50 protein-coding genes and 1 riboswitch are annotated in these 47,952 nt (G+C 53.8%); of the genes, 30 read left to right on the forward strand and 20 right to left on the reverse strand.

Going from position 1 to position 47,952, the window contains the following annotated elements; genetic code table 11:
* Positions 1-26 precede the first annotated feature (26 nt).
* From nifX to ftsH4, 20 genes are all read left to right on the forward strand, one after another.
* Positions 27-452, forward strand: coding sequence for a nitrogen fixation protein NifX (gene nifX, locus DYY88_RS13755; RefSeq protein WP_039729978.1), 426 nt, complete (start codon positions 27-29; stop codon positions 450-452).
* Positions 449-928 (forward strand): NifX-associated nitrogen fixation protein, encoded by a 480-nt coding sequence (locus DYY88_RS13760; protein WP_039727375.1) that lies wholly within the window; start codon positions 449-451, stop codon positions 926-928. Before nifX ends, DYY88_RS13760 begins: the two co-directional genes overlap by 4 nt.
* Before the next feature lie 254 nt (positions 929-1,182).
* The gene (locus DYY88_RS13765; protein ID WP_039727374.1) at positions 1,183-1,401 is read left to right on the forward strand and encodes a CCE_0567 family metalloprotein; all 219 of its coding nucleotides are present in this window, start codon (positions 1,183-1,185) and stop codon (positions 1,399-1,401) included.
* Positions 1,398-1,715, forward strand: coding sequence for a nitrogenase-stabilizing/protective protein NifW (gene nifW / locus DYY88_RS13770; RefSeq protein WP_039727373.1), 318 nt, complete (start codon positions 1,398-1,400; stop codon positions 1,713-1,715). Before DYY88_RS13765 ends, nifW begins: the two co-directional genes overlap by 4 nt.
* Before the next feature lie 143 nt (positions 1,716-1,858).
* Positions 1,859-2,650, forward strand: coding sequence for a HesA/MoeB/ThiF family protein (locus DYY88_RS13775; protein ID WP_039727371.1), 792 nt, complete (start codon positions 1,859-1,861; stop codon positions 2,648-2,650).
* A 10-nt stretch (positions 2,651-2,660) separates the two neighbouring features.
* Positions 2,661-2,936, forward strand: coding sequence for a hypothetical protein (locus tag DYY88_RS13780; protein WP_039727370.1), 276 nt, complete (start codon positions 2,661-2,663; stop codon positions 2,934-2,936).
* Between the two features lie 36 nt (positions 2,937-2,972).
* Positions 2,973-3,335 (forward strand): HesB/IscA family protein, encoded by a 363-nt coding sequence (locus tag DYY88_RS13785; RefSeq protein ID WP_039727369.1) that lies wholly within the window; start codon positions 2,973-2,975, stop codon positions 3,333-3,335.
* 157 nt (positions 3,336-3,492) lie between these two features.
* Positions 3,493-3,792: a 2Fe-2S iron-sulfur cluster-binding protein gene (locus DYY88_RS13790; protein WP_039727368.1), complete on the forward strand. Its 300-nt coding sequence runs from the start codon at positions 3,493-3,495 to the stop codon at positions 3,790-3,792.
* A gap of 51 nt (positions 3,793-3,843) precedes the next feature.
* The gene (locus DYY88_RS13795) at positions 3,844-4,374 is read left to right on the forward strand and encodes a flavodoxin (RefSeq protein ID WP_039727366.1); all 531 of its coding nucleotides are present in this window, start codon (positions 3,844-3,846) and stop codon (positions 4,372-4,374) included.
* A gap of 59 nt (positions 4,375-4,433) precedes the next feature.
* Positions 4,434-4,733 (forward strand): ferredoxin III, nif-specific, encoded by a 300-nt coding sequence (fdxB, locus tag DYY88_RS13800; protein WP_039727365.1) that lies wholly within the window; start codon positions 4,434-4,436, stop codon positions 4,731-4,733.
* A gap of 627 nt (positions 4,734-5,360) precedes the next feature.
* Positions 5,361-5,960 (forward strand): CBS domain-containing protein, encoded by a 600-nt coding sequence (locus DYY88_RS13805; protein ID WP_052288457.1) that lies wholly within the window; start codon positions 5,361-5,363, stop codon positions 5,958-5,960.
* A 439-nt stretch (positions 5,961-6,399) separates the two neighbouring features.
* Entirely contained in the window at positions 6,400-7,080 is a 681-nt protein-coding gene (locus DYY88_RS13810; protein WP_084607086.1) for a class I SAM-dependent methyltransferase, read from the forward strand.
* A gap of 1 nt (position 7,081) precedes the next feature.
* On the forward strand, positions 7,082-8,098 hold the full coding sequence (gene cysK, locus DYY88_RS13815; RefSeq protein WP_044151255.1) for a cysteine synthase A: 1,017 nt from the start codon (positions 7,082-7,084) through the stop codon (positions 8,096-8,098).
* Positions 8,099-8,199: 101 nt separating this feature from the next.
* On the forward strand, positions 8,200-8,703 hold the full coding sequence (locus DYY88_RS13820; protein ID WP_039727363.1) for a hypothetical protein: 504 nt from the start codon (positions 8,200-8,202) through the stop codon (positions 8,701-8,703).
* Between the two features lie 135 nt (positions 8,704-8,838).
* Entirely contained in the window at positions 8,839-9,459 is a 621-nt protein-coding gene (locus DYY88_RS13825; protein ID WP_039727362.1) for a cysteine dioxygenase family protein, read from the forward strand.
* 168 nt (positions 9,460-9,627) lie between these two features.
* Positions 9,628-10,062, forward strand: a complete 435-nt coding sequence (locus DYY88_RS13830; RefSeq protein ID WP_039727361.1) for an ArsC/Spx/MgsR family protein — start codon at positions 9,628-9,630, stop codon at positions 10,060-10,062.
* Between the two features lie 122 nt (positions 10,063-10,184).
* Entirely contained in the window at positions 10,185-10,445 is a 261-nt protein-coding gene (locus DYY88_RS13835; RefSeq protein ID WP_039727360.1) for a hypothetical protein, read from the forward strand.
* Positions 10,446-10,607: 162 nt separating this feature from the next.
* The gene (locus tag DYY88_RS13840; protein WP_152624681.1) at positions 10,608-11,333 is read left to right on the forward strand and encodes a hypothetical protein; all 726 of its coding nucleotides are present in this window, start codon (positions 10,608-10,610) and stop codon (positions 11,331-11,333) included.
* Positions 11,293-11,955 (forward strand): response regulator transcription factor, encoded by a 663-nt coding sequence (locus DYY88_RS13845; RefSeq protein ID WP_039727357.1) that lies wholly within the window; start codon positions 11,293-11,295, stop codon positions 11,953-11,955. The genes DYY88_RS13840 and DYY88_RS13845 overlap by 41 nt, the downstream gene beginning before the upstream one ends.
* Positions 11,956-12,106: 151 nt before the next feature.
* A complete protein-coding gene (gene ftsH4 / locus DYY88_RS13850) occupies positions 12,107-13,981 on the forward strand; it encodes an ATP-dependent zinc metalloprotease FtsH (protein WP_039727355.1) in 1,875 nt (624 codons plus the stop codon).
* A gap of 94 nt (positions 13,982-14,075) precedes the next feature.
* Here ftsH4 and DYY88_RS13855 read toward each other — a convergent pair whose 3' ends face one another.
* From DYY88_RS13855 to thrB, 6 genes are all read right to left on the reverse strand, one after another.
* Positions 14,076-14,480 (reverse strand): type II toxin-antitoxin system VapC family toxin, encoded by a 405-nt coding sequence (locus DYY88_RS13855; RefSeq protein WP_039727354.1) that lies wholly within the window; start codon positions 14,478-14,480, stop codon positions 14,076-14,078.
* Positions 14,480-14,722 carry a hypothetical protein gene (locus tag DYY88_RS13860; RefSeq protein ID WP_039727352.1) on the reverse strand — a complete coding sequence of 81 codons (243 nt, stop codon included), beginning with the start codon at positions 14,720-14,722 and terminating at the stop codon, positions 14,480-14,482. Before DYY88_RS13860 ends, DYY88_RS13855 begins: the two co-directional genes overlap by 1 nt.
* Positions 14,723-14,807: 85 nt before the next feature.
* A complete protein-coding gene (locus DYY88_RS13865) occupies positions 14,808-18,035 on the reverse strand; it encodes a leucine-rich repeat domain-containing protein (RefSeq protein ID WP_039727351.1) in 3,228 nt (1,075 codons plus the stop codon).
* A gap of 141 nt (positions 18,036-18,176) precedes the next feature.
* On the reverse strand, positions 18,177-19,247 hold the full coding sequence (locus tag DYY88_RS13870) for a patatin family protein (RefSeq protein WP_242517613.1): 1,071 nt from the start codon (positions 19,245-19,247) through the stop codon (positions 18,177-18,179).
* Positions 19,248-19,335: 88 nt separating this feature from the next.
* Positions 19,336-20,160, reverse strand: coding sequence for a DUF3598 family protein (locus DYY88_RS13875; RefSeq protein WP_039727349.1), 825 nt, complete (start codon positions 20,158-20,160; stop codon positions 19,336-19,338).
* A gap of 70 nt (positions 20,161-20,230) precedes the next feature.
* The gene (gene thrB / locus DYY88_RS13880; RefSeq protein WP_039727348.1) at positions 20,231-21,157 is read right to left on the reverse strand and encodes a homoserine kinase; all 927 of its coding nucleotides are present in this window, start codon (positions 21,155-21,157) and stop codon (positions 20,231-20,233) included.
* Between the two features lie 147 nt (positions 21,158-21,304).
* On the opposite strand from thrB, the gene DYY88_RS13885 reads away from it, so the two are divergent.
* Positions 21,305-21,793 carry an S-layer homology domain-containing protein gene (locus DYY88_RS13885; RefSeq protein ID WP_039727347.1) on the forward strand — a complete coding sequence of 163 codons (489 nt, stop codon included), beginning with the start codon at positions 21,305-21,307 and terminating at the stop codon, positions 21,791-21,793.
* A 154-nt stretch (positions 21,794-21,947) separates the two neighbouring features.
* On the opposite strand, the gene DYY88_RS13890 is transcribed toward DYY88_RS13885, so the two are convergent.
* Both DYY88_RS13890 and clpS read right to left on the reverse strand, forming a co-directional pair.
* Positions 21,948-22,775 (reverse strand): CPBP family intramembrane glutamic endopeptidase, encoded by an 828-nt coding sequence (locus tag DYY88_RS13890; RefSeq protein WP_044151254.1) that lies wholly within the window; start codon positions 22,773-22,775, stop codon positions 21,948-21,950.
* A 53-nt stretch (positions 22,776-22,828) separates the two neighbouring features.
* Positions 22,829-23,119 (reverse strand): ATP-dependent Clp protease adapter ClpS, encoded by a 291-nt coding sequence (clpS, locus tag DYY88_RS13895; protein WP_201279015.1) that lies wholly within the window; start codon positions 23,117-23,119, stop codon positions 22,829-22,831.
* 587 nt (positions 23,120-23,706) lie between these two features.
* Between clpS and DYY88_RS13900 the strand changes: the two genes are divergently transcribed.
* A complete protein-coding gene (locus DYY88_RS13900) occupies positions 23,707-24,066 on the forward strand; it encodes a hypothetical protein (protein ID WP_130199436.1) in 360 nt (119 codons plus the stop codon).
* A gap of 197 nt (positions 24,067-24,263) precedes the next feature.
* On the opposite strand, the gene DYY88_RS13905 is transcribed toward DYY88_RS13900, so the two are convergent.
* The 5 genes from DYY88_RS13905 to glmU all read right to left on the reverse strand — a co-directional run bounded on the left by DYY88_RS13905 (position 24,264) and on the right by glmU (position 28,778).
* Positions 24,264-24,980 carry a sugar transferase gene (locus DYY88_RS13905; protein ID WP_367889289.1) on the reverse strand — a complete coding sequence of 239 codons (717 nt, stop codon included), beginning with the start codon at positions 24,978-24,980 and terminating at the stop codon, positions 24,264-24,266.
* 610 nt (positions 24,981-25,590) lie between these two features.
* Positions 25,591-25,842, reverse strand: coding sequence for a hypothetical protein (locus DYY88_RS13910; RefSeq protein ID WP_039727344.1), 252 nt, complete (start codon positions 25,840-25,842; stop codon positions 25,591-25,593).
* A 224-nt stretch (positions 25,843-26,066) separates the two neighbouring features.
* The gene (locus DYY88_RS13915; protein WP_039727343.1) at positions 26,067-26,726 is read right to left on the reverse strand and encodes an HAD family hydrolase; all 660 of its coding nucleotides are present in this window, start codon (positions 26,724-26,726) and stop codon (positions 26,067-26,069) included.
* A 165-nt stretch (positions 26,727-26,891) separates the two neighbouring features.
* Positions 26,892-27,272: a hypothetical protein gene (locus DYY88_RS13920; RefSeq protein WP_039727342.1), complete on the reverse strand. Its 381-nt coding sequence runs from the start codon at positions 27,270-27,272 to the stop codon at positions 26,892-26,894.
* A 126-nt stretch (positions 27,273-27,398) separates the two neighbouring features.
* Entirely contained in the window at positions 27,399-28,778 is a 1,380-nt protein-coding gene (gene glmU, locus DYY88_RS13925) for a bifunctional UDP-N-acetylglucosamine diphosphorylase/glucosamine-1-phosphate N-acetyltransferase GlmU (protein WP_039727340.1), read from the reverse strand.
* A gap of 306 nt (positions 28,779-29,084) precedes the next feature.
* Here glmU and DYY88_RS13930 point away from each other — a divergent pair, with 306 nt between their 5' ends.
* From DYY88_RS13930 to thiC, 4 genes are all read left to right on the forward strand, one after another.
* Entirely contained in the window at positions 29,085-30,119 is a 1,035-nt protein-coding gene (locus DYY88_RS13930) for a hypothetical protein (RefSeq protein WP_236146357.1), read from the forward strand.
* A 129-nt stretch (positions 30,120-30,248) separates the two neighbouring features.
* On the forward strand, positions 30,249-30,812 hold the full coding sequence (locus tag DYY88_RS13935) for an RNA 2'-phosphotransferase (protein WP_039727339.1): 564 nt from the start codon (positions 30,249-30,251) through the stop codon (positions 30,810-30,812).
* Between the two features lie 120 nt (positions 30,813-30,932).
* Positions 30,933-31,029, forward strand: a riboswitch (TPP riboswitch).
* 209 nt (positions 31,030-31,238) lie between these two features.
* Positions 31,239-32,741 (forward strand): sodium:solute symporter family transporter, encoded by a 1,503-nt coding sequence (locus DYY88_RS13940; protein ID WP_039727338.1) that lies wholly within the window; start codon positions 31,239-31,241, stop codon positions 32,739-32,741.
* A gap of 252 nt (positions 32,742-32,993) precedes the next feature.
* The gene (thiC, locus tag DYY88_RS13945; protein ID WP_039727337.1) at positions 32,994-34,385 is read left to right on the forward strand and encodes a phosphomethylpyrimidine synthase; all 1,392 of its coding nucleotides are present in this window, start codon (positions 32,994-32,996) and stop codon (positions 34,383-34,385) included.
* A gap of 157 nt (positions 34,386-34,542) precedes the next feature.
* Here thiC and DYY88_RS13950 read toward each other — a convergent pair whose 3' ends face one another.
* The gene (locus tag DYY88_RS13950; RefSeq protein ID WP_039727336.1) at positions 34,543-35,097 is read right to left on the reverse strand and encodes a Uma2 family endonuclease; all 555 of its coding nucleotides are present in this window, start codon (positions 35,095-35,097) and stop codon (positions 34,543-34,545) included.
* Between the two features lie 149 nt (positions 35,098-35,246).
* Here DYY88_RS13950 and DYY88_RS13955 point away from each other — a divergent pair, with 149 nt between their 5' ends.
* Entirely contained in the window at positions 35,247-35,906 is a 660-nt protein-coding gene (locus tag DYY88_RS13955; protein ID WP_039727335.1) for a Uma2 family endonuclease, read from the forward strand.
* 106 nt (positions 35,907-36,012) lie between these two features.
* On the opposite strand, the gene DYY88_RS13960 is transcribed toward DYY88_RS13955, so the two are convergent.
* The 6 genes from DYY88_RS13960 to grpE form a co-directional block, all read right to left on the reverse strand.
* Positions 36,013-36,543 (reverse strand): hypothetical protein, encoded by a 531-nt coding sequence (locus tag DYY88_RS13960; protein ID WP_130199437.1) that lies wholly within the window; start codon positions 36,541-36,543, stop codon positions 36,013-36,015.
* 137 nt (positions 36,544-36,680) lie between these two features.
* Positions 36,681-37,823, reverse strand: a complete 1,143-nt coding sequence (gene rsgA / locus DYY88_RS13965) for a small ribosomal subunit biogenesis GTPase RsgA (RefSeq protein ID WP_039727332.1) — start codon at positions 37,821-37,823, stop codon at positions 36,681-36,683.
* A 4-nt stretch (positions 37,824-37,827) separates the two neighbouring features.
* Positions 37,828-38,088: a sulfurtransferase TusA family protein gene (locus DYY88_RS13970; protein ID WP_039727330.1), complete on the reverse strand. Its 261-nt coding sequence runs from the start codon at positions 38,086-38,088 to the stop codon at positions 37,828-37,830.
* Positions 38,085-39,215 carry a molecular chaperone DnaJ gene (gene dnaJ, locus DYY88_RS13975; protein WP_039727329.1) on the reverse strand — a complete coding sequence of 377 codons (1,131 nt, stop codon included), beginning with the start codon at positions 39,213-39,215 and terminating at the stop codon, positions 38,085-38,087. The genes DYY88_RS13970 and dnaJ overlap by 4 nt, the downstream gene beginning before the upstream one ends.
* 102 nt (positions 39,216-39,317) lie before the next feature.
* A complete protein-coding gene (gene dnaK / locus DYY88_RS13980) occupies positions 39,318-41,279 on the reverse strand; it encodes a molecular chaperone DnaK (protein ID WP_039727328.1) in 1,962 nt (653 codons plus the stop codon).
* A gap of 376 nt (positions 41,280-41,655) precedes the next feature.
* Positions 41,656-42,390: a nucleotide exchange factor GrpE gene (gene grpE / locus DYY88_RS13985; RefSeq protein WP_039727327.1), complete on the reverse strand. Its 735-nt coding sequence runs from the start codon at positions 42,388-42,390 to the stop codon at positions 41,656-41,658.
* Between the two features lie 792 nt (positions 42,391-43,182).
* Here grpE and DYY88_RS13990 point away from each other — a divergent pair.
* The 3 genes from DYY88_RS13990 to DYY88_RS14000 all read left to right on the forward strand — a co-directional run bounded on the left by DYY88_RS13990 (position 43,183) and on the right by DYY88_RS14000 (position 47,870).
* Positions 43,183-45,186, forward strand: a complete 2,004-nt coding sequence (locus DYY88_RS13990; RefSeq protein ID WP_039727326.1) for a GspE/PulE family protein — start codon at positions 43,183-43,185, stop codon at positions 45,184-45,186.
* A gap of 83 nt (positions 45,187-45,269) precedes the next feature.
* A complete protein-coding gene (locus tag DYY88_RS13995) occupies positions 45,270-46,391 on the forward strand; it encodes a type IV pilus twitching motility protein PilT (protein WP_039727325.1) in 1,122 nt (373 codons plus the stop codon).
* Positions 46,392-46,649: 258 nt separating this feature from the next.
* The gene (locus tag DYY88_RS14000; protein WP_039727323.1) at positions 46,650-47,870 is read left to right on the forward strand and encodes a type II secretion system F family protein; all 1,221 of its coding nucleotides are present in this window, start codon (positions 46,650-46,652) and stop codon (positions 47,868-47,870) included.
* Positions 47,871-47,952: the final 82 nt, after the last annotated feature.

A 47,952-nucleotide genomic window follows, 5' to 3' on the forward strand; every position in this document is an offset into this window, starting at 1 on the left:
CAACGCAAATTCAAAAGGAGACCCCGATGAAAATTGCATTCACAACCAAAGATTCGATTTACATCAACGCCCATTTCGGCTCCGCCAAACAGATTGACATCTACGACATCAGCACCGAAGGCTACACCCTGGCCGAAACCGTGACCTTTGGCGGCAACCTCAAGCAAGACGGCAACGAAGACAAACTCGTGCCCAAAATGAACGCCCTCAAAGACTGCACCATCGTCTACCTGGCCGACATTGGCCCCAGTGCCGCCGCCCGCCTGATCAACAAAAACATCACCCCGATCAAGCCCACCGATCCCGACATCCCCATCGCCGAAGTGCTCGATCGCCTCGTGATCACCCTCAAAGGCAGCCCCCCGCCCTGGCTCCGCAAAGCCCTGCGTCAGGACGCCGCCCCCAACTTTGACGAAGACTACATCGAAACCGAAGAGGAAGTGACCGTATGAGCCCCACCCCCACCGCCACCGAACTCGCCCCAGCGCTATTGGTCGATAGCTCGCCCTTTTTGAAAGCGATCGTCCAGCAAATCCGCGCCAACGACGCCTACGGCACCTACCGCAACTGGGCCGACGAGCTGCTGCTCAAGCCCTACATCGTCAGCAAAGCCGACAAAAAAGACATTCCCCTCGAAGACGAAATCGATCCCCTAACCAAGAGCCGGATATTGGCTTTTTACAGAGCGATCGCCTACTGCATCGAACAAGAAACCGGCTCCCTCGCCCAAGTCGTCATCGACCTCAACCACGAAGGCTTCGGCTGGGCCCTCGTCTTCGCCGGACGCCTCCTCCTCGTCAGCAAAACCCTCCGCGACGCCCAACGCTTCGGTTTCCCATCCTTGGAGAAGATGAGCGCCGAAGGCGAAAAACTCGTCCAGAAAGGGATTGAGTTGGCGAAGAAGTACCCGGAGGTGGGGGAGTTGTAGAAGAGTGTGAGGGTAGGAGGGTGGCAGGGTAGGAGGGTAGCAGGGTGTGGACAATCTTCGAACCCGCTCAAACTGATCCAACCACCCAGCTACCCAGTCACCCAACCACCCAGCCACCCAGCCACCCAGCCACCCAACCACCCAACCACCCAGTCACCCAACCACCCAGTCACCCAGCCACCCAACCACCCAGTCACCCAGTCACCCAGCCACCCAACCACCCAACCACCCAGCCACCCTCACACTCCCCAGCCATGCCCACCTCCACCCCCACCGACCTCGACGCCCTGAAAAAACAAATCAAGCGGCTCAACAGCAAGGCCGGCCAGATGAAGATGGACCTTCACGACATTGCTGAAGGTCTCCCCGCCGATCTCGAAAAGCTGCCCGATGCTGCCGCTGCCACCTTCGACATCTTCTGCCAACTACGCGACCTCAAGCAACAACTCAAAACCCTGGAGCAAGACCAATGAACCCCACCCTCGTCAACTTCAACACCCTCAGCCAAGCCGAAGAGTACCTGGAGTTCTTCGGCATCCCCTTCGATCCCCAAGTCGTCAACGTCAACCGCCTGCACATCCTCAAGAAATTCTCCCAATTCATCCGCGAAAACAACATCGACGCCGCCAGCCTCACCGACGCAACCACCTTCACCCAAACCTGCGACGCCCTCGCCAGCGCCTACAACCTGTTCACCACCTCCACCTCCGTCGAACAAAAACTGTTCAAAGTCTTCCAAGATCACCCCAGCAACGTCGTCATGGTTTCCGAAATCGAGATTGAATAGGCCCAACATCCCGGTAGGGGCGAGGCATTTTCGATGAAACATTTGGAATTTGAACGAAACGTGATTTCGAAAATGCCTCGCCCCTACAGACCCCATTGAACATCCACCCTGCCACCCTCACACCCTCACACCCTCACACCCCCATGCCCCTTTCCCCCACCGAACTCGATCGCTACCGTCGCCAAATGCAGCTTCCCGGCTTTGGCGAGGCGGCTCAGCTCCAGCTCAAAAACACGACCGCGCTGGTCACGGGCGTGGGCGGACTCGGCGGGACGGCGGCGCTGTACCTGGCGGTGGCGGGCGTTGGCAAGCTGATCCTGGTGCGGGGCGGCGATCTGATTCGGGACGACCTCAATCGGCAGGTGCTCATGACCGATGACTGGGTCGGCAAACCCCGCGTCTACAAAGCCCAGCAAACCCTGGCAGCGCTGAATCCCGACATCGAAATTGAAGCGGTCTGCGAATACGTCTCCGCCGATAACATCGACGAGCTGGTGCAAGCCGCCGACATCGCCCTGGACTGCGCCTTCGACTTTAAAGAACGGGACTTGCTGAATGGGGCCTGCGTGCGCCACGGCAAACCCATGGTCGAAGCGGCCATGAACTCGATGGAAGCCTACCTGACCACCATCATCCCCGGTCAGACCCCCTGCCTGACCTGCCTTTACCCCGAAAAGCCGAACTGGGATCGCTGGGGTTTCGGCGTCCTGGGAGCCGTATCGGGCACCCTCGCCTGCCTCGCCGCCCTCGAAGCCATCAAGCTCATCACTGGACTCGGTGACCCGCTGCTGGGCCAACTGCTGACGATGGACCTCGCCCGCGCTGAGTTCACCAAACTGCGCACCTTCCACGATCACGACTGCCCCGTTTGCGGAGGCATTTCCCACCACCCAAAAAAGACCGCTAACCGTCAGCTTGCCACTGCCGCACCCTGAGGAAACGCCGATGCCCTGGTACGTCTGGTTGCCGATTTTCGCGATCGCCCTTCACCAATCTCACCGCCGCCATGACGAAGTCATCCAACTCTTATTTGTCTTGCTCACCACCGCCGCCCTTTGCGGACTCATCTTCAGTTCCTCGTGGATTTTACATCTGGTTTTAGTCACCGTTCTTTTGGCACTGCCCATCTGTGAATTTCGGTTCAAACAAAATACGCCTGATCAGTGCGATCGCCCCTGTTTAAGAAGAACCCTTTGTCGGGCTCAAGAATCCTTCAAGTAATCCCCTTCCTTCCCCATTTCCTAAAGGAGAATTCCGATGAACATCACCCTCACCGAAGTCGCTGAACTCCGCTTGAGAACCTTCCTGAAATCCAAAGTGGATTCTCCCGAACGGGGCGTCAGAATTGGGGTCAACGATGGCGGCTGTAGCGGCTACGAATATGAAGTGAAATTAGCGCGATCGCCCCAAGCGGACGACATCATTCTCGACAATGGCCGCATCAAGTTGTATGTCAATCCCACCAATGCGGCACTGCTCGATGGCATCGAAGTTGATTACGTCGAAGGTCTTCTAGAAAGCGGCTTTAAATTCACCAATCCCAACGCCACCGATACCTGTGGCTGCGGCAAATCTTTCAAAGCCGGAGATTGTACGCCAGCAGGCGTTACTTGTTCGTAGATAGGTATTGGGTGCGAGGTATTAGGTATTAGGTTGAGATTCTGTTTGAATTTTTCAACTTTTACTTATGAGCTAATACTCGCCATCTAGCACCCAGCACCAAGTACCTAAAACCCAAAACCTAAGACCCAATCCCCTTTCCCAAGGAGCCAAACCAATGACAACTTATCAAGTCCGCCTCATCAACAAAAAGCGTCAGCTTGACATCACAATTCCAGTCGATGATGACGTGTATATCATCGATGCCGCTGAAGAAAACGACATCGAACTGCCTTTCTCTTGCCGATCTGGAGCGTGCTCTAGCTGTGTCGGCAAGGTTGTCGAAGGCGAAGTCGATCAAGAGGATCAATCTTTCTTAGATGACGAACAAATTGCCAAAGGCTTTGTTGTTCTATGTTCGGCTTATCCCCGTTCTGATTTGACGATCAAGACTCACATGGAAGCTTATCTCGTCTAGGTTCAAATACTCATCCCTTGTCTTAATCTTGCAGCAACCCGGAGTCGAAAAATGACCAAAATTGGAATTTTCTACGGCAGCACCTCTGGAGTTACAGAAGAAATTGCCGAAAAAATCCGCGACGAAATTGGCGAAGACAACTGTGATCTCTACAGCATGGAAGAAGATTTTGATGATGTGGATGATCTGCTGAAATATGACTATCTTCTGCTCGGCTGCTCGACCTGGGGAGCGGGAGAAGTTCAGAACGATTGGCGAGAACCGTTGTTTGATATGGAGGTTGAAAAACCTGACTTTTCGGGTAAAACGATCGCACTCTTTGGTCCCGGTGATTGTCAAGGGCATAGCAAGCATTTTGTCGGTGCCTTGGGCCTTCTCTATGACCAATTCAAAGCGCTCGGTGCCACACTGGTCGGTGCCGTTTCTACAGAGGATTATACCTTTGAAAAATCCACTGCCATTCGCGATGGCAAATTCGTCGGTTTGCCCCTCGATGAAGTGAATGAAAGCGACAAAACCGACCAGCGCATCGCCGATTGGTTAGCGCTTCTGAAGGCTGATTTTCCCGCGATCGCGGCTTAGCCAATTAACTCGGTAGGAGCGTATCAATCCCGCATCCGTTGAAAGAGGAGAACTGTACCATGACTTTTGTAACCGGATTGACCTTTGGGGGCGAAACCTGGACCCCCCAGTATTTGAAAGAAATCATCAAGGACAAGTGCCTCGGCTGTGGCCGCTGCTTCAAAGCCTGTGGTCGGGGTGTCATGGCCCTCATCGCCCTAAACGAAGACGGTGAGGTCGTCGATGAAGATGACGACGACGACGAAATTGAACGCAAAGTCATGTCTGTGATAAACGCGGCGAAGTGCATTGGGTGTCAGGCGTGCGATCGCGTTTGCCCCAAAGCCTGCCACGTTTATGAACCGCTCGCGGCAACATAAATTTGACTGATTCTGGCCGATTGTCTCGTTACTAAACTTGCTGGTTCGCTGCTCACACACGACTCAATTTCTGACACAAAGGGGGTGATTCCCATGGGCTAGCCACAGCTATTCTTGCCCTTCGAAGAATAGCCCAACAATCTCCAAGTTTCAGCACAAACTCGACTTTCAAAACTTCGTCCGTATTTAGGCATAGTGATTTCACGTTTCGAGATAACCTCACCTAACCTCTCCTTAAAAAGGAGAGGAACCGGAGCGTTCATGATCGCTACTTCCAAACCAAAACAAGAGCGCCACTAAACCTCTCCTTAGTAAGGAGAGGTGCCGCAGGCGGTGAGGTTTCCAGAACGCCAAACCCTATTCCTAATATTGATGAAGTTCAAACACCCAACTACGCGAAATCAAGCTTCAAATCTGTGCCCGAAACTTGTTTTTCTCTGAAGAGCCATACGGACTCTCAACATCAACCCCGTCCATCCAAAACCTAGATTTTGAAACCTTCGTGCCTGGGCTTTTTTCCAATTCCTGCACAGAAACAAGTTCATCCCAAGAGGCTTGCAAAAGCTACGCTCGATGTTGACGTGGTTAATCACATTTCGTCCCCATTAACGTTACGAGGATAGTTCCATGACGAAAGCTAAAGATGTGATGACCCAAGAAGTTGAAACCGTTAAAGGGTCAGCCACCGTTGCCGATGCTGCCAAGCTGATGAAATTCAAAGGTATCCACTCGCTATTAGTTGAGCCCCGCAACGCCGAAGATGCCTACGGCATTGTGACGGATACCGATATCGTCAATAAGGTGGTGGCCTTTGGCAAAGATCCCAAAGCCGTCAAAGTCTACGAAGTCATGACCAAGCCCTGCATCGTCGTGAATCCGGACCTGGCGGTTGAGTATGTGGCTCGCCTGTTAGCCCAGTGCGGCATCGATCGCGCCCCCGTCATCCAAGGGGAACTGCTCGGCATCGTTTCTCTCAACGACATCCTGCACCGCAGCGAGTTTATCGAACATCCGCGCGTGCCGCTGCTGCAAAAGGCTCTCCAGGCGGCTGTTGCCGAAGCCCGTGCCGTTTCTGCCGTTAACGCTGCCGACACGGAAGCCTATCAGCTGGCGTGGGAAGAGGTAAACGAAATCGAAGCGGAACTGGCCTTTATTCAAGGCATGGTTCCCGCCAGAGCCGCTCAAGCCGAGTTCGGCGAAGCCGCTGCTCAACCCGTCGCGGTTTAGCCGCTTCTATGTGAACTGAGATCCCCCGCTGTCGCTGCCCCCTTACCCAAGGGGGCGATCCACAACTCGAATCTCAATGCCCTCTTGTCAAGCTAATCCTGTAGGGATTTCTGAGACGCCTGATGTCACCTACCTTTCAGCCTCCGTAATAGACAATTTCTGGCAGGCGCAAGTCCCCTAAATAACGGGTCGGGTAGGCTTCCAGCCTGCCTCCATCACCCGTCTGTTGAAGGGCTGCGAGGTGTTCATGACGGCCAGGATGGCCATCAAACAAGAGCGTACCGAGGTCGCTCTCCCAAATCAGCCTTAAAAACCCTACAGGATTAGCTTTTTAAGGGGGGTGAGGGATCTCTCTGTTTGCCAATTCCTAATCCGATTTCTATTGAGATCATTTCAAAAAACTTCATTCTCAGGTAATCGCCTTGCGCGATCGCGATCCATGTGTGACTTTTGGAAACGTTGGAAACCGTCAAACTTGGATAATCCCGCCCAAACTTCTATGGAATTTGAGCATCGCTGGTCAAGTTATTACAAAGTGGTGGAAGGTCGTCCTCCCCGCGAAACTTTAATGAAAGCTTTAGAATTATTCACGGCTGAAGCTAATTCTAACCCTGATAGGAATCGCCATTTTGCAGTGGATTTAGGCTGTGGCAATGGGCGCGATACAGCAGAGCTATTGCGGCAAAATTGGCGCGTGCTGGCTATTGATGGACAGGCTGAAGCAATCGAGCAATTGCGACAGCGCAACGACCTGAACCGCACGTATTTAGAGGCTCGCGTCCAGAAATTTGAAGACCTGACCTTACCCCCCGAAGTTGATTTGATCAACGCGAGCTTCTGCTTACCGTTTTGTCCGGCTGAACACTTTTCTGAGCTGTGGGAGGTTATTGTTAATTCACTGAAAACAGGCGGTCGTTTTTCGGGACAGTTGTTTGGCGATCGCGATTCTTGGGCCGCTTTATCTAACATCGTGACCCACACGCGATCGCAAGTTGACGAACTGCTTCAACCCTTCATTGTTGAGTTTTTTGAAGAAGAAGAACATCCCGGCAAAACCGCCCTTGGTGAAGACAAATACTGGCATCTTTACCAAATAGTTGCTCGCAAACAAGGAGACTAACATGCCCATTGCCCACGACGTCACTGAACTCATCGGCCATACACCCCTCGTGCAGCTCAACCGCATTCCCCAGGCGGAGGGCTGTGCGTCTCGCATTGTGCTCAAACTTGAAGGTATGAACCCCGCCGCCTCGGTCAAAGACCGCATCGGGGCCAACATGATCCGCGCCGCTGAAGAGGCGGGCACCATCGAACCCGGCAAGACCGTGCTGATTGAGCCGACCTCCGGCAACACCGGGATTGCCCTGGCGATGGTCGCCGCCGCCAAAGGCTACCGCCTGGTGCTGACCATGCCCGAAACGATGAGCCTCGAACGCCGCGCCATGCTCAACGCCTACGGGGCCGAACTGGTGCTGACGCCAGGATCACAGGGGATGAAAGGGGCGATCGCCAAAGCTGCCGAACTGGCCGAACTGATCCCCGATGCCTACATGCTCCAACAGTTCCAGAATCCGGCGAATCCCGCCATTCACCGCGCGACCACCGCTGAGGAGATCTGGGCCGACAGCGACGGTGACGTAGACATCGTGATCGCAGGCGTTGGCACCGGGGGCACCATCACGGGCATCGCCGAAACCCTCAAACCCCGCAAGCCCAGCCTGCAAATTATTGCGGTGGAACCGGAAAACAGCCCTGTCCTCTCCGGCGGCAACTCCGGTCCCCACAAGATCCAGGGCATCGGTGCAGGCTTCGTGCCTGATGTGCTGCGCACCGACCTGCTGGACGAGGTGGTGCAGGTCAGCGACGACGAAACCCTGGCCTACAGCCGTCGCCTTGCCCGCGAAGAAGGACTGCTCTCCGGCATTTCCGCTGGGGCCGCCCTCGCCGCCGCCATCAAAGTCGGCCAGCGCCCCGAAAACGCCGGCAAGCTGATCGTCGCCATCCAGCCCAGCTTCGGTGAACGCTACCTCAGCACCGTCCTCTTCCAGGACTTGCCCGCCCGCGAACCCTCCGTTCTCGCCGATTTGCCCTACGTCAAAACGCCCGAATCCGCCCCGGCACTGGTGGCGCAAAGCTAATGCTTTGTAGGTTGGGTAGAGCGCAGCAAAACCCAACATTTGCCAGGGGCGCACGTCGATGCGCCCCTACGGAATACCCAACTGATTACTTCGAAACTCTGATGAATGCTCTGCTGAACGATACTGACGGCGATCGCTACTCCTGGTACAACGCCCCGGAGGAAATCAAACAACTCCTCCATGCCGCCGTCGAAGCCTGGGAAGACACCGCCCAGTCCGAGCAATTCATCCTGCAAGCCCTCGCCCACCCCCAAACCGACGTGGATACCCTCGTCAGCGCCTACCGCTACTTCTTCTACAAGCAGAAAGACGCCATGGCCCGCCGCCTCGCTCTGCAAGTCATGGCAGAAATCCGCACCCAAGAAGCCCTCCCGGAAGCCTGGGAAGATCTCCAGCCCATCCTGCAAGACCGCCTCCTCGACCCCGCCATTCGGCTCTACCTCAGCGCCTACACCGCCCTCGGCGTCATGCTCGCCCGCTGGGGTGCGTTCCAGGCCGCGATCGAAATCGCCGATCGCGTCAAAACCCTCGACGACAAAGACGAATTCGGTGCGGGCGTCCTCGTCAAAATCCTCACCCCATACCAATCCGAATTCCAACTTTAGCCCTGAGTTTTGAGTTTTAAGTTTTGAGTTTTAAGTTTTGAGTGTCCAATTATTACCAAAAACCTAATTCAAAACTCAAAACTCAAAATTAAAAACTTTCTCACCTCACCTACTTCCACCCACTCCACCTCCACCATGAACGCTCAAGATTGGTTCGTAACCAGTGATGGTCAATGTCAGCCGCGTCCATCGGCACGGGCTTGGGATCTGCTGCGCGAACCCTACTACCTGCACCAGTTCCTGACAGAAATCCTGGAGATTTTGGCCAATGCTCCCCATGAAAAAGATGAGTGGGACTACCTTCCCCAAATTCGGCGGCAGGTACGGCAATTTATTCTCAATTCCTATTGGGTCAAGACGCGCTCCGAGTCACCCAATGCCCACACTGGCGTCAACGTCACCACGCTTTATGACGAAATCGGCTACCCGCTCACGATCCAAAATGTGACCACTCAACCGGGTCTGACCACCTCCATCCATAATCACGGCACCTGGGGCGTGGTCTTCCAAATTCAAGGCGAAGAACGCCACATCTTTTGGCGGCGGGTCAACGCGCCTGATCAGCCTGTCCAGATTGAAATTGCAGGCGAACATCTGCTGCGCCCTGGCGAAATGATCAGCTTTCATCCCGATGCCATCCACCAGGTCGAAACCCTGGGCAATACCGATTCCCTGACCTTTCAGCTTTATGGCGATACCCAACCCCAGGGGCGGTTTCAATATCAACCCGAAACCCAGACGGCAAAACCGTTTTGATCCCATCAACATCCCATTTTGGCGGCGATATGTTTGCGAAATCATCAACATCGCGCAGGGGCGAGGCATTTTTGAAATAACGCGTTGGTCATGCCCAAAATATTGTTCCGAGAATGCCTCGCCCCTACAACCCGTCCAACCACCAAACCAACTACCTTCATTCCCCCCATGTCCACCGTCATTTTTTACGAAAAACCTGGCTGCATCAACAACACCAAACAAAAGGCGCTGCTCACAGCGGCAGGCCATACCGTGGATGTACGTAACCTATTGACCGAACCCTGGACGCCCGATCGCTTGCAGCAATTTTTTGGCGATCGCCCCATTGCCCAATGCTTCAACCGCACCGCCCCCGCCATCAAATCCGGTCAGATGCAGCTCGATCGCGTGGATGTGGAAACCGCTCTAGCGCTGATGGTGCAAGAGCCACTGCTGATTCGCCGTCCGCTGATGCAGGTGGGCGATCGCTGCGAGGTGGGTTTCGACAAAGATGCGGTCAATCAGTGGATTGGTTTAAAAGCCGTGGAAGGAGAGCAAGAAAAGCGCGATCGCCTCATCCAGCAAGACCTCGAAACCTGTCCCACCGCCACCGCCACTGTCTAACTCGCTAATCTCCCCCCTCTGCCCCCTCGCTCCGTTGCCCCCCTGCTCCCCTTGCCCCTCCGCCCCCCTGCCCCGTTCCCCCGTTTCCCAGTCCCCCTTTCCCCCCCAAGGAGCCCCTGACCATGACTGCCCAAACTGTGACTGCTGAACTCGACGCCTACTACAACTTGATCGACGAACTGCTCCAGTGTCCCTCCGGTAGCGAGCCCGACGTGTTAGCCCAATACCCAGACCTGCTCAATGCTCAGCTCGTGCAAACGATGCTGCAAGTAGCCGCAGCGATGGCCCACAACAACCAGCAAGAACCTTCCAAGTTCTTAGTTTTCATTGCGCGTAAACTTGCGGCCAATCTGCGAGAACTGGCTGAAACAACCGCAGAATAAGCTGAGTAACAGTCGTATCAGCCAGCGACACCTCGACCAAGGCTCAGACCCAGCACTTTTTACATACGCCCTGTAGTTTGGCTACCCTTTGCCGAAAAATGCAAAGTGGGGGGCTAACCTTGGCGTTACTGTATGAAGAGCATTGAGGGAGACCGAGGCGGCTTGGCTACTGCGACCCCAGACACAACAGCGCTCTTGCGGTGGTGGCACCAGCATCAAGCGCAAATGATCCGCCGGGAAACCGACTTCCTGCGCAACGGCGTTTTACAAGAAATCATCGCCATTCGGCGACGGCTCGAGGTCACCTGTCCCCTCGGGCACACTTCGGAACTATCGACCTGTGAGCCTCATCTGGCAGATTTGACCCGCCTTTATAGCCTGCTCGAAAATTTTTGCGATCGCCTGCAATCCCCTTTTTCCCCGGATTCGCTGCCGCTGGCGTTGCAACATACGCTGCAGCCCTGGCAAGCGCGATTGCAGTTACAAGCCCAATGCCCGAGCACTTGGCCAACTGAACCGCTAGAGCTCACTCAATTATTGGTGTTGTTGTTCAAAGCGGTGCTCCCCGTGTTGGCCGAAAATCCTCCCTATCCCGCCACCACTGAGTTGCAATTGACCGAGGCTAACAACTGCAAAACGCTGACTTTTACCGCGCACTACGAAGGGGCGATCGCGTCGGCATTAACATCGCTCATTCAGCAAACGGTGCAGCCGTTTCTCGATACGTTCTGTCTCTTTACCGATGCGACTTGTGACGTTGTGTTTCACGCCGAACACTTTTTCTTAAAATTAGGGTGGCAGCCTACCATCGCCGTCGCATCTGACCACCCTCACGCTAGCGCCTCCCATGACATCCCCTACCCCCTCGCTCAAGCTCCTGGTGATTGACGATCACGAAGCCGTCTTAGGGGGCACCGTCATGGCGTTAGAAAAGACCTATCCCGATGCCACCATTCGCACGGCGGGGACGGCCCAAGCGGCTTTAGAAGATTTAGGCTACGGTTTACCCGATCTGGTCATGACCGATCTCTCGATTCCCAAAGCTTCCGGGGCACCGTCGGAAATCGATGCGGGCATTGAGCTGCTGCGATCGCTGCTGGCCGATTATCCCGAACTGAATATCGTGGTGCAGAGTGCTCACGTGCGATCGCTAGTGCGCCTCAAACCCGCCATCGACGCCCACCGGGGGGGCTTTACCATTGCCGACAAAAACCTGCCCATGCAAGAAATGTTGACCAAAGTGGACTGGGCGCTGAAGGGGTTAATCTATACCCCCCGCGATATGCGCACGGGCATTGAAGTGAAGCCAGAATGGCTAGAAGTGTTGCGCCTCGCCTTTAAAGAAGGATTGCAGGATAAAGCGATCGCCGAAGAAATCAACGTCGCTGAACGCACCGTCCGCCACTACTGGACGAAGGTGCAGGATGCCCTGGAGGTCTACCCCGAAGCGGGCAAAAACATCCGCATTCAAACCGAAATCCGCGCCCGCGAAGAAGGCTTGATCGATTGAGGGGGCGTCCCGAATCATCCGGTTGAACTAGGGTGTGGCAAGCCGATCAAGCGGCGCGATCGGCAAACAGTACAATTGAACTTCAGAAGCGCGATCGCTGGCGCTGTCTACCTTTGCCAACCGCTCGATACCGTCACCCCTGATAAACGCTATGCCTGTTCAAAAAGATCCCCAACCACCCCGCTCTCGTCAGTTAATCAATTTGGTGTTCTTCCTCAGCACCGCCTTTTTGATTGTGAATCTGCTGTTTCCGGAGGCGTTTGGCTCCACCACGCCCCGCGAACCCTACAGCATGTTTATCCATCGGGTGCAAGCGCATGAGGTGATCAAGGCGTCCGTCGGGCAGGATGAAATTCGTTATCAGGTGGCCGACGCCAATGGCGAACCGGGGCAAGTGTACGAAACCACGCCGATTTTTGACCTGCAACTGCCCCAAGTGCTGCAAGATAACGGGGTGGAATTTGCCGCTGTGCCCGCGCAAAATCAATGGTTTGGCAATATTCTCAGCTGGGTGATTCCGCCGCTGATTTTTGTCGCGGTGTGGCGCTTTTTCTTGGCGCGCAACGGGGGCGGCTCCCAAGGGGTGCTTTCCATCGGCAAAAGCCGCGCCAAAGCCTACGTCCAAGATGAAGCGACCAAAACCACCTTTGCCGATGTGGCGGGAGTCGAAGAGGCGAAGGCGGAATTGGTGGAAATCGTAGACTTTCTCAAAACGCCCCGACGGTTTACGCAACTCGGGGCCAAGATTCCCAAGGGGGTGCTGCTGGTGGGGCCACCGGGAACTGGGAAAACCCTGCTGGCAAAGGCCGTTGCGGGGGAAGCGGGGGTACCGTTCTTCAGCATTTCGGGTTCCGAATTTGTGGAAATGTTCGTCGGCGTCGGCTCTTCGCGGGTGCGCGACCTGTTTGAGCAGGCGAAAAAACAAGCCCCCTGCATTGTCTTCATTGACGAGTTGGATGCCATTGGCAAATCCCGCAGTTCCGGTGGATTTTACGGCGGCAATGATGAGCGGGAGCAAACGCTAAATCAGTTGCTCACCGAGATGGATGGCTTTAGCGCTGGCGACAACACTGTGATCGTGCTAGCGGCGACGAACCGACCCGAAACCCTCGATCCAGCCTTGTTACGACCCGGTCGCTTTGACCGTCAGGTGCTAGTCGATCGCCCCGATGTGAAAGGGCGCGAGGCGATTCTGTCAATTCACGCCCAGGGGGTGAAGCTGGACGACGAGGTGGATCTGAAGGCGATCGCCACCCGCACCCCCGGATTTGCTGGGGCGGATCTGGCCAATCTGGTGAATGAAGCCGCCCTGCTCGCCGCCCGTAACAATCACGACGCCGTCAAGCAGGCGGACTTTGCGGAAGCGATCGAGCGGGTCGTCGCCGGATTGGAGAAAAAGAGCCGCGTCCTGAACGACACCGAGAAAAAGATCGTGGCCTATCACGAAGTCGGTCACGCCCTCGTAGGGGCGGTGATGCCGGGGAGCGACCAGGTGGCGAAGATTTCCATCGTGCCGCGTGGCATGGCGGCCCTGGGCTACACCCTGCAACTACCGACGGAAGATCGCTTCTTGCGCAATGAGGCGGAACTGAAGGGCCAAATTGCCACGCTGCTGGGGGGGCGATCGGCGGAGGAAATCGTGTTCGGCAGCATCACCACCGGAGCCGCAAACGACCTGCAGCGGGCCACCGACCTGGCGGAACAAATGGTGACCACCTACGGCATGAGCAAGGTGTTGGGGCCGCTGGCCTACGATCGCGGTAGCCAACCCGCCTTTTTGGACAATGGCATGATGCAAAATCCCCGCCGCGCCGTCAGCGCCGAAACTGCGAAGGAAATCGACCATGAGGTGAAGGAACTGGTGGAAGCTGGGCACCAGCGTGCCCTCGCGATTCTGGCTGCTAACCGCGACCTGATGGAAACCATCACCCAAAGCCTGCTGGAGTCTGAAGTGATTGAAGGGGAAAGCCTGAAGGAGTGGCTGTCGCAAGTGCAAGTACCTGACGAGCAAATGCTGACGGTTTGAGGCGGCGGAAGCCTGCTTGGGGAGAGGGGCGATCTCTTATACCCTTTCGGGTGAATGCAAACTGAGTCAGTCGATACCAGCTTTTGTTGATGGTTCAGGCCTGTCGCCAATTTTCGATCTGCAAGTTGGGAACACGCTCAAACTCACGTTGGTTAGCCGTAACCATCACCAAGTTATGATGAAGGGCCGTGGCGGCAATCAGGACATCATATGCGCCAATGGGCTGCCCTTGAGATTTCAGCACCGCTCGAATTTGTGCGGCTTGTTCAGCTTCGGCAGTGCCGAAAGGCAACTGTGTTGCGGAAGAGAGAATGCCAGCGATCGCGGGTTCAACTTTCTGCGCTCGCTGCGGGTTGAGCACCAAGCCGTAGCGTAGTTCCATGACAGTGATGGCTGAGATAGCAACGTCAACTGGTGGCGTTTGCTTGAGTCTTGCGATTGTTCCCGCTTCGCCTTTGATGAAGTCGCTGATGACGCAGGTATCGAGCAGATAGCGCATCAAAATAGCTCCGGTTCACGGGGCGGCAGGAGTTCTTCGCGGTAGGCTTCAAACGCGGGAAAGTCCGGAGTGCCTTCATAGGACAAAACCAATTCTGACCACTGGGATGTGGTGGCAGTTGTTGGTTGAGTTGCCTGACGCAGAGCTTGCAAGATCAATGCTTGAAGCGAAACTTTAGATTGAGCTGCCCGATACATCAAACTTTGCTCAAGGTCTGGGGGTAAGTCGATCTTAATTTCCATCGCATGTCTTCTCCAATCAAGATATGTGTCTTATTGTCCCAGTGATAGATGGCCTGTAAATCATCTAGTACAGACATTCTACTCTTTAGTATTCATCGACAAATTGGGGATGAACCCAGAGAAATTCGCGCCGCTTATTTTGCACTTTCTCCAAACCGCCAAAGCCAGGATCTTTATCTTTGAGCAAAGCATGGAGTTCTCGGAGCATGGCACCTTGAGCGCGAATAGCCTCCCCATGCTCAAACTCGGCTTCATCTCGTTTGGTATGCCAATCGACCGCAATGTTGCTGCTCTTGATGCCAAACTCCAGACTTTTTTGACCGAGATCGAGTTCTTCTTTGATGCCTTGGTAGGTGCTGTCATCGAGCATGAACTGGGTGGTGGAGGCGGCGACAGGTAAAACCAAGCTCAAAGTCCCGGTCACAAATTTGAAAACGGGAACGGCTTTGGTAAACCACTCGCGATTGAGTTCTAGTTCATAGACACCTTGCTTGGGGGCGTCTGGATTTAAGACGGGCAGGGGTTTGCGGGAATGTTCACACCAGAGCGTAAGTCGGAATTTTTCGGCAACCCAGTTGGGGCGATCAAAGAAACCCGGATCAACAGGCTGAAAGCTAAACAACCGAGGGCCTTCTTTGGCTTCATCAATGAGCATTTGCATGAGGTAAGCGAACTGCTGATCGATACGGCTCATCATTGCCCGCTGCTCTCGCGATAATGCCTGATATCGCTGGTGTTCGCGGCGGTCAAGCTTTACGAGATCGCTGCGGATGGCATTCTCAAGATCCTTAGCCATATTTTGAAACTGGTCGATCCCAATTACCTGGGAGGGGGCTGGCGTGGTGGGGGCGTTGTTCAGCAGTTGATCAATGTTTTGCCACTCGTCACAACCGGATACCGTACAGGGGAATTCGGGGCGATTTTTCTTTTTGCTTTCGATCAGCTTTTGCACTTCAAAAAGCCCCTGTCCTGGGTTTTCCATGCCGCAGGGCGCAATACAAGGCACCATGATGTTGCAATTCAGCCCTTCCCAAAAGCTCTCGACCAACCATTTGACCTCTTCGGTGAGGTAAGAGAGAAAGCGTTCTGGATAGGCGGCGCGGACAGTGATTTTGACATCGTTACCGATGTGTTCCAGCAGGGCGCGACCGTTGTAGTCGTTATCGAGCATGAGACCCCGCTGCCAATGGACGCTGTCGGGGTAGTTGTTGCGACCCAAAGAATATTTGTGGAGGCGGACGATGAGTTGGTAAAACAGCCCTTCAGCGTTGGCACTTTGGCCGCGATCGTCTACGATGCGGCAGATTTGGACTTGTTGGCGATCTCCAGCTTCAGGTTCTGCGCCCCAGTTGGGCAGTTGCTCTGGGCGTTGGTCGGGCACCAATTGGGCAATCAGGTGAGTATTGCTGGCTTCGGGCACAGCGGGATCGAGGACGACTCTGTAGGAAAGATCGAAGCGCTCCATCAGCCGCAGAAAGATGGGATGGAGTTCTATGGGATAGCCCGTTTCGCCTTTAAACGGGGGATGGCTCCAGAGTTGGCTGAGATGCTCAAACTCGACGAGGCCATTGCGATCGCGGGTCAACTCATCATCAAGGACAAAGCTGATGGCTTTGGCGAGCCAGTCGGGTTGCAGGATGACGGTATCCTTAAGGATTTCGTCGTAGTGGTAGTGGATGAGATAGCCCAGGGTGTGGGACACGCGCACAAACAGTTCAGCGGCAAAGCCTTCGAGTCCGTGTTCTTCACAGAGGGCGATGACATCGCTGTAGGGCATATAGGGCTTGCCGGAAGCTTCCAGCAATTCGCGAATCTGCTGCCATTTGGTCGGTACTTTGCGACCCATGCCGGGAAGAGTCGCGGCAACCTCCGCAATGGCCTCTCGCAATTCGGCAATGCCCGTGCCCTCTTTGCTATCGATGTGGTGAAAGCCCAGAACGGTATCGCTACCAAACAGGTCAATTAATTCTTGACGATCAATGTCGGGCTGACGTTGACCAGGCCCACCGTGAGTAGCAACCACCAGAATCTTGGCATCCGGCTCTCGATGCTTAATCAGCGTAATCCACTCTTTGACAAACCCCTGCTGTGGCCCCTCACGGGGCTTCCACACCACCAGATAGACTGCTGTAGAGCTGAAAAAGAGCTGATGAGTGGGACGATAAACCCGCTGCCCTCCAAAGTCCCAACCGTTAAGTGTAATTTCTGTTCCGTTGTTTGAAGCGTTGACAATGACAGGCTTAATCTCAATACCATGAGTCGTGGGGCGGCCTTCTAACCAGTCATCACCCCGCAATGATCCCAGCAAGCAACTTTTCCCAACCTCGCCCTCCCCAACCAAGATTAACTTGGCTTCACTCAGTAATACTTCTCCTTCTGCTCTGGCCCTCAAATATTGAGAAATCGCTCTCATGCCTTGTTCGTAAGCTGCTGAGAGATCAGGATTCAGTGGGTTATGGTCAAGCTCAATTTTAATGAGTAGGGGAATCTGTACTAGAGAAGTAGGTAGATCAATTAAATGATTAGACTCCAATTCGAGACTTTCGAGGTTTTTTAAATCTCCGAGCCATTCAGGCAAAAATTTGAGTTGGCACTTATAAGCCCAGAGTCTCCTAAGTTGCTTCATATGCCTGACAGAGCTTGGAAGATTTCCTAAATAATTACCTCCTGCTACGTAACCTAGCCCGAGCTGCCGTAGTTGTTTAAGTGATGAGAAACTATTAGGCAATTTCGATAATTGGTTATCTGTTAAATTCAGACTTTGTAACTGATTCAAAGCAAAAAATACTTCTGGCAATTCTTTTAATTGATTTCCAGCAAGCCCCATAAACCTTAGCTGGTGTAAGGATCTTATTGTAAGAGGTATCGTCTCCAATTGATTGTCAGTAAAATCGAGGGAGCGTAATTCAGTCAGATCCCCGATCCATTCAGGCATTTCCGTTAGCTGATTGCCAGAAAAATAAAGATTCTGCAATTGCCTAAAGTTTTGAATGAATCCCGGCAATTCCGTCAATTGGTTGCCAGAGAAATCAAGTTTTTGCAATTGGGTGAGAGTGGCGATCGCCTTAGGCAATTCCGATAATTGGTTACCAGAAAGGTTAAGCGATTGCAATTGGGTGAGAGTGGCGATCACCTCGGGTAATTCCGCCAATTGGTTGCCAGAAAGATTCAGCGATTGCAATTGGGTGAGAGTGGCGATCGCCTCGGGTACTTCTGTTAAGCCCAATCCACTGAGATCAAGTTCCGTCGCACCCTCCTGACGGGCTGCTTCAATTCGTCGTTCTGCTTCCTGGTAGGCTTCATCTCGCGCCATATTCTCTCACCAAGCTTTCTGCCACCTCCGTTATAGCTTTCGTAGGTGCATCCGCGTAGCGATGCACCATTCCATTCATGTCGGGCGGTGCATTAGCTTCGCTGAATGCACCCTACGGGGGGCAATTTGGGGGAGAGGCACCTATTCCATCTGCAAGTGGGCCTTAATTTCGGGCAACTGCTGCTGGGCATAGTCGTAACCCGTTTGGATAATCGCCTTAGCCTGATGAAAGTCAAAGATACCGTACTGACTCAAGGGTGGCTGTAGCAGAATCTCGGGCGGATGCTCAGTGAGCATGCTGTGCGTGACGCGCTGCTCCATCACATTAAGCGACACTCCAATTACATCAAAAATGTTGGGGCCTTGCCGTTCTTCCGGCATCCAGTTGTCGAGCTTGGCTTGCAGTTGATCTTGCAGGGTTGCGTACTGGTCTTGAAGGCGTTGCAAAACCTTGGCGGCGCGGGTGCTCTGAAATTGGTCGGCCAGGCGATCAAGCTGCTCGGGCATGCGGTTGCGATCGCTCTCCGAGGCTTCGGTCAGGGGATTGTCTGACGACTCAGCACCGCGATCGCCATCCGCCATCTCTGGATCTGAATCATCGGGCTGATTGCGGGTTGGTGCGGCAGTGGAGTCAGTGCTCATTTCCCCAGACGTTTCATCCGGCGGAGCGGGATGATTGAGATTCACCGCCAGCACCACATCGACGCCCAAGCGGCGGGCCACATCCACCGGCACGGGGTTCACAATACCGCCATCTCCCAGATGACGACCAGAATGCAAGAATGGGGTGAAAATGCCCGGAATTGAAATGCTCGCGCGAACGGCATCGGCCAGGTGTCCCTGCTCTAAACAAACGGGGCCGCCAGTTTCGAGATCCGTCGCGACGCAGCAAAAGGGAATGGTGGTGTCTTCGATGTGGCGATCGTAGAGATGCTCCGACAATAAGTCGTAGATGCGGTTGCCATCGAGCAACCCCGTGCTGGGAAAGACCACATCAAAATACGAGACGATCGCCCGCCAGTTGAGGTTTTGCACAAAGGCTTCAAGTTCATCGAGTTCATCCGCCGCATAGATGGCCCCGACAAAGGCTCCGATGCTAGAGCCCGCGATCGCGTGAATCTGAATACCGGCCTCCTCCAAAGCACGAATGACGCCAATATGCGCCCATCCCCTCGCTCCGCCACTGCCTAGCGCTAGCCCCAAGGTCTTCACCAAGTCTCTGTCCCCTTGTGGTTAATGACACACACAGCATACGTGCTGCCACCAATTTCGTTAGACCAAGAAGCAGAATTGAACCGGTTTAATCCACCTTGGTTTCATCCACTAGCGTCAGGCTCACCCAGGTGCCCTGAACGGAATATTGGCGAATCAGGCGTTGGCGATGGGTGGGAGAAATCAGCCAGCCGACTTCCAGAAACAGCGGTTGGCGCGGCGTGATCGCGGTGGGACAGGTCGAGGACGCGCCATCGGGCAAAAGCAACACCTGCACCGGCTGACTCCCGGTGGTGAAAAGAAGGCGATCGCCACTCACCACCCCCTGCGACTGAATGGATGGCCCCCCATCGCCAAATTGCAGCGTTTGTTCTACGGTACCGCTGTGATGGGCGATCGCTAAGCGCGTGGCATAGGTGTCATCCGGGCGCAAATCGGGATACACCGTGGTCGCTTCTCCCACCCAGGTGCCGACCAATTCCTCGACTCGCAATGGGGAGCGCGTCGAGGGCGCTGTGCCATCCAGATGTTCGCGAATCAGGGTGAGCTGGTGCAGGTCACGGTTTTTGTCAAAGAGCTGCACCAGGCGCAGGCGATGGTTGGCAGCAATCAAGCCCAGCTCCACGCCAAATTCGGAAAACGGCCCCCACTGCATGGAACCCTGAGAAAACGCGCCATTGTCCAAAAACAGCACACTTTTGGCCAGCGTGCGATATTGCAGCACTGTTTCCTGGGGCGGTTCTCCCGGTGGCTGTTTGGTAATGGTCTGCCGCATCAGATTGTCGTGATCCAGTGGCTGCAACTCAACCACGGTGGGCGTATCGGCCAACACCTCACCCGTCGGCGACACTTGTGTAAAAGAGCCGACCCAGCGCCCCGTATTTTTGAGCAACCGTTGCCATTGGGATGCCATCGTGCCTGCCCCTCAAACCTCTGAAATTCAGCGTCTCATGTTTTGTTGCGGCACTGGCCGTTCCGTAAATTTAGTTGATGGCAGTCACCGTCGAGCCAGTCGTGTCGATCGCCAGCGGGGTCGCATCCACAATTTCAATACCGGTTTGCTGCCAGGCTTGGGCCATCGCCTGGGCGATCGCGGCGGCCCGATCGGCGCTGCCCAACGCCAACAGGGTCGGCCCCGCCCCGCTAATGGTGACTCCATAAGCCCCGGCATCCCGCGCGGCCTGAGTCACCGCGTCGTAACCGGGAATCAGGGACTTGCGGTAGGGCTCGTGGATGCGATCGCCGATCGCCGTCCGCAACCAATCGCCATTCCCTGTCGCCAACGCTTGAATGAGTAGGCCCAGATGGCCCATCGTATAGACCGCATCCGCCCGCGAATATGCCGTCGGCAACACCGCCCGCGCCTGGGCAGTAGAAACCTCAAAAGCGGGGACCACCAAGATCGGAATAATGTCTGGATGCCACGGCACCTCGCATACCGTAGCCGTCCCCGCATCGTCTACCGTGGTCAGGCGACAGCCCCCCAACAACGCGGGCACCACATTATCCGGGTGTCCCTCAATTTCGGTGGCGAAATCCGCGAGCGCCTGGGCATCCAGAGGTTCCCCCGCCATCGCATTTGCCCCCAAAATGCCCCCCACGATCGCCGTCGAAGAGCTGCCCATCCCCCGGGCCAACGGCACATCCAGCTCAATTTCCAAGCTCAGTGCCGGAACGGGTTGCCCAATTTTGTGAAAGAACTTTTGAAACGCCACATAGGCCAAATTGGAAGCATCCGTGGTGACGCGATCGCTATCCAAACCCTGCACAGTAATTTGTAGCGTCTCGGCCGTCGGCAGCGACGCAAAGGTGAAGTGGTTGTAGCGGGTCAGCGCTGCCCCCAGACAGTCAAACCCCGGCCCAATATTCGCGGTGGTCGCCGGTACCGCTACTCGAAATGCCCCGCTCATGTCCCCTCCTTCCACGATCCTGCGCCGCTGTTACCCGCACTAGCGCCCCGAATATTACCATTCATTCTGGGGACCACGTTGAGTTCATCAAGATTCGAGCGCCGATTTCGCTAGACTAGATGCGGTCTGAGCCCAGGGAGAGCCAGCATGAGCAAACTGCTTGTTGTCGTCGGATTATCAATTGCGGGACTCAGCGCGATCGCCAGTAGCGCGATCGCTGCCGACGAGCAGACCACGGCTCGCCGCATGGCTGAGCTGCCTTTGCCCGCTTTGTCTGCCCCGCTGCCGCCAGCTCCCGAGCGCCCCGGTCAGAGCCTGACACAAATCTTTCCGCCCGAAAACTTTGCTGATGTCTCCCCCAATCACTGGGCCTACACCGCCGTCAGCACCCTGGCTGAAGACTACGGCTGCTTGGCTGGCTATCCCGATGGCACCTTTCGTGGCGACGAATTTGTCACCCGGTACGAATTTGCCGTCGCCCTCGAAGCCTGCCTGGATGCGGTTTTCCAACTCATTGACCCGCAGCAGCAAATCGACACCGAGCGGCTGCTGAATCAGCTCGAAGTCTTGCATCGCGAACTGGGCACTCTGGCAGACGACGTCGGCGAATTGGAGTCACCGCTAGAAACCGAGTAAATAGCTCCCTACCCCCAACTTAAGAGATCTCCGGAAAAGAAGTCCCCACTTGTAGGGTGTCATAAGCGCAGCGTCATGCAACCCAGGCCGGTATTTTGGGGTCCGGAACTCTCCTTAGGTCCTACTTCTGCTTGAGACAACAGTGGAGCTGTCGTTAATTAATGAGGCGGCGATCGTGGCTGATGCGATAAGTGATGGCGCAAATTACGCTGAGAAAACCTAGCCCCAGTAAACCTGCTAGGGGATTGCCACCGATACCGGTGACCCATTCCGGTACTTGCGCCGTTGCCACCATCAGGTCATTCACATCAACTTGATAATACGCAAACACCAGCCCGCCATGGAGTCCAGCCGCTGGCCCCAAAACTGTCGTGCGACGCTGCTGCCATCGCCCCGCCACGGGAATTCGGCGCGCCCACACTAGCGCCACTCCTAGCATGAGTAACCCCAAGAACTGGGGCCAGGTTGCCAAAATTGCCGAGAGGGGCCGCAAAAAGTGGGCGATCGCAAAAATGAGCGCATTCAGCCACAGAGCCGCAGCGGGACTAAAATCCTGTTCCAGTTCATACAGCAGCCAGCCGCGAAACAGAAGTTCCTCAGCCAGACCGACCCCCACCCCAACCAACAACCCTTCCAGCAACAAGCGACCGACGGCTGGCCCCGGCGGCTGCCAGGTGCTCCAACCCAAGAGCCATTGCAGGCCATATAGTAACCCGATGCCCACAACGCCACCCAGAAATGCGATCGCCCAACTCAGCCACCAGCGATCGCGCTGGCTAAACCCCAGCACCCGCCATGGATAGCGGCAGTGATGCACGCCCCGCAGCCACGAAGGCAAGCCCAACATAAAGACCATGAAGAGACTGATCGGTGCCCAGATGACCGACTGGCCATCCGTAGCAGCGTATTCCCAAAAGTAAAGCGGCAGCGCGATCGGTACCGCTAGCACAACGGCACCGGCCAAACCCACTACCACTCTCATCAGAGCCGGGCACCGTCGAACCAATAGCCAAAAACGTTTCAACAGCGCTCGGTTTACTCTTCCGGCTCAATAGAACTGGTGAGCCCCTTACCCTTTAAGCCTTCGCAGTAAAATTCCGCATGCTCTTGGGCACACACAATCACCACACCCACTTCAGAAACATGCGCCTGCATCATGACATTGACCGCTTGCGGCATCGACAAACTGGGAACCACCTTCATCAGCGACTCCACCACATACTCCATCGAGTTGAAGTCATCATTGTGCAGCAGTACGCGGTACCGGGGAGCCGGTTTTCGAACTGTGGATGTAGAGCGACTTTTAATCGTATCGACAGCCACCATAAGCGCCTCAATAAAGCTAGTTACTCGTTAAGTAGATCAATCTAGTGCCGATCGCACCAGCAAATTGTGTTGAATTTGCCTCAAAGTCCAGAAGCCCTCATTGGCCAACCGCGCCATCCCGCAAGCTCCAACATCGTCGCCCGAAGCAAGACGCTGATCGCAGGATAATTTCATGTTCACCACAGATGGCTTTGGTGGGATTCTAGACTATTAAATCTTAATTGAGATTTTCGGCCCTGACAAAGAAAAACTGTGGAGGCTGACAAAGTAAGTCCCTGACAATAAACAATCTCTCAGGGACACGGTCTCTGGCGGCATACCCGAAGTCTTGCAGTCTCAACCGAGGACTAAGTCCCTCAGTCCCCGCGATATCTCATTTTCCATCCTTTGGCGTGGCGCGGCTGCATTATGCGCCGCTGTTCTAAGGAATTGGAAATAATTTAAGTGTGAACAGCCGTCTCGGCTGTTCAAGAGCAGGCAAGATATGCCTGCCCGACAAGACTTGGATTTTATAAAATCCTGATTCCTAAGTGGAGCAGCCCATCTTGCTAAACATCGCTGGGACCCTTTCACTCTATGTAAACTGAGTGAGTAGTCCCTTCGCATTGGTGACCCCGGGCATGAGCATCGCGGCGTATCAAATCGTCTATGTAGATTGTGGGCAGTCCCGACTTTATGGCGAACTCGTGCAGCATATGGCAGAGCGACAAACCTGCTGGTTGCGCCCCATTTCATTGAGGCAAACTTCGCCCACCACTGAAACCGCAGAGTTTTTAGACGTTTCTAATGGCCCTGATATCATCTGTGCCGATCATGTGATCCAGCCCGTTTTGGATACTGACTGGCTGACGGTACTCGCCACGCTTTCTGCGACCAAAGGTGATTGTGATTACCGTAGTGCCAATCAACATTTGCGCCAATTTGTCACCTGTCTCTTGAGTTTGTGAGGCAATCCTAAGGTTCCTCGATGGGTACTTTGACGCTGGGTTTCCAGGGTCGGTGCCACCATGAACGAGCTCAAAAAACTCGGTAACTGGCCATTCAGCCCTTTAAATAACCAAGGCGACGATCTCGCGATCGTCGCCCCAATGTTCGAATAGTTAGCAAAAGGTACCGACAACCAAAAAAGCATTGACTAGCGGCCTTAATAGGCCCCCTTGCGGTATAGCACAACGAGCACGGTCTCTAGCAATAGCTTGAGGTCATAAAAGAAAGACCACCGCTCCTGGTAGCTCAAATCCATGCTGACGATATCTTCAAAATCGCTGACGGAGGAGCGCCCGCGGACTTGCCACTCGCCTGTGATGCCGGGCTTCACATTCAAGCGTTGCCAGTGGTGCTTGTCATACTGCATCACTTCATCAATCGTCGGCGGTCGGGTGCCAACTAGGCTCATGTCTCCCACCAGCACGTTCAGAAACTGGGGAAATTCGTCCAAGCTGGTTTTACGCAATAGCTTACCGACGCGGGTAATCCGAGGATCGTTCTTGTTCTTAAATACCAAACCTTGGGCTTCGTTCTGCACCAAGTGCTTCAGCTTGTCAGCGTCTGCCACCATGGAGCGAAACTTCCAAATGCGGAAGGTTTTGCCCTGGTGACCACACCGCAGTTGACTGTAAAAAATCGGGCCTGGGTTATCAATTTGAATCGCGATCGCGATCGGGACAAAAATAATTGCGGTGATCACCAGTCCCACGATCGCTCCCAAGATGTCGAGCCCTCGCTTCAACAGGCTCGTAACCGAAGGGTGCTCTAGGTTAACCCCTGTGGGGATATAAAAGCTTAAATTATCAGCGTCATTAAGAACTGCTTCGGGAACTGCAATATCGAAGTGGGCAGTACCATTTTGTATATTAACCACCGGAAAATCGACTCCTTTGATTGCTCCTCAAGCAACTACAGAATATTCTCAACTCCCATCTCCGTATATGCCCTGATGACAAGGTTCATCAAAACTTTAATCTTCACCGAATCTCGATGAAGATGCCTTCGCGATTCACGGAATCGATACTGCTGTACACGTAGCTAAAGTGACATTATATGAAGGCGTCAGTCATCCAGACGAGCGTTGAGCGTGACGTCCAGCCAGGTGCTCAAATCCCCATGGAACAAGGGCTTGACACTCTTGAGAGCGGGCCGAAAAATGTCTAAGTGCCGCGATTTAAAGCAATCTCTGGCGAGTATTTTTTTAAGCACCATCATATTAGATGCCTGCCATTCCCTGTAAAGCACCAGTGAATGGCAGGCTATGTTGCGGCTCCGTAATAATGCTGATGAAGCTTCGTTGGGCCATCAAGCTAATCAGTGATCGCTGATATCACCCGCCGCTCCCTGGCCTGTGCTGGCTGTTGAGTCAGGTTGGGCAAAGCGTCTGTGGGTCACTCAAGATGTCCGTAGGTTAAATTTACGCAGACTAGACTGTCAGTGGCGTCTATGCGAACAAGGCTCAGCCTGTCAGAACCTAGCCTGATTTATTGGCCAGTTGTACTGGGAATCGCAAGAACTTGATAAGACATGGGGGCGCGCTGCCTCAACTCAGCCGCAATATGGGCGGGGGTAATATCGGCTAAGGAGCACTCATGCTTTTGCATTAATGTGAGCAGCAGATCGCGGGAAAGCAAGGCCGCCTCTGCCAAGAAGCGATCGTTTATCGTTAAGTTGGCAGCTTGAATTTCAGCCAAGTCTTGCTGCAAGGTTTGAATCGTCGAGTCGGTAGCAAACATCGCGACCTCCGAGTAGATGTGATGGTAGTTCAATCGTTCAAAGGTTAGCCATGCCAGCCTTTGTAGTCCTGTTATAGCCCTTAGCGATATTGATAAAATCGGCAATTTCTACAGGTCTTTGACGCCCATCGCCCACGACGGCACAACATTAGTTGCATTTACGTAAGACAGAATTCCCCTTAATCCTGAGGGTGAAGTCCTTCTCCAATACGATGGAAGTTGCCTTAAGTGGTTCGCAGCAGACCCAATTTCTGCAGACGTTGATCGTTAAATCGGTCAATGACTAGGCTGGCCCCATAGCCATACAGAACATCGGCAGCATGGGTCGAGGCAACTCCCACCGTCGGAATTTGAGCCGATACTGCTGACTGAATCCCAGTTTTCGAGTCTTCAAACACGATCGCATCCTCAGGCGCAAGGTTAAACCGCTCCAACGCGGTTTGATAGGGCAGCGGGTCAGGCTTACTGCGCGGTAGCTCCCCAGCGATGAGCAAGTAATCGAAGGCGGTGTCGAGCTGCAATATATTGAGCACAAACTCAGCGTTGGCGCGGGGGGCATTGGTGACAACAGCAGTTTTCAGTTCGTGGTGTTGAATCCAGTCGTAAAGCTCGTCAAAGCCGGACATCCGCGTGAGCTCACTGGCAGCCAATTCGCGGAATTTTGCTTCTTTATCGATTACGAGTTGCGCGCCTTCGGCAGCGGAAAGTTGCGGCAACAGTTCTTTGATTAGATATTCGTTGAGCCGACCGCTGATGTGCTCTTTAAAGAAGGCGTCGTCAACGGTGTAGCCCTCGGGCTCTAAAATGTCGCGCCAGACTTTGATGTGAATCGGGTCGGTGTTGGCAAGGGTGCCGTCAAGGTCGAACAAGACCGCCTGGAGCATAGGAGTGGCTGGGTGTGTGGGTGAGAAGGTAGTCTGGGCGTGAGGCTGGGGCGTGTTTTGCTCCATTACCCGCCATGGATTCTACCAGCTGTCACGGCTGCAGGTGTGTATCATCGCGACTTGCCGTGATGCCCATGCCCAGTTGGCGATCGCTGGCAAACCGCCTTATGGGCTATCGGTCACGATCCGCAGGTGAGGGCAAAGTTGCGATAAAGCGGCCCGATGAGAAGCCTCCCAATGTTGCATCAGCATGGCGACCAACTCGGTTGCATCGGTGTCCATGATGAACTCGCTGGCAGCCTGGGTTGATAAACTGTCTGCCCCTTCACCACAGCTGACCTGACCGCTCAAGAGCGCCTCAGCATCGGTAAAGATGCTGTTGGGGTATAGCCGTCGGTATTCAGTTAAAAAAGCGGATTCTCTTAGGCTGTATTGAGGTGATTGCAGGGTGGCAGTCGCGCCAATGCAGCGATCGCTCAGCCCAATCGTTTGTCCTGGGGGATTGATATAAAAGCACAGGCTACTAACAATCAGCGTTTCAAACATGACTGGAGTCCTCGCTGGGGCTGGGTCTAGTATCTATACCCGCCGACCGCAGCAGTTTGCAGAAAATGACAGACTGCTCTGCTGATAGAGGACAACTTCGCGCAGCTCGCGGTCAATCTGTGCTTATCAGGCGTCATCAGATTGGGCATACCGCTGAGAGCGCCAGCCCGGAATCGTACTTTGCTTGGCGCGGGCCACCACCAGGGAGTCATCGGCGACGTCTTTGGTGACAACGGAACCAGCCCCAACGGTAACATCAGCGCCAAGGGTGACTGGGGCAACCAAGACGCTATTGGAGCCTGTTTTGGTGCGATCGCCAATCACCGTGGGATGCTTTTTCACGCCGTCATAGTTCGCGGTGATGGTACCCGCGCCGACATTGACCTGATTGCCCAAGGTCGCATCACCGAGATATGAGAGGTGAGCCACGTTGACGCGATCGCCCAAGGTCGATTTCTTGATTTCCACAAAGTTTCCAATGCGGCAGTTATCGCCCACCACCGCTTGCCCCCGCAGGTGAGCATAGGGTCCAACTCGCACACCATCCCCCACCTGACTGTCCGACAACGTGGAATAGAGGATCGTGGCGTTGCTGCCGATGACAGAATTTTCGATCAGACTACCGGGGCCAATGCGACAGCCAGAACCGATGACGGTATTGCCCCGCAGGTGGGTTTGCGGCTCAATAATCACGTCCGACTCAATCTGCACCGTAATATCAACGGTGCTGGTATCAGGTTCTAAAAAGGTGACGCCTGCCGCCATCCACTCATCTTTAATGCGGTCTTGCAAAATGCTGTAGGCTTCGGCCAGCTGCTTACGGTTGTTGATGCCCTGAATCTCTTGGGCATCGTCCACATCGACAGCCATGACGGGGGTCATATCTTTGACCACGTCCGTCAGGTAGTACTCCTGTTGATCATTATCGGCTTTGAGTGCGGGCAAAATCTTGGACAGGGCTGACCATTTGAAGCAGTAGACCCCCGCGTTAATGCGGCGGTTTTGGCGTTGGGCTTCGGTGCAGTCGCGATGCTCGATGATTTCGGTTACCACGTCGTCATCATTGCAAAAGACGCGACCATAGCCAGTGGGGTCAAGAAATTGCGCCGTCAACAGCGTCGCTTCATTTTGCCGGGTCTGATGCACCTCCAGCAGTTGGCGCAGGGTCGCCGGACGCAATAGCGGCACATCGCCATTCAGCACGAGTAGGTCGCCCTCAAAGTCTTGCAAGTGGGGCAGCACCTGCTGTACGGCATGGCCCGTGCCCAGCTGCTCGGTCTGCTCAACAAAGGTGACATCGGTCAAATGGGCTAAGGCAGTTCTGACTTGGTCGGCTTCGTAGCCCACGACGACCAGGCGATGGGTCGGATCCACATCGGTAAGACTGTCGAGGACGCATTCCACCAGCGATCGCCCGCCGAGGGGATGCAACACTTTCGGCAATGACGACTTCATCCGTGTGCCTTTGCCTGCTGCCAACACCACTACCGCGAGCTTTCCTGCCATGACCCTTGTCCCTTAGCATGCCAATCTTCGCCACGGAGTATACCGCGCTTTGTCAGGGGTTTGAGCGAGTGATTATTGATTCTCCCCGTGAGGTCGCCCCCCTTGCCGCCGTCCCCCTGGATGCAGGACTTGGTTGCATCAGGACGAATCGAGGCTAAATCGGCCTTCCGCTTGGCAAAGCGCCACAGTGCTTCATCGTTAAGTGGCAAATTTAGGGAATGTTTATGATGAGTGAACCGTGGAAAAGCGTGTGAGTCGGATGCACGGCTTAGGTTACTTTGTTGCTCGGCTGGGTTCTTAACATTGATGTCGCCACCTGTCGCCCATGATCTTGCAGCGCTTCGGCAGCTGATTACAGACACGCTGTATGAGCGTTATTTAGGGCTGATTGCGGGTCGGGTGGGCATGACCCGGCGGCGGGCAGAATGCTTTTTGCGACTGTGGCTGTATCTCTTGGCGAAGGCGGCGTACCAGCAGGGACAAGCCTTACCAGCCCCGCTGGCGCAGCTGACGTTGCCTCCCGGCTGGGTGGAATGTAGCTGTGGCGAGGCGGCGGATGTGTTTTATAGCGATCGCGAGCGGGGCAGCGATCGCGCGGCGGGCATGATGCTCGATAAGTTGGCGGCGTTGGGGCTGATTCGCAAAACCTTTGACGGCAACACCACACAGATTGCCATTGTGGAATTGCCTGAATTGCAAGCGCCTCCGACGGCGATCGCGATCGCCGACATTGAGCCCGACGACTTTGATCCCCGCTGCGACGCCATTCCTATCGCCAATTTATTAGCGCAAAACTACAACTGGCTGAACCGCAACACCGACGCCGTGCCCTACCGCATCGCTAACATCCTGCGCGACTGGGCAGAGCAATATAGTCAAGGATTCCGGGTGTTGCGCCGTTGCGACAACCAAAATCCCCTCGGCTTTTATGCGCTGTATCCCACCCAGCGCGAGTCGGAAATCAAATTTTTTGAGCCGCCAAGTCAGGGGTTGCATTTGAGCCAAGTCGCGAGCGAAGACCCCTTCAAAATGGCGCTGCCGGGCGATCGCCAGTGCCGTTCTGTGTTTGTCCGCAGTTTTGTCATCCATCCCAGCCATCTCAACGACCAACGCAGTCGATTTGTTCAAGATGCGCAGCAAAGACTGGTGGCGATGCAGCAAGATTTTCCTAATTTAATGGATATGTATACTCTAGTGATTCATCCTAGCTATGCTGACTTAGCCGCAGCGTTAGGCTTTCAAGCCACCCATGCCGATCCCAAATTGCCCTTGCAGTGGATGTATCAGGCCGTGGATCGCTTTGTGGCGATGGATGTGTCCACTGCCCTCAAGCAAATCTAACCCGGCGCGTCGGGCGAGCGGGCTGTTTGGCGGGGTAGTGCACAACGGCCTCAAGCGATCGCCCTCAATATCGCTTTTACCGATAGCCCCAAAGTAGGCGGCTCGACTCATCGCACTGTATTTACCATCATGGATAAGCATCTAGCAAAACTCAGCAAGTTTTTGAGTTTGATCCTCCGTCACAAACCGCAGGTAATTGGCCTGCAACTCGATGCCAACGGCTGGGCAGAAGTGGAGCAACTCATTGAGCTGGTGAATCAACACGGCATCGCTGTTTCCCAAGAACTGCTTGATGCGATCGTGCAAAAAAATACCCAAGAGCGGTTCACCTACAACGCCGATCGCAGCAAAATTCGCGCTAACCAGGGCCATTCCCTCGCGGTGGATTTGGAACTCGTGGCGGAGGTGCCTCCCACAATTTTGTTTCACGGCACAGCGACTCGCTTTTTATCCTCCATTCGTACACGCGGACTGTTGCCCGGTAGCCGCCAGCATGTGCATTTAGCCGCTGAAGAAATTGATGCCATTCGGGTGGGACAGCGCCACGGTCACCCCATCGTCCTCACCATTCAGGCAGAGGCGATGTGTCGCGCGGGATATCAGTTTTATTGCTCCCAAAATGGCGTTTGGCTGACGGAAATTGTGCCCCCTCGCTATATCGAGTTTCCGACTCATGTGGGGCGATCGCGCTAGCTCCGGCACAGGCGCATCTGTTGCTGTCTCGTATTGAGCCATGGCGAAAAGCCCTCCGTTGCCAAATATGACAAGTGCGATCGCTGAGCGGCACAGTCGAAAGCGACAGTGATACAATCACCACCAAGCTAGGGGTGTCCGAGCAAATCGGGCTGAGATTATACCCTCAGAACCTGACCTGGTTAATACCAGCGGAGGGAAGCGTTGATTGAGGTTACGCAACCGAAGCGACGAGCAGTGCTGCCAATTTAAAATTTTGAAGTCAGAATTTTGAATTGATTGCCTAAAGCCAATTCGAGCTGTTTTCTGACTAGCGGAATTCAGGGTCGTACGGCTTGCCGTCGTTTCGTCCAGTACCACTCCCTTCATCCTTCCAACCTGTCATCACCTCTAGCATCTTGCTGTCTCTTGCGAGGTGCTTTGTTTATGACCTTGAGTGCAACGGCGTTAGGGGTCACGTTGGTGACTATCGCCGCGTTTACCTTGATGGGCCTGCTGCAGGCCAGTCGCCACACCATCACCCTCGAAGACTACATGGTGAGCCGCAACAGTGTCGGCACCCAAGCCGCTCTGGCGACCATCGTGGCGTCGGCCATGGGCGCGTGGATTTTATTCAGCCCCCCGGAAGTCGGTGCCACCGCTGGCATTGCCGGGATTCTCGGTTACTGCATCGGCCAGGCCACGCCGTCGGCCATGTTCGCGTTTATGGGCACGCGCATTCGGTTTTTGATGCCCCACGGCCACTCGCTGAATGAGTATGTGCTGCACCGCTTTGGCAATGCGATGTACCTGCTGACGTTGGGCATCATCGTCTTCTACATGTTTGTGTATTTGACGGCGGAGCTGACGGCGATCGCCAAAGCGGTCGAACTCATGGCCGGAGTGCCCCTCTGGCTCACTGCGGTGCTTGTTATCTCGGCGGTGTTCATCTACACCACCGTCGGCGGACTGGCGGCGACCATCTTCACCGATGCGATTCAGTTCATCGTGATTGTGCCACTGCTGCTGCTGAGTTTTGCGATCGCCCTGATCGCCCTCGGGGGCTGGGGCACTGCCATTGAGCCCGTCACCCAATCTGCCCCGCAACTGCTCTCGCTGGCGAACGGTCCCGGCATCAAGTTTGGGGCGACGCTGGTGATTGCGGTGATTTCGGCGGAGATGTTCAACCAGGCGAACTGGCAGCGGATTTATGCCTGTCGGGATGATGTCGTGGTGCGGCGATCGTTCCTCGGCTCCTTTTTGGTCATCGTGCCGATGTTGTTCGTTGCGGGACTGCTCGGCATTTTGGCGATGCACTTTGGCTTCAATACCGATGTCGCCTTCTTCTCCCTCATCGAGGCTTTGGGCCTGCCCGGTTGGGTCAGCATTGCGGTGCTGGTGCTGGTGCTGGCGCTGGTCATGAGCAGCCTGGATACCCTGCTAAACGGGATTGCCAGCGTCTTCACCATTGATTTGGTGCGGTTCTTTCCGGCGATGCCGTCCACGGGCATTCTCCGCGCCTCCCGCATTCTCACGGTCGCGGTAGGGATTCCGGCGATTCTGATCGCCTCCCGTGGCTATAACGTGCTGTACCTGTTCCTGCTCGCGGACCTGGTGTGCGCTGGGGCGCTGTTCCCGGTGCTCTTTGGCCTTTACTCCCGGCGTCTGACCGGCTCAATGGCTTTCTGGAGTGCCCTGCTCGGCATTGGGGCCGGGGCGCTGTTCTTCCCCCGTCCCGACTTCAGCCCGTGGAATGCCTTGCCCTTTGCCGGCGATCTGCTCATCAGCTTTGCCGTGCCTATCGTGGTCTCTTTCCTGATTTCCATGATCTGGATTCAACTCAAGGCGCACCAGGGTGAAACCGAAGCCTTCGACTTCAGACGCTTGGACGAAGAGATTCGCGCCTATGGCGAAGCAGAGTCGGTGGCAGCGGCTGAAATGTCGAACTAAAGTCACCAATTTTCAGGTTTCAGGAGTGGCGTTGACATCTGGTGGAACCTCACCGCCTGCGGCACCTCTCCTTGCGAAGGAGAGGTTTATAAAAACTCCGGTTCCTCTCCTTGCCAAGGAGAGGCTAGGTGAGGTTTGTCCGATCGCTCAATCCTCCAGTCCCGAGGCGTGAAATCGGCTCTACTTATGACCTGAAACTTTGTTCCCCTCATCCCATGATTTCCCTAAATGTCAAAAATTGAGGTTAAACCTATGCGTACAGAATGGATTGCGAAACGCCAAGATCATCCCAACAAGTCCCAAATGCATTACGCGCGACAGGGCGTAATTACGGAAGAAATGGATTACGTGGCGAAGCGGGAAAACCTGCCTGCGGAGCTGATTCGCGATGAAGTGGCGCGGGGGCGGATGATCATTCCCGCGAATATCAACCACCCGAATTTGGAGCCGATGTGCATTGGCATTGCGTCAAAGTGCAAGGTGAATGCCAATATTGGCGCGTCGCCGAACTCGTCTGATATCGAGGAGGAAGTCGCCAAACTGCACCTGTCTGTCAAATATGGCGCGGATACGCTGATGGACTTATCTACGGGCGGCGGCGACCTGGACAAGATTCGCACGGCGATCATCCAAAACTCACCCATCCCCATCGGAACGGTGCCGATCTACCAGGCGTTGGAAAGTGTTCACGGCAACATCGAGCAGCTTGCGCCGGAAGACTTTTTGCACATCATCGAAAAGCACGCCCAGCAAGGGGTGGACTACATGACCATCCACGCCGGGATTTTGATTGAGCACTTGCCGCTGGTGCGCGATCGCATCACGGGCATTGTCTCTCGCGGTGGCGGCATTCTGGCTCGCTGGATGCTGCACCACCATCAGCAAAACCCCCTCTACACCCACTTTGCGGACATCATCGAGATTTTCAAAAAGTACGATGTCTCCTTTAGCCTGGGCGACTCCCTGCGGCCCGGTTGTCTGCACGACGCGACGGATGCGGCGCAACTGGCGGAACTGAAGACCCTAGGTGAACTGACCCGCAAAGCCTGGGAGCACGACGTGCAGGTGATGGTCGAAGGTCCGGGGCATGTGCCGATGGATCAGATTGACTACAACGTCAAAAAGCAGATGGAAGAGTGCTCCGAAGCGCCCTTTTACGTGCTGGGGCCATTGGTGACGGATATCGCGGCGGGGTATGACCACATCAGTTCCGCGATCGGGGCGGCGCTGGCGGGCTGGAGCGGGGCGGCGATGCTCTGCTACGTCACACCGAAAGAGCACCTGGGCTTACCCAACGCCGAAGATGTGCGGCAAGGACTGATCGCCTACAAGATTGCAGCCCACGCTGCCGACATTGCGCGGCATCGACCCGGAGCACGCGATCGCGACGATGCCATGTCCCACGCCCGCTACAACTTCGACTGGAACCGCCAGTTTGAGCTGTCCCTCGACCCCGAACGGGCGAAGGAATACCACGACGAAACCTTGCCCGCCGACATCTACAAAACCGCTGAGTTTTGCTCGATGTGCGGTCCCAAGTTCTGCCCGATGCAGACCAAAGTGGATGCTGACGCTCTGACCGAGTTGGAGAAGTTCCTGGCGCAAGAGGAATCAAGGCAAGGACAGGCCATGACGCAGGTCTAAGTGTTTAGCGCGCTGAGATATAGCGCCGCGTAGATAGCTCCGTACATCCCCACGCCTCGGAACAAGGGGCTTAAGCCCCTTGCCTGTTGGTACTTACTGCGGACTGCTATAACCACGATTAAGGCTGAGATGGAAACGCTTTCATCTCAGCCTTTTTTCATAGCTCAGGAATGCTGATGAGCGAGTCAACGGCGATCGCCACTTCTGGAAACGCCACTGGATAAATCACGCCCCCACTTACGATCTGACGAGTCACAAAATCGCCATTCTGCCCATCCTTGAACACGACCAACTGGCGATTGGCGATATCAATCACCCAATATTCGGGAATTCCCGCTGCGGCATAAACCCGACGCTTGGTTTCCAGATCGTAGGTCAAAGTCGTATCGGCAATTTCCACCAACCAATAAATATCTTCAGGATAGGGATGATGGGTGAGATAACGAGTATCCGGCAGCCGCACGATCGCAATATCCGGCTGGGGCTCAGACGTGCTTAGGGTAATGGGGTGAGCCTCGAAGACTTCGGCTTTGCCGCTCATCTGCTGACGTAAATAGGCGACACCCCGATGATTGACAAACCGATGAAATTGCCCCTCTGGAGCCATATCCCAAATTTCTCCCTGGATGAGTTCGCAGCGACGGCGATCGAGGATGCCAAGATCCCGCATCTGGTGATAATCGGCGACTGACCATTGGGTAAGCGTCCGCATGGCATGACTCCTCAGCGGCAAATCGTGAAACTAACCTGATCCTACTGCAAGGTTCTGGACTGGTTGAGGGTAGGGGGCGCGCTCCAACCACCCTGCCACCCTACCCCCGCCCAGTCCGATTACACTAAGGGGAGAGACCCTGGACGATCATGACCGCCATCTCTCCTCAGCTCTCTGCGGCTAGCTACCCTTCGACAGACGGTGAACCCGTGGCCGAAACCTTTGTGCATCTCTACGCCATGCTCATCACGCTGGAGGTGCTGCGCCAGTATTTGGCGGGTCAGCAGGCCACGGTGTTAAGCAATCAGTTTCTCTACTACGCTCAGGGCTTTCCCAAACTGCGCGTGGCCCCTGATGTCATGGTGATTTTTGAGGTTGAGCCCGGTGGCCGCGATAACTACAAGATTTGGGAAGAGGGCCAAACGCCTGCTGTCATTTTTGAAATGACCTCAGCCGGAACCCAGGAACAAGACCAGTCCTATAAAAAGACGCTGTACGCCCAGTTAGAGGTGGAGGAATACTGGCTGTTTGACCCCAAGGGCGAGTGGATACCGGAAAAGCTGCGGGGCTATCGCCTGCAAGGCGAGGAGTATGTGCCCATCACCGATAGCATTAGCCAGCGGCTCAACCTGCGTCTGGCGATCGAAGAGTCGCTGATCGGCTTTTATCGATTGGACACGGGGGAGAAGCTGCTGATTCCCGATGAACTCTCGGCAGCACTAGCCCAGGAGCGCCAACGCCGGGAAGAGTTGGAGGCGGAACTGGCCCGCTATCGTCAACAGTTTGGTGATTTGCCGACAGATTCTTAGCGATGATGTTCTGCCAACCTTATAGGTTGGGGGAGTTGTAGCGTGGGTTGAACCATAGGGCAACCCATGACAGCCTTTGCACCTGAAGGTCTCAGGCAGACCTGGACTATTGCAAATCAAATGACTCTAGGAAGGTGGTCGAATCTTCGACAGTGTCGGCACCTTCAGGGGAAACTACCAGCACTTGGTAGAGTCGATTATCTACCAGATAGATACGGGAATTGATTGTAGCGGCCTGTTCTTGATTCGCGTTGGCGCTAATAACCAGCGATCGCCCCGGATTCCCCTCAAGATCAATTACCTCTTCACTGATCAGGGTGCCGCCCAAGTTGTTGACCGCCCCATCGCGGCTGCTATCGAGCAAAGCCTGAGGATCGGTCTGCTCAATAATCTCAGTTGGATAGTCAGAATAAGCCACCACGTAAGCCGTATTTTCAGTCTCAGCCGTAAAGGTATAAATCTCGACTGGCCCGACCGGAGTCTCAACCGATTGCTGTGTTTCCTCAAAGGGGGCCGGAGCCGCAATCTCAAATTGCCCGGAGTCTGAAGTAAACATCTCTGGAGGCGGGGGAGCTTGGTTACAGGCCGTGAGCACCAAAAAGCCCACCAGTAAGCATTGACTGAGTCGATTTTTCATCATGTCATCGAGGGTACAGAGGTGAACACGAGCATTGCCAATCTGGAGGTTCCGTAAAGGTCTCAACGTTCTGGCCGAGGGCAACCTGCAGGTATCTGACAAGAAGCCAACAAACCCACATCAGCAACCAGTTAGCATCACTCATACTCAGAAAACGCATCCAGATCTTCCCAAGTGTCGAGCTGATCAAGATTGCCATCTAGCTCATACCGCAGGTCTTCAAGCGACTGCTTACGACTCCGTCGAGACACGCGCCGATACTTTTTTGCCTGTAACCGCGGTTCCGCCTGCAACTGCCCATCATCGGCAATCTTAAGCTTAAATGCCTCATCCGGTGTAGCGGAATCATGGGCCGCCTGGGCCTGCGTCTCACAATCCTCAAGGATTTGCCGATAATCAGTGTAGCGTTCCCAATCTTGCGAGACGGCACAGCCGGGTTCACCGCGATGCAAACAATCCGCAAACTGACAGCGGTGTTCGGCCAACTGAGCTCGAATTTCGGGGAAGCAGTTGGCCAGTTCGGTGGGAGTGCAAGTAATATCTGGCTGATTAAATCCTGGCGTATCGGCTAACAAGCCCCCCTGCGGCAGGTCAAACAGTTCAACGTGGCGAGTGGTGTGGCGACCGCGACCTAACTTGCCAGACACCGCATTCACCCGTAGTTGAGCCGCCGGAATCAAAGTATTAATCAGACTCGATTTGCCCACGCCCGAAGGACCAGAAACCACCGTAATGCGATCTTGCAAATGCGGTTTTAGGGCGTCTACCCCCCGCTGCGCTTGCACACTAATAAACTGGGGTTGATAGCCCCACTGAATAAGTCGTTGCTGCCAGTTGGTTTGCACGGCGGCGGTGACTAAATCCTGTTTGTTTAAACAGAGACAAATCTGCAGCCCAGTCAGCTCAGCTTTGACCAAAAAGCGGGTGAGTTGATGGCAGTCTAAGGCAGGCTCAGCGATCGCAAATACCAGCAGAATTTGATCGGCATTCGCAACCGGAGGGCGATCGAGTTGGGTAGAGCGGGGATGTACGGCAGCGATCGCCCCGCGCTGCCCGGCCCAGTCTGGTTGCTCGACCTCCACGTGATCGCCCACCATAACTTGCTGCCCCACCTTCTTGAGTCGCGCCCGTCGGGTACACAGTAGTTCAGTGACTGGCAACGAGGGATACTCCAGCGTGGGCTGTAGCTTAACGAGATAATAATTAGCCTGAACCGCAATCACCGTACCGAGCAGCGTGGCACTTGTCAGTTCCAAAGAGTCAACCGCCGATGATGCCATAAAGTTACGACCGGGTATTGCGTACCTGTAGGGCATAGTAACGGTCTTTTTCGATCAATTGCTCAATCACATAGCCGTCCATTTTGAGGCTATGGGGCACCTGAACAACGGGTTCACCACCATCAATCCACACTTCCAGCAACTCACCGGCAGGCATTTGCTGCAGCTGCAGCTTAGTCCGAACAAAGTTGATCGGGCAGGGCGTACCTCTCAGATCTAGCTGACGGTCGGGCGCAGCGGCAGTATTGCTGGCAGGCTCACTCATCCGCGAAACAAGCCCCCTAAAAAGCCTTCAATGCCGCCGCCCTTGCTGACGCGATCGCCCCGCATTTCCGCCAATTTCTCAACCAGTTCTCGCTCTTCCGGCTTCAGCCGTGTCGGAATTTGCACCTGCACAGTAATTAAATGTGCTCCCCGACTAACGGGGTTGCCCAACTTCGGGACGCCGCGATTTTCCAGCGTCAGTACAGTATTCGGCTGCGTTCCCGCTGGCACCTCTAGGTCAACCTTGCCATCCACCGTATCAACCTCAATTTTGGCCCCTAAGATTGCCTGTAAGTAGGTGATTTTCAAATCCGACAGGATATTGATGCCATCGCGACGAAAATGACTGTCTTCTTCGACAAAGAGATAGACGTATAAATCGCCAGCAGTGCCGCCTTTCTGGCCGGCGTCTCCTTCGCCCGAGACCCGCAGACGAGTGCCATTATCCACCCCAGCGGGAATGGTAATTTTCAGCTTCTTACTTTCTTGACGCTGACCGCTGCCGCCACAGGTTTCACAGCGCTCTTCCACCATTTCGCCTGTGCCACTGCATGTCGGGCAGGCCGACACCTGCGCAAAGCTTCCGAAAGGAGTGCGAGTCGTGCGTCTGACTTGGCCATTACCGCTGCAGGTAGTACAAGTAACTGGACGAGTTCCAGGTTTTGCCCCCGTGCCGTTACAGGTATTACAGGTTTCTAAATGGCCAATTTTGATTTCTTTTTCGCCCCCAAACACTGCCTCTTTAAAGCTGAGCTTAAGGTCTAAACGTAAATCATCACCGCGTTTCGGTCCCCGGCGGCGAGAAGAGCCCGCTGTCGCACCACCGAAGCCACCAAAGAAGCTCTCAAAGATATCGGCAAAACCGCCCATATCTCCCATATCCTGAAAGCCACCACCAGCAGCGGCTCCACCGACCCCAGCGTCGCCAAATCGATCATATCTGGCCCTGACGTCGGGTTCTGACAATACCTCATAAGCCCGATTGACCTCTTTAAAGAGTTCTTCCGCGCCGTCTTCTTTGTTTACGTCAGGATGGTATTTGCGCGCGAGGCGACGATAGGCTCGCTTTATCTCTTCTTGATCGGCGCTGCGAGCAACACCAAGGACTTCATAGTAATCACGCGCCATGGACGTTTATTGCCAATGCTGAGTCAACGTTAAGATACATTCGTTCATTTTACGGGAGGTCGTCGGAATTAAAATTCCGACTTTTCCCAGCAGTTAACAAGGCTAGTCAATCGCCTCGTAATCAGCAGTAATGGTTGCATCTAAGTCGATACTATCATCTGCCTCTTGGGGCTCGGCGGACTGAGCTACGGTTTCAGCCACTTCATCGTCAGAGACCTCAACATTAAAATCAACTGAATCACCGTCTTGTTCGCCGTTTTGCCGATACAAGGTAGCACCAATATCAAATAGAGCCTGCTGTAAACCATCCATGGCTTGCCGTAACTCTTCGGGGGTGATCCCTTTTTCTTGCATTGCCACACGCAACTCAGTTGCTTTTTCTTCAGCGGAGGCTTTGAGTGCTGGGCTCATCAGCTCACTGTTATCCCGCATGGTGGCCTCATAACTATAGAACAAGTTATCGGCCTGGTTAATCAGGTCTGCCACCTGCCGCCGCCGCTCGTCTTCATCAGCGAAGTCTTCGGCTTCTAAGCGCATTTTTTCGACTTCGTCTTTGCTGAGGCCACCAGTGTTGGTAATACGAATGCTCTGAGCGCGTCCAGTCCCTTTATCGCGAGCTGAGACTTGCAAAATGCCGTCGGCGTCAATTTCAAACGCGACTTCAATCTGCGGTACGCCTCGGGGTGCAGGGGGAATGCCCGTGAGCTGGAATTTACCCAGACTCTTATTGTCTTTAGCCATGGCGCGTTCGCCTTGGAGGGCATGTACCTCAACCGAGGTTTGACCGTCCGTGGCGGTCGAAAAGATCTGAGACTTACTGGTCGGAATAGTGGTGTTGCGCTCAATCACTTTAGTAAACACTTCGCCCAAGGTCTCAATACCTAAGGAGAGAGGAGTCACGTCGAGTAAGAGCAAATCTTTGACTTCGCCGCCTAAAACCCCCGCTTGAATGGAGGCCCCCAGCGCCACAGCTTCGTCAGGATTGACTGAGCGATCAGGGGCTTGCCCGCCAAAAAACTCTGAAATAGCTGACTGCACTGAGGGAATCCGAGTGGATCCGCCCACTAATAAGATGCGATTGATTTCATCCGGGCCGAGGTCAGCATCTTTCAGCGCCTGCTTCACCGGCTCAAGAGTGCCTTCAATTAAGTCTTTTGCCTGCTGTTCAAATTGAGACCGGCTCAAACTCATTTCTAAATGCTTGGGACCAGTCTCATCTGCGGTAATAAAGGGCAGATTGATCGAAGTAGTTTGCATGGAAGACAGCTCGATCTTGGCTTTTTCAGCGGCTTCTCGAATCCGCTGCAGAGCCATGCGATCAGCCGATAAGTCAATGCCTTCGGATTCTCGGAAAGCTTCGATCATCCATTGTGCGATCGCGTTATCAAAGTCATCGCCGCCTAGATGGTTATTGCCAGAAGTGGCTCTCACTTCAAAGACGCCATCGCCTAACTGCAAAATCGAGACATCAAAAGTGCCGCCCCCCAAGTCAAATACCAAAATGGTTTGATCTTGGTCTTGCTTGTCGAGTCCGTAAGCCAAAGCTGCCGCGGTCGGCTCATTAATAATGCGCAACACTTCGAGGCCCGCGATCGTGCCGGCGTCTTTAGTGGCTTGGCGTTGTGCATCAGTGAAATAGGCAGGGACGGTAATTACCGCTTGAGTGACATCTTCGCCCAGATAAGCTTCGGCATCTTGCTTCAGCTTTTGCAAAATCATCGCCGAAACTTCCTGCGGGGTATAAGTTTTCCCGCGAATTTCGACATCAACAGTGTTGTCGCGCCCAGAGACGCACACATAGGGAACTCGCGATCGCTCCGTATTTGTGTCATCCCATCGACGACCGATAAAACGTTTAATGCTGTAAACGGTGTTTTCTGCATTGGTCACAGCTTGCCGCTTAGCGAGCTGTCCAACTAACCGTTCACCATTTTTGCCAAAACCGACAATGCTAGGCGTGGTTCTACCACCCTCAACATTGGTAATCACAAAAGGTTGTCCACCTTCTAAAACGGCGACACAGCTGTTGGTAGTTCCCAGGTCTATTCCGATGACTTTGCCCATAACTCGCAGCTTCTTACGATTCGGATGAATGTGCAGGAGCGCCTTCGCAACTCAACGTTAGCTCATCTTCCAAGAAATCACCGAGTAAACCGGATCTTCCCCTGAATTTGCCTCCCTGATGTTCAGCATTCCCAACATTGCCTCTAGGTCATAAGCCTTGTTCAAGAAACCTTAAAAAAACGCCTACTTCTAGCTAGGGTGAAGCGACCGAGTCAACAGCCTGGAAAGCTTACGATTGCTTAACGAGCACCAAACATCAAACATTTAAGCGCAGCCATCTTGCTTGATACCGTCAGCAGTCATCTTGCTGGTGTCTGCCAACACGACACGATGGCCACGCGGTGGCTTGCCGTCACCTAATCGGTAACATCCCTACCTAGCTATCGGCTGCTTCATCATTAGCCGCGCCGCTGCTGGGCTCGGGCTCTGCAGCGACCTTGACCATCGCATGACGTAAGACGCGATCGCCAATCATGTAGCCTCTCACCAATTCCTCCATGACAGTACCTTCTGGATGATCCGCCGTCGGTTCCCGCATCACAGCTTCGTGCAAATTGGGATCAAACTCCTGACCTTCTGCCCGCATTGCTGAGACGCCCAACCGCTTCAAGCAATCTACCAACTGCTTATAAACACTTTGGTAGCTCTTATGAATGGTCATTTCGGCCTCAGTTTGAGGCTTAATTTGAGCCCGTGCCCGCTCAAAGTTATCAATCACGGGCAACAACTCAGTGATGGTATTGCGCTTGATCTGCACTTCTTGCTCATCACGCTCTTTGCTGTTGCGACGACGATAATTCTCAAAGTCAGCCGCAATTCGCATGTATTGACTGGTGCGATCTTCCAACTGCGCCTTGAGGGCATTCACCTCAGACTGCAAAGTTGCCATGCCAGCGTCATTCGCAGCCGGTTCAGAACTACCAGTCGCTTCAGGGGGACTGTCGGTTTCCTGGGTTAATTCTTCAACTGTGCTCTCCACAAAAGCGCTTTCGACATCGATATCGATAGCGCCATCCTCCACACGCAACTCTTCCACCTCATCCATTGGCTTTTCTTCTGCCATGTTGAAGTTCTCCGAAGAAGTATCTGTGGGTCGAGATTCGTCAACCATGTTGCTCATAACCTAAAACAGTTCTACACAGGAAAGGCCGCGTCTATACCTCGAGCAGACTCAAGGGCGATCGCGCCAACGCCGATCAAAGACTTAATAGCAAAAATATCAATTTATTGCGCTAACAGACCACTAATGTTAACGGCTAATCGCTTCGTAGCCTAGTGCCCCTGGGCCAACAGAACGTGAACTCAGCGATCCCCCCTTCGTAACTCAAGTTGCCCGCCCAGTCATATTTTTCGCCATCAATAGCACCCAGTTTTCATAAAGTCTTGGTAAATTATGTGGCAGTCCGCACCCTCTCGAGAAGACAGACTACAAGCGACAGATATTATCAACATCTCATCAGATGACGCTGCCAATCAACGCTCCACTCTTCGCACTCATCCCTTCAGCTTGGTGATTTAGCCACTGTCTTCAACCGGCGATCCCCAAAATCAAGTTAGTCATTCAGTCGATTACACGCCTACCCCAACAAGATTGGGAATTCACCGAGCGACCTACCCTAATGCATCCCTCGACTGCTCGCCTTCCACTCTTCAAAGTTGACATCCCTTAACAAAGCTCGCGCCCAAAAGCACAGACTTATGATGAGAAGGCTATCATCGAGCCATCTCGGATGCCCTTTACGGGGGTGCATCCTGTTCAAACAAGCTTGCTAGCATCACTTAGCTCGTTTCTGGCAGGCTCAATTGATGACATCTCAGGGCTTTGAGGGCACACTAATGCCGTGCATCATGCCAGACGTTTTCGGTTCTGCCGATTTATTCACCTAGTCCCCTTGCATCCGCTATGACGAATTCCTCACAGCGCCGCGCTCTCGTTTTACAACGCAGCTTTTCTCCCTTTGGCAACAAGCTGATTCAATCAGGTCTAGTCGATGGGGAGCAGATGCAGCAGGCTTTAGCGGAAAGTCGTCGATCAGGCCGAGCCCTGACCGACGTTCTGGAATCTTTAACCGGACAACAACTCTCCCCCGAGCTCGTCCGCCAGTATAAAAAGCAGCAGCTCTTTGAACTCAAAATTCTTTACGGCATTGAATCAGTCGACCCTGAACTCGATGCCCTGTCATCAGCTCAAGTCGGTCAATTCATTGACACCTTGATCCCGGTGGATATCTGCCGTCGACACCAACTAGTTCCGCTATCCCGTGAAGAAGGCGAAGATCCTTCAGTGTTGGTGGCGATGGTTGATCCTGAAAACCTGGAAGCCCAAGATGACCTGAACCGAATCTTGCGCCCGCAAGGACTCCGGCTGCGGCGGATGGTCATTACAGTTGAGGATTACCAACGTTTAATCTCTGGCTATTTAGACGAAAAAGTGGCCAAAGAAAAGCAACGGGACATGGAGCAGGCTGTAGATGTGCAGGCTGATCTAGAGGATCTAGATTTTGATGCGTCGGCCCTCGAAGACGTCAATGAAGAAGAAGCGGATCTGAATGATGCTCTGCAAGATGCTGGTGCGGCCCCAGTGATTGCCTTGGTCAACAAAGTATTAGTGAAAGCGTTGCAAGAAGGCGTTTCCGATATTCATATTGAGCCTCAAGAAGAATTCCTGCGAATTCGTTTCCGTAAGGATGGTGTGCTGCGCGAGTCGTTTCCTAAATTCCCGAAAAAGATTATTCCTGCGGTTACAGCTCGCTTCAAGATTATTTCTGAGTTGGATATTGCCGAAAGACGCATGCCTCAAGACGGTCGGATTCGGCGGATGTTTCAAGGTCGCAAGATTGACTTTCGGGTGAGCACCCTACCGAGTCGATACGGTGAAAAAGTAGTGCTGCGAATCTTGGATAACTCATCGACACAGTTGGGTATCGATAAGTTGATTACCGACGAAGAATCACTCAAAATCGTGCGAGAAATGGCGTCTCGCCCTTACGGCTTGATTTTGGTGACCGGACCAACAGGATCAGGTAAAACGACGACACTATATTCTTTGCTGTCTGAGCGCAACGATCCCGGCATCAATATCAGTACAGCAGAAGACCCAATTGAATATGCATTACCGGGCATTACTCAGGTACAGGTCATTCGCGAAAAGGGGATGGATTTCGCCTCAATTTTGCGCGCCTTCTTACGGCAAGATCCTGACGTCATTCTGGTTGGTGAGACCCGCGACCCCGAAACGGCTAAGACGGCAATTGAGGCAGCACTGACGGGACACCTCGTACTGACGACCCTACATACCAACGATGCCGCAGGGGCGATCGCCCGCCTCGAAGAAATGGGCATGGAAGGCTTTCAGGTATCAAGCTCTCTGATCGGAGTCCTCGCCCAACGCCTCATGCGCAAAGTCTGTGATGAGTGCTGCATTGCTTACACCCCCAGCGCCGAAGAACTCGCTCGATTTGGTCTCACAGCAGCCGGCGATTCAGAACTCACTATCTACAAAGCTAACGTCTTATCCCTTGAACAAATTAACGAGGCCAAAGCCTCTGGCACTTTCTGTGAAAAATGTCAGGGTATTGGCTATAAGGGGCGAGTCGGCGTTTATGAAGTCATGCAAATGACCGAAACCCTACAAAAACTCGTCTCCGATGGCGTACCCACCGAGCAAATCAAAGAAGTTGCCGTCGAAGAAGGCATGAAAACACTTCTCGCCTACAGCCTTAACCTGGTGCGACAGGGCTATACAACCCTCGACGAGGTGGAACGAGTCACCTTTACAGACACCGGACTGGAAGCCGAACTCAAAGCCCGCCGCAAGAGTTCTCTAACTTGCGAAACCTGCCATGCAGAACTGCAACAAGATTGGCTCGATTGCCCCTATTGTTTAACACCAAGATTTAAGTCTTAGTGTTGAGCAAGCAGTCAGTTGACCGGTGAGCCAGCAGCTCCCCCGACGATTCCCTAATCACCCTAATCACACGAGGTAATGCCATGGAAATGATGATTGAAGACCTGATGGAAGAAGTGATTGAGCGCGGCGGTTCAGATCTTCACCTCTCAGCTGGACTCCCGCCTTACATTCGCATTAGCGGTAAGCTCACGCCCACAGAGCACGAGCCCATGAGTCCAGAAGCCTGCCAGCGGCTGATTTTCAGTATGCTGAACAATAGCCAACGGAAAGCCCTCGAGCAGAACTGGGAATTGGATTGTTCCTACGGTGTGAAAGGTCTTGCACGTTTCCGGGTCAATGTTTATAAGGATCGGGGCACCTACGCCGCTTGCCTACGAGCTCTAAGCTCAAAGATCCCCAGCATGGATGTTCTCGGCTTACCCCCGATCGTTCGTGAATTGTCTGAAAAGCCTCGCGGCTTGATTCTGGTTACTGGGCCGACGGGTTCTGGTAAATCCACAACCTTAGCCTCCATGATCAATGAGATCAACTTGACTCGACCAGAGCACATTTTGACCGTTGAAGACCCGATCGAATTTGTCTACGAACCGATCAAAAGCCTGATTCATCAACGGCAAATTGGAGAAGATACTAAGAGCTTTGGGAATGCCCTCAAAGCAGCTTTACGGGAAGATCCAGACGTTATCCTAGTGGGCGAAATGCGAGATTTGGAAACGATCTCCCTAGCCATCTCAGCCGCTGAAACAGGCCACTTAGTATTTGGTACATTGCACACCAGTTCAGCGTCTCAAACCGTTGACCGGATGATTGACGTCTTTCCCCCAGAACAGCAAACTCAAGTCCGCGTACAGTTATCCAACTCACTCGTCGCCGTCCTTAGCCAGTGTTTAGTACCAAAGGCAAATCCTAAACCAGGTGAATTTGGACGAGTCATGGCTCAAGAAATCATGATCGTCACCCCAGCGATTTCCAACCTAATTCGAGAAGGGAAGTCAGCCCAAATTTATGGGGCTATCCAAACGGGTGGCAAACTATCTATGCAGACTTTAGAAAAAGTCTTAGCTGACCTCTACAAAGAAGGAAGCATTTCCTTCGAAGCAGCAATGTCAAAAACATCACGCCCTGATGAGCTACAGCGATTGCTTGAAGGCATAGGCGCGGGGGCAGCTAAGCAGCAGGCAGCTGCAGGACGACGGCGGTAAGTTTTTGAGTGCTGCCAATGATCGCTAGTTCATTGGCAGCTGATTTACCCACTCAGCACATTCAACAGCTGAAAGAGTATTATTCAGCTGAAGTCTAGAGCACCAACGCAAAGAATTTACACTGCTGCGGACCACTCTAAATGCTGTGTGCTAACGTATCGATATCAAATTCACCATCGGTTGCGAGCATATCTACGGGCTACTAGAAAGGTGTCATTTGAGAGATGCCGAGTCGTTATTTGTTGATGTCTGAAAATTATGCCTACTTATGTTGCTACTGGACGAGATAGTTCAGGTCGTGAGCGCAAAGAGAAAGTTGCGGCATCAAATCCGAATGAAGCTCGCAATTTGCTAAAGGAACAAGGGCTGTTTATCCAAGATTTGAAAGAAGAGAAGGGCTTTAGCTTCTCGATGGATTCAATCAGCATGGCCCTCACTTCTGTCTCTGTTAAAGATAAAGCAGTTTTTTCTCGACAGTTTGCCGCCTTAGTCAATGCTGGCGTAGCTCTTGTCCGAGGATTAGGTGTGCTTTCTGAAGAATGTCCAAACCCTAAGCTCAAACGAGCACTAGAAGACATTAATAGTGATGTCCAGCAAGGCACCAGTCTTTCTGAAGCTATGTCAAAGCACCCCAGTTGTTTTGACAAGTTGTATGTCAGTCTTGTCCAAGCAGGAGAGGTCGGTGGTGTTTTAGATGAAGTGCTGAACCGCTTGGCTAAGCTCTTAGAAGATTTGAATCGATTACAAAATCAGATCAAATCTGCCATGGCTTATCCGGTCACGGTTTCTCTTCTTGCCATTATTATTTTTGTGGCAATGACAGTTTTTCTGTTGCCAACTTTCGCCGAGATCTTTGAAGAACTCGGAGCACAGTTGCCTCTATTCACCCGCATTATGTTGGGCATTAGCGCCTTCTTACGCAATGTGGTGAACTGGGTCATCATTGCTGCGGTAGTGTTTGGAGTCTCATTTGCATACAAGCGTTACTATGCAACGGATAGTGGAGAGCGCACAATGGACGGGCTGTTTCTGAAGCTGCCTTTATTTGGCGATTTGGTCCAGAAAACTGCAACTGCTCGCTTTTGTCGCACTTTTGGCTCTTTATCTCGCTCTGGCGTGCCGATTTTGACCTCGTTAGAGATTGTGCGTGATACGGCTGGTAACCGCGTGATTTCAGATGCAATCGACGAAGCAAGAGATGAAATTCAAACAGGTGGCATGATCAGTCTTGCCTTGCAAAAACACCGAGTTTTCCCTGCTATGGCGATTCAAATGATTAGTATTGGCGAGGAAACCGGGGAACTCGACGCAATGCTAATGAAGGTGGCAGATTTTTACGAGGATGAAGTTGAGCAAGCAGTGAAGGCCCTTACTAGCATTATGGAGCCTTTCATGATTGTGATTTTGGGTGGGATGGTCGGTTCCATTTTGGTCTCGATGTATTTGCCCATGTTTAAGATTATGGAAGTTGTCGGATAATCCTCAGTACAAGGACAAAAGTTTTAGAGCCTGATTAAATTCAGAACGCCGCAGGGAGAAGTCCGAGAAAGTGCGCCTGAGA

The sequence above is a fragment of the Leptolyngbya iicbica LK genome (genome assembly GCF_004212215.1).
In the GTDB taxonomy this organism is placed as follows: domain Bacteria; phylum Cyanobacteriota; class Cyanobacteriia; order Phormidesmidales; family Phormidesmidaceae; genus Halomicronema; species Halomicronema iicbica.

What these genes read in the sequence shown, in the direction of transcription:
- nifX (WP_039729978.1), top strand. Translation starts at nt 27, where the DNA reads ATGAAAATTGCATTCACAACCAAAGATTCGATTTACATCAACGCCCAT.
- DYY88_RS13760 (WP_039727375.1), top strand. Translation starts at nt 449, where the DNA reads ATGAGCCCCACCCCCACCGCCACCGAACTCGCCCCAGCGCTATTGGTC.
- DYY88_RS13765 (WP_039727374.1), top strand. Translation starts at nt 1,183, where the DNA reads ATGCCCACCTCCACCCCCACCGACCTCGACGCCCTGAAAAAACAAATC.
- nifW (WP_039727373.1), top strand. Translation starts at nt 1,398, where the DNA reads ATGAACCCCACCCTCGTCAACTTCAACACCCTCAGCCAAGCCGAAGAG.
- DYY88_RS13775 (WP_039727371.1), top strand. Translation starts at nt 1,859, where the DNA reads ATGCCCCTTTCCCCCACCGAACTCGATCGCTACCGTCGCCAAATGCAG.
- DYY88_RS13780 (WP_039727370.1), top strand. Translation starts at nt 2,661, where the DNA reads ATGCCCTGGTACGTCTGGTTGCCGATTTTCGCGATCGCCCTTCACCAA.
- DYY88_RS13785 (WP_039727369.1), top strand. Translation starts at nt 2,973, where the DNA reads ATGAACATCACCCTCACCGAAGTCGCTGAACTCCGCTTGAGAACCTTC.
- DYY88_RS13790 (WP_039727368.1), top strand. Translation starts at nt 3,493, where the DNA reads ATGACAACTTATCAAGTCCGCCTCATCAACAAAAAGCGTCAGCTTGAC.
- DYY88_RS13795 (WP_039727366.1), top strand. Translation starts at nt 3,844, where the DNA reads ATGACCAAAATTGGAATTTTCTACGGCAGCACCTCTGGAGTTACAGAA.
- fdxB (WP_039727365.1), top strand. Translation starts at nt 4,434, where the DNA reads ATGACTTTTGTAACCGGATTGACCTTTGGGGGCGAAACCTGGACCCCC.
- DYY88_RS13805 (WP_052288457.1), top strand. Translation starts at nt 5,361, where the DNA reads ATGACGAAAGCTAAAGATGTGATGACCCAAGAAGTTGAAACCGTTAAA.
- DYY88_RS13810 (WP_084607086.1), top strand. Translation starts at nt 6,400, where the DNA reads ATGTGTGACTTTTGGAAACGTTGGAAACCGTCAAACTTGGATAATCCC.
- cysK (WP_044151255.1), top strand. Translation starts at nt 7,082, where the DNA reads ATGCCCATTGCCCACGACGTCACTGAACTCATCGGCCATACACCCCTC.
- DYY88_RS13820 (WP_039727363.1), top strand. Translation starts at nt 8,200, where the DNA reads ATGAATGCTCTGCTGAACGATACTGACGGCGATCGCTACTCCTGGTAC.
- DYY88_RS13825 (WP_039727362.1), top strand. Translation starts at nt 8,839, where the DNA reads ATGAACGCTCAAGATTGGTTCGTAACCAGTGATGGTCAATGTCAGCCG.
- DYY88_RS13830 (WP_039727361.1), top strand. Translation starts at nt 9,628, where the DNA reads ATGTCCACCGTCATTTTTTACGAAAAACCTGGCTGCATCAACAACACC.
- DYY88_RS13835 (WP_039727360.1), top strand. Translation starts at nt 10,185, where the DNA reads ATGACTGCCCAAACTGTGACTGCTGAACTCGACGCCTACTACAACTTG.
- DYY88_RS13845 (WP_039727357.1), top strand. Translation starts at nt 11,293, where the DNA reads ATGACATCCCCTACCCCCTCGCTCAAGCTCCTGGTGATTGACGATCAC.
- ftsH4 (WP_039727355.1), top strand. Translation starts at nt 12,107, where the DNA reads ATGCCTGTTCAAAAAGATCCCCAACCACCCCGCTCTCGTCAGTTAATC.
- DYY88_RS13855 (WP_039727354.1), bottom strand. Translation starts at nt 14,480, where the DNA reads ATGCGCTATCTGCTCGATACCTGCGTCATCAGCGACTTCATCAAAGGC.
- DYY88_RS13860 (WP_039727352.1), bottom strand. Translation starts at nt 14,722, where the DNA reads ATGGAAATTAAGATCGACTTACCCCCAGACCTTGAGCAAAGTTTGATG.
- DYY88_RS13865 (WP_039727351.1), bottom strand. Translation starts at nt 18,035, where the DNA reads ATGGCGCGAGATGAAGCCTACCAGGAAGCAGAACGACGAATTGAAGCA.
- DYY88_RS13875 (WP_039727349.1), bottom strand. Translation starts at nt 20,160, where the DNA reads ATGGCATCCCAATGGCAACGGTTGCTCAAAAATACGGGGCGCTGGGTC.
- thrB (WP_039727348.1), bottom strand. Translation starts at nt 21,157, where the DNA reads ATGAGCGGGGCATTTCGAGTAGCGGTACCGGCGACCACCGCGAATATT.
- DYY88_RS13885 (WP_039727347.1), top strand. Translation starts at nt 21,305, where the DNA reads ATGAGCAAACTGCTTGTTGTCGTCGGATTATCAATTGCGGGACTCAGC.
- DYY88_RS13890 (WP_044151254.1), bottom strand. Translation starts at nt 22,775, where the DNA reads ATGAGAGTGGTAGTGGGTTTGGCCGGTGCCGTTGTGCTAGCGGTACCG.
- clpS (WP_201279015.1), bottom strand. Translation starts at nt 23,119, where the DNA reads ATGGTGGCTGTCGATACGATTAAAAGTCGCTCTACATCCACAGTTCGA.
- DYY88_RS13910 (WP_039727344.1), bottom strand. Translation starts at nt 25,842, where the DNA reads ATGTTTGCTACCGACTCGACGATTCAAACCTTGCAGCAAGACTTGGCT.
- DYY88_RS13915 (WP_039727343.1), bottom strand. Translation starts at nt 26,726, where the DNA reads ATGCTCCAGGCGGTCTTGTTCGACCTTGACGGCACCCTTGCCAACACC.
- DYY88_RS13920 (WP_039727342.1), bottom strand. Translation starts at nt 27,272, where the DNA reads ATGTTTGAAACGCTGATTGTTAGTAGCCTGTGCTTTTATATCAATCCC.
- glmU (WP_039727340.1), bottom strand. Translation starts at nt 28,778, where the DNA reads ATGGCAGGAAAGCTCGCGGTAGTGGTGTTGGCAGCAGGCAAAGGCACA.
- DYY88_RS13930 (WP_236146357.1), top strand. Translation starts at nt 29,085, where the DNA reads ATGTCGCCACCTGTCGCCCATGATCTTGCAGCGCTTCGGCAGCTGATT.
- DYY88_RS13935 (WP_039727339.1), top strand. Translation starts at nt 30,249, where the DNA reads ATGGATAAGCATCTAGCAAAACTCAGCAAGTTTTTGAGTTTGATCCTC.
- DYY88_RS13940 (WP_039727338.1), top strand. Translation starts at nt 31,239, where the DNA reads ATGACCTTGAGTGCAACGGCGTTAGGGGTCACGTTGGTGACTATCGCC.
- thiC (WP_039727337.1), top strand. Translation starts at nt 32,994, where the DNA reads ATGCGTACAGAATGGATTGCGAAACGCCAAGATCATCCCAACAAGTCC.
- DYY88_RS13950 (WP_039727336.1), bottom strand. Translation starts at nt 35,097, where the DNA reads ATGCGGACGCTTACCCAATGGTCAGTCGCCGATTATCACCAGATGCGG.
- DYY88_RS13955 (WP_039727335.1), top strand. Translation starts at nt 35,247, where the DNA reads ATGACCGCCATCTCTCCTCAGCTCTCTGCGGCTAGCTACCCTTCGACA.
- DYY88_RS13960 (WP_130199437.1), bottom strand. Translation starts at nt 36,543, where the DNA reads ATGAAAAATCGACTCAGTCAATGCTTACTGGTGGGCTTTTTGGTGCTC.
- rsgA (WP_039727332.1), bottom strand. Translation starts at nt 37,823, where the DNA reads ATGGCATCATCGGCGGTTGACTCTTTGGAACTGACAAGTGCCACGCTG.
- DYY88_RS13970 (WP_039727330.1), bottom strand. Translation starts at nt 38,088, where the DNA reads ATGAGTGAGCCTGCCAGCAATACTGCCGCTGCGCCCGACCGTCAGCTA.
- dnaJ (WP_039727329.1), bottom strand. Translation starts at nt 39,215, where the DNA reads ATGGCGCGTGATTACTATGAAGTCCTTGGTGTTGCTCGCAGCGCCGAT.
- dnaK (WP_039727328.1), bottom strand. Translation starts at nt 41,279, where the DNA reads ATGGGCAAAGTCATCGGAATAGACCTGGGAACTACCAACAGCTGTGTC.
- grpE (WP_039727327.1), bottom strand. Translation starts at nt 42,390, where the DNA reads ATGGTTGACGAATCTCGACCCACAGATACTTCTTCGGAGAACTTCAAC.
- DYY88_RS13990 (WP_039727326.1), top strand. Translation starts at nt 43,183, where the DNA reads ATGACGAATTCCTCACAGCGCCGCGCTCTCGTTTTACAACGCAGCTTT.
- DYY88_RS13995 (WP_039727325.1), top strand. Translation starts at nt 45,270, where the DNA reads ATGGAAATGATGATTGAAGACCTGATGGAAGAAGTGATTGAGCGCGGC.
- DYY88_RS14000 (WP_039727323.1), top strand. Translation starts at nt 46,650, where the DNA reads ATGCCTACTTATGTTGCTACTGGACGAGATAGTTCAGGTCGTGAGCGC.